The sequence below is a fragment of the Clostridium taeniosporum genome (genome assembly GCF_001735765.2).
Lineage (GTDB): Bacteria > Bacillota > Clostridia > Clostridiales > Clostridiaceae > Clostridium > Clostridium taeniosporum.
Genome location: NZ_CP017253.2, coordinates 1686958 through 1744628 on the forward strand (window position 1 = coordinate 1686958; position 57671 = coordinate 1744628).

Consider the following 57671-nt stretch of genomic DNA (forward strand, 5'->3'; position numbering starts at 1 on the left):
TTCTCAAATACTTCATGAGGGTGGTAAATTTAGAAAAAATTCAGTTTGGAATTATGCAAAAGGTAGTGCCACTGGCTCATGGGTAAATGCTGATAAATTCACTCATTATATGTTAAATAGTGGTAGAGCTTCTGTTATATCTACTGGTAGCTATGAAAAAGTATATAAAGCTTCATATAAATTATTACCTGGGGATTTTATAGCTTATGAAAAAAAAGGAGATATAACTCATATATCAGTTGTTACAGGCGCCGATTCTAAAGGATATAGTTTAGTTACGTGTCATAATACTGATAGAAATAATGTTCCATGGGATTTAGGTTGGAGTGATAAAAAAATGAAATTTTGGTTAATAAGAGTTCATTATTAGTAAAAAAAGAAATTAAAAGTTTTAGTGTAAATACACCCCATGCATTAATAAGATAGCTCGTATTAAATGTATGGAGTGTATCAATTAGGCTCTGTTTTTAATACGTGTTGATATATTTAAAACAGAGCCTAATTAAAATTTGTAAATACTCATTTTACAATATTATCTTTTAAATAATGTAATTTTCATATAAATTTTCAATTTTACCCCAATCAATAACATTCCATATATTCTTTACATAATCAGCTCTTAAATTTTTATATTTTAGATAATATGCATGTTCCCAAACATCTATACATAAAATAGGTGTTAATCCATCACTAATAGGACTGTTTTGATTTAATGTTTTGTGAATTGATAATTTTCCATTCATATCTTTTACTAAAAATCCATATCCTGATCCAAATTGACTTATTGTCAAGTTAGTTAATTGAATTTTTAAATTTTCTATATTTCCAAATGTATTGTTTATTTCATATAGTAAACTTCCTTCTGGTTTTAGCTTAGGTTTTGGAGATAATATATAAAAATATAAATTATGATTTATTACTCCTCCACCTTGATTAATTATATTTTGTCTTATTTCTTGTGGAAAAGAACCTACATTCAATAGTATTTGCTCTAATGTTTTTCCTTTTGTTAAATTATCATATCCTTTTAATATTTTATTTAAATTATTTACATAGCCTTGTAAATGTTTATTATAATGTATATTTACTGTTTCAGCATCTATATACGGTTCTAAATCATCATATTCATATGATAATTCTATTTTATCAAACATTTCATATCCCCTTTTAATAAAAATTCTATTCTATAATATTATTATTCTAAATTTTAATTTTAGTTATAAATACTTTTAGCTTTGTTATCTAATGATTAGTTATAATTATAAGAAATTATAAAAATAATTATTTACATTCTACTATAGAATTCATATAATTGTTTAATAATAAAAAAATCGCTAAGGCGACTGTGGAGCCGTGGATTTTTTTTACTCATCATTTTATAAGTTATTCACAGATCTTCCAACAATATAATTTCTTAAAGAATAAATTAATTTTAGTTTATTAAATTATAATTTTTTGATCTTTGGGCAAATTAAATAAAAAAGAGGTTTATAAATATGAAACAAATGATATTTGGAGAAAAACTTAAAGATAAAGAATATACTGATAGAATTGGAGCATATGGATTAATTTTTCAAAATCATAAAATTGCTGTTATAAAACTACCGGTTGGTTATTTTTTACCTGGTGGTGGAGTGGAAAAAGGAGAAAGCCATGAACAATGTTTAAAAAGAGAATTTATGGAGGAATTAGGTTGTACAATAAACATAAAAGATTTTGTGTGTATAGGTTCTTCTTATCATTTTGGACGCAGATTTAATAAATATATCCATAGTATTGGTAATTTCTATTTAGCCGATTCATTAAAAAAAGTAAGTGAACCAACAGAAAGAGATCATCAATTAGTTTGGTTAAATGTAGAAGAGGCTCATAATAAAATGTTTTTAGATCATCAAGCTTGGGCTATAAAACAAGGTTATATTTTTTTAAAAAATTTAAATAACAATAAAAACTAAATTATTTTTATCAATAAATACAATTTAAAAATAAACTATTGAATAATTTATAAGTAGGTAAATTAATAAAACCATGTATTAGTAGACATAAATCTTTTTTAATACATGGTTTTTTATTAATCAAAATTTATATATATTATTTTTGCAATAAATTCTCTATTTTAATTAATAAGTTTTTTTATTTTCTCATTAAATTTATTGTATAATTTGATCATATCAGGTTCATTTGAATATAGATGTATGTCATTTATAGGAATCCATTTAACTCCACTATTTTCATCTTCTTTTATTGCAAGTTCTTCATTTTCATCACACTCTAAAAGATATGCTATTGATAAATGTAAATGGGCAGATACATATTTTCCTTTTTTAAAATGTCCTTTAACAGGTAATACATCTAAAGATAAGATTTCATTACTTACTACTTTAAAATTCTTAACTCCAGTCTCCTCTTTAGCTTCTTTTATAGCAACATATAAAAAATTATCATCACCATCAGTATGCCCACCAGTCCATGCCCAAGTATTATATATATTATGATGTATCATTAATACTTTATCTCTAGCTTTATTTACTATATATCCTGAGCTAGTCATATGAGCTAAAAAATTTTCTCTGGTTAATAAATTATCATACTGTTTTATACAGTATAATATAAAGTTTTTATCTGCAACTTCTTGTTCATTATATGGTTTATAATTTTCTATTTCTTTAATCCAATTCATATAAATATCCCCTTATATTTTAGTTTATAGAAATATTTTTATATATTATTTATATTAACACTTACTTTTGATATAAGAAATGTTTTTTTATTTACTAATGTTAATATAAAAAACTTTTAATATAATTGGTTGATATTTATACTTAATTATTTAATATTTATTTTTTACCTTTTCTAAGTAATCTTTTTGTGTTGTTATGTTTTCTTCAAAATTTTTCACAGCATTTTTTGTGAAATTCCCTACTTTAGCTATATTGGAAAATTGTTGATTATCATTTCTTTTGTTCATATAAACATCTCCTTAAAATAAATTTCTTTATATTTATTATTCCAATAATATATTTATTTATAAAAAAGTATAGAGTCATTTTAAAAATTATTTTAAAATGACTCTATTATATTAAATTAAATGGGGTTAGTGAGCACCAATATTACATTTTAGTCCTATTTTCTGAACTATTTTTTTAAATTTTAACATAATCTCTTCATTAGGTGTATTAATGTTATCTTTCATTAAATATTTTTTACCTAAGCATGTATATTTATTTAAACCCAATCTATGATATGGTAATAAATGAAGTTCTTTTACATGGTTTAAATCTTTACTAAATTTAGCTATATTTTCAATACTCTTAGAATCACAATTAAACTCTGGAATAACGGGAACTCTGACTATCATACTTTTAGCTAAATCTGATATTAATTTTGCATTTTTCAAAATAATTTTATTGCTTGCACCAACATATTTTTTATGTTTTTCTTCGTCAATTGTTTTAATGTCCAAAAGTACTAAATCAACCCATGGTAATACGTTTTCTAATATATTTTTATTTACATATCCTGTAGTTTCTATAGTTGTGTGAACTCCCATTTGCTTACATCCTTTTAATATTTCTAAAGCAAATTCATTTTGTAATAATGGTTCTCCACCAGAAAGAGTAACACCACCATTAGACCTTCTGAATTGTGATGAATCCTTATTAATTTCTAATAATACTTCTTTAACATTCATATCTTTTCCAGAAATAACAAGAGCTCCTGGATAACAATTTTCAGCGCAATTTCCACAACTAATACATCTGTCTCTATCTATTCTATTAATATTATTAAAATCTATAGCATCATGTTCACAATTTTTTTCACATTTATGACATCCTGTACAATTACTTAAATTAAAAAGTAATTCTTTGTTTATATTTTGAGATTCAGGATTGCTACACCAATAGCAAGATAATGGACATCCTTTTAAAAATACTATAGTTCGTATTCCTGGACCATCATTTACTGAAAATCTTTGTATATTAAAAACAGTACCTGTCTTATTTAAATCAACTTCGTTTTTTAGCATAGCTTTTTCCTTTCATAAAATATTTATATTACTATATCATATAACAATTTTATTATAAGTTTTGTTCTGTTCTTTTTATAATATCATCTTGTACCCCTTTATCTAAACAAATAAATTGAGCACTATATCCAGCAACACGTACTATTAAGTCCCTATACTGTTCTGGATGCTTTTGTGCCTCAAGAAGAATCTTTTTATCAATTACATTAAATTGTATATGCATACCTTTTCTGTCAAAGTAACTTCTTATTAAGGATCCTAAATTTTTCAATCCATTATCTCCTTGTAAAGAATTTGGATTGAATTTTTGGTTAAATAATGTTCCACTTGGAGCAGCAAAATGTTCTAATTTTGATACTGAATTTGCTGCAGCTGTTGGACCATTAATATCAGCTCCTCTAGTAGGAGAAACACCATCTGCTAATGGCTTTGTTGCATTTCTCCCATCTGGAGTAGCTCCAACAAGACTTCCTAAATATACATTATTTGAAACTGGATATAATCCAGGGATAAATCTTCCTCCACGTTGATTTTTATATTTCAATACTTCCTTACAATATATAAGTGCACCATCACGTGTAAATTCATCTACTTCATCAATATCATTTCCAAACTTAGGAACTCTATTTAATATTAATTGTTTTATATCTTCATATTCTGCTTTTTTTACTGGATCTGTTTCTTTTTCTCCAAAATCACTATTAACAGCAGCTTTTAATTTTAGTAAAGTAATCTTATGTTCATCAAATATAAGTTTTTTTATAGCCATGAATGAATCCCCTACATTGGCAATTCCAACACCTAAAGGCCCTGAAAAACGATAATGTCCTCCACCTTCTTGAATTGACTTTCCTTTTCCTATACAATCATCAAGCATTGATGATAAAAATGGAAGAGGTGCCCTTTCAGCATGAGCTATATCCACACAATTATCAGCTGAAACCATATGAAATACAAAATATTCAATTTGCTTTTTATATGCACTTATAAAATCATCTATACTAGTAAATGAAGTGAATTCTCCAGTTTCTGGTCCAACTTGTTCTCCATTTAATTTACCATCATTCATAACTAATTCTAATATTTTAGCTAAATTAAAAAATGCAGCATCATACCATCCATCAGTTTTCCCAGGTTTTTGAGGTTCAACACATCCTACAATTGCATAATCTCTAGCATCTTCTATTGTTAAACCTTGATTAATTAATGTTGGAATAATAACTTCATCGTTATAAAATGCTGGAAGACCAGTTCCTAGACGTGTTAATTCACAAGTTCTAAGTAAAAATTCTTCTGGAGTATTACTCCAAATTCTAACACAAAGTGATGGTTGTGGTACTTTCAAACTTCCTGTTGCTTCTAAACACATGTAAGATAATTCATTTGTTGCATCTTTTCCATCAGGCGTTTGTCCACCAATAATTAAATTTTGGAACATAGAATACCCACTAAAAGCTTTAGTCGTTGTTTCATCACGAACTTTAGTAAGATCATTAAATTTTATCCATAAGCAATGTAAAATCTCTGTATTTGTTTCCTTGCTTGCAATATTATTTTCAATATCATTTTTATAATAAGGATACATATATTGATCAAAACGTGCTGGTGATATAGCATGTCCATTTGACTCTAAACTAATAATAGCTTGCACAAACCAAAATGATTGACATGCTTCATAAAAAGTTTCTGCTGGATTTGCAGGTACCTTTTTACATATTTCAGAAATCTTTAATAATTCATTTTTTCGCTTTTTATCTTCAGTTTCTCCTGCTAATTTTTTAGCTAACTCACTATATCTATTCGCATATTTTATGGCTGCTTTACAAGAGAGTATTAATGAATCCCAAAATACTTTCTTTTTAACATATTCAGGATTACTTTTATCAGCATTATTTATAGCATCTTCAGTTTCTTCTATAATTCCTAAAAAACCTTTTTCTAATACTTTAGAATAATCTACAGAAATATGTCCTAAACCATTAAAATGATAATTAGCGACTGTAAATACTTTTGTGTTCATTGCATTTTTAGTTTCATCAGACATATATGATGTTGCCAATTCACTTACTGTTTTGCCTTTCCAATATTCAAATGTTTCTATAAGTTTAGATTTTGTTTTTTCTGAGATTTTAAACAAATCTGATGTTCTTTTTTCAAGCTTATCAAATTCATCTACTAACCATTGATTTGAAAATTCAGGAAAAACTTGACATGATCTAGGATTTTTAGTTAAACTTCCAACAATAAGTTCTCCATCCCTTATTATTACAGGTATCTCATTTAAAATTTTTTCAAGAGCTTTAGCTTTTCTAATAATTATAGGTTCATTTTCAGTTTCTTTAAATGATTCTGTTAGAATTACTGCTCTATCAGCCTCAATACATGGAACTGCTGAAAATATCTCTTCCTTTAATTTTTCCACTCTTTTAGTAGGATTGATAAATCCTTTTGCTAATATCTCCATAGTTCTCCCCCTTTATCAGCGTACATTATTATAATTAATAATATTAACGAATACGTTTACCCAATATAGAATAAATATTTCTTAAATACTATGATACAGGTTAAACATAATATTTTTTAATACTTATATGCTCAATATAAGTATACTTTTTTTTCAAGAATTTAATAAATAATATTTTTTTATTACTTTTGAGTAATTATTTAATCAGTAACTATAATTTTATGTCATTCTGTTCTCTATATTCTGACGGCGTAATTCCTTCTTCTTTTTTAAATACCTTGCAAAAATAATTTGGTTCATTGTAACCAAGATTAAATGATAAATCATTTATACTAATATTAGATTCTCTTAATAAAAATTTTGCTTCTCTTATCCTAATTTGAGTTATATATTTATTGAAATTAACACCAACATGTTTTTTAAAACTTTTACTAAAATATGTTGAACTATAATTCATATAATCCGCAACTTCTTTAAGTGTTATATTCTTTTTAAAATTCTTTTTTATATAATTTAAGACTTTATTTAATTTATATTCATTAGATAAATTTTCATTATAAATCCTATATTTATTATTTTTCCTGTATTCATTTAATATTTCTATAATATTTTCTGATTTTATAGGTTTTAATAAATAATCATCTGCTTTTACTTTTAATGCTTTTTTTAAATATTCAAAATTATCATAAATACTCATCAATATTACTTGTTTATTGTTATAGCTCTTCTTTATAATGTTAACCACTTCAAACCCATCTATTTCTGGAAGCATAGTATCTATAAAAATTATATCTGGGTTTAATTTATTATTCATATTAATTGCTTCATTACCATTACAAGCCATTCCAACAATATTAACATTTTTTGCATTCTTATATATAATTATTTTTAATGCTTCAAGTTCTAAGGCGTCATCAGAAGCTAATAATATTTTGCACATAATGAAATTCTCCTTTAATATACTTAATATTTAATTTTCATTATAAAACTAAATTTATATTGGTAATTTAAATTTAACACAAGTTCCTACATTGAGTTTACTATTTATATTTACCTTATAATCTTTGCCATAATACTTTATAAGAACATTATTAGCATTATATATTCCTGCACCTAAAGATCCTTGTTTACATTTGCCATTTAATATTTTAAACAATTCATTCTCAGAAATTCCAATCCCATTATCTTTAATAAGAATAATTGCATTATTTTCATAACATTGTCCTTTAATTGAAATAGTACCTCCGTCTTTTTTAGGACAAAGCCCATTTAAAACTGAATATTCTATAAATGGCAAAAAAAACATAGTAGGTATTTTTATATCATTTATTTTATTATCTATATTAATTTCATACTTAATTCTTTCACCAAATCTAGTTGATTGTATTTTTAAATATGTATTAATGTTTTCTATAGCTTTTTCTAAAGAAACTAAATTACCTATATTTTTAAAATTATATCTAAATAGTTTAGTTAAAGAATATATCATATCTTTAGTTTTAGGAGCATCTTCTATTATAGCAAGGCTAGAAATTGTATTTAATGTATTAAGCATAAATTCAAAACTTATAGGTGTTTCTAAAGAGTCTAATTCATGTAGCTTAATTTGTTTTTTTAATTTTTCTCTTTCTTGTTTTTCTCTGATTAATTTTATATTAATAAACCCTAATTCTTCTTGAATTACCCTAAGTTCTGATTTTTCACCCAGTAGATTTACTATTATATTAACTAATGAACATATTGATTCAATTTTAGAATAATCTATAAATTTAGTATTTTTAAAATCATTTAATAGCTCAGTACTATTTCTACATATCTTAGAATAATAATTTGATTTTTTTATTGGCTTAAGGGTGTCTTTATTAGTCCTTACTTGTCCAAAAAAAACAGCTCCTAAATAATTACCCTTTACAATTATGGGTACAGCAACATCTACTAAACCGGCTGGACATTTAAAAATATATGGCTTTTGCCTTATTGCAGCTTCTAAACCAGCATGTGCATTAGTATCATAACATATTTTCATACCATCTTTAGTATTTCTAATCTTACTGCAAAAATTACAAAAATTTGAGTAATTATTAATTGGATTACCTTTAAAATCAACTATATTATATGCTAGCCCAGTAATTTCAGCTAACCTATCTTGTATAGACTTAAGTAAATTAACATCTATTATACTATTTAAATTTTCATTGCCAATCATTAAAAGTTAACCACCTTTTATTCAGTATATTTTTTACATTTAATCTCTTTTATTCCATAGTAAATCTAATAATATTATCCCATATTAATTATTTGTGTCAATATATTAACTTTTTATATTTCTTTTTCTTTTTTATTTTTTGTTTTAAAGGTATGTTTTGCTAACGTTATTTATATCCTTTGTTATAATATCACTAATTTAGAGTTTTTTATTTAATATTTGTTTTAACATAGATTTTAATCTACTCTAAAAAAGAGAGCTAGAAATTTTAAAATTATTTCTAGCTCTCTTTTCCCATTTTTATCTTTAATGAATTTCTATTTTACTTCCTAAATTTGTTATTTTAGTTAATTCTATTGTACTTTTCTTCTACTTACAATACTAATTATATAAAAATACAAACGAGGCTTTCTTATTAGAAATATTAATATTTTAATTATACTAAACTATCAGTAAGAAGCATAAATTCATTTATATCTTCTTCAATAGTTTTTAAAGAGTTTCTCCAAAATTCCTTATCATGTATATCTATCCCCATAACTTTTGTTACATCTGCTATCTTGTTTTTTCCTGTAATTGAAAGCAATTTCTCATATTCTTTTGGAAAAGAATCTCCCCTCTTCAAATATTCAGCGTATAATCCTTTAGCAAAAAGTAATCCAAAAGCATATGGGAAATTATAAAAATTACTATCTGCATAATAATAATGTGGTTTCCAAGTCCACATATATGGATGTAAATAATGAGGATCTAAACCATCACCGTAAGATTCTCTTTGAGCTTCTAACATTAACTGTTTAATTTTATCTACACTTAAAGCACTTTCTTTTCTTGCTTCAAAAAATGATTTTTCAAATAAAAATCTTGAATATATATCAACTATTACTTGAGTACAATCACTTATTTCAGTCTCTAATATTGATAAAGCTTCATTTTTAGTGGCTTCTTTTATTGCTGCTTTTTTTATTATAGTTTCACAAAAAGTTGAGGCTGTTTCTGCTATTGGCATAGGATAGTCAGAATTTAATGTTGTTTCATTATTTAAACATTCACCATGAAATCCATGACCTAATTCGTGTGCAAGAGTAACGACATCTCCAAAGCTTTCACCATAATTAAGTAAAAATCTACTTTCCCCTATAAAATGTAGATTTTCGCAAAATGCTCCTCCTACTTTACCAGGCTTTGGCATAACATCTATCCATGCGTTGTCTATAGCCTTTTGGGCAAATTCTGATAAATTTTTGCTAAAAGTGTTAAAATTTTTAATAACAAATTTAGTTCCTTCTTCATAACTAAACTTCATATCTACATTGTTAATTGGTGCATATAATTCATAAAATGGAAGTCCATTATTATATCCCAATATTTCCGCTTTTCTTCGCAAATATTTTCTAAATATAGGTAAAGTTTCTTTCATAACAGAAAGCATTGCATCTAATGATTTTTCATCCATTCTTGAATCTTTAAGTGTTTTTTCTAATGGAGATTTATATCCTCTTAAATCACATATTGTTAATACTTCTCCTTTTATTCCATTAAGAGCTGCGGCAACCCCTTCTTCGACCTTTTTGTAAGATAATATTTCAGCTTCATAGGCTTTTTTTCTAACATTAGAATCTTTATCATATGCCATATTTAAAACTAAAGTTAGTGGTAAAGACTTAATTTCTCCATCTTCCTCAATATCCACTTCTAAATTAGAAATTAATTTATCCTTAAGTTTAAGCCAAGCATTAGATCCAGTATTTCTCATATTAGCAATTATATTTTCTTCTCTATCGCTAAGTAAATATCTACTATTTTCAATTATATTTTTTAATATAAATTCATGATCCTTAAGAAGTCTTGAACTACTTATTATTTTGTCTATATTTTCTATGCTACTGATCCATCTTTCAAGTTTTGTACTGCTTTCAACAATTTCTGTTAACTTTTTATCGATAATATCTGAATATTTTAATCCATACTTATCAGTAGTATTTACACTTAATATTAGATTTACATATATTGATAACCTACTTGCTAAATCATTAAACCTTGTAAATTTCTTTATATATTCTTCTAATTTACTTATTAAATTATTGTTATCTAAAACTACTTTATTACTCCATTCATTAATATTATCTATTGTATCTTTAAGTAATTCTAAATCATTTTTAAATTCTTCACTTTCAAATGAAGGATAAATTTCTTTTAAACTCCAATTTAACTCCATTATTTTCACTCCTACTTTAATATTATTATTTACTAATACCATTATATCATGTAAATAATGGTTTATAATATTTTACAATAGTTACATCACCTATATTTAAAATATTTAACGTATAAAGTATAAATAATAATTTTAGTTAATTGAAAAGATAATTATAAAAATAAAATCATTAACTACAACATTCTTATAATCATTTATTTCAATGTTTTTTCAATAGTACTTATTTGCCTACTTATATTTTTTATAATTGCACTTAATATCTTGTAAGTCTTAGAATTATTATCTTTAGTATTATTTACAAGTCTTCCTTGTATATCAACAAACAATGAGTACTTATCTCTAGCCAAATCAAGCGAAAATTTTAGATACTCTCTAACATTATTAACTTCAGGAATATAAGTTTTCTTATTAAATTCATTTATTAAAAAAGACATTTTATCATATGTCATAATATCTATAGTATCTAGTTCTTCAGTTTTAACTTCTTTTCTTAATTCTTCATAATATTTTATCATTTTATCTAATTGTTTAATCAACACTTTTGATATTACTTTTATATAAGGAATGTTATCATTTTCATTCACAACATTATTAATTATTGTTTTCCTCTTTTCTTCTATGGCTATAGCCTTATCAATTATATCAATTACATTATATCCCATATAGTATTTCCTTTCTTAATTTCACTACTTATAAGTATATGTTATTTTTCTTTTTTATAATACTATTTATTATAAATTTTCTAAAATAACCCCTATTAATTTTAATATTTTATAGAAATATATCATCTTTCAATGTATAATTGTTATGTATTATTTATCTAATAAAAGGATGGCGATGATTAAATGTATAGAATGAAAGAGGAATTTAAAACAGGTATTGAATTTATTGATGAACAACATAAAACACTTTTTGACATAGCTAATAAAGCATATTGTTTACTAACTAATGATTTTACATTAGATAAATATGATTCTGTAGTAGAGATTATTGAGGAATTAAAAGATTATACAGCTTATCATTTTAAAGCTGAAGAAGAATATATGGATAGCATAAATTATAAAAGAAGATTTTCTCAAAAAATAGCACATGAGAAATTTATTGAAGAACTTAATAATGTTGACTTAAAAATTGTAGATGAAAATCAAGATGAAAGTATAAAAAAATTATTAGAATTCTTAAATACTTGGCTAATTGAACATATATTACATAGTGATAAACTTATAGGCAAATAAAAATAATACTATGAAGATTTAAATAATCTTTATAGTATTATTTTATGTTAAATATAAATTATCTTTTCTCTAAATTTTTCTCCATAAAAATATTTAAATATTCATATTTAATGCTAAAAGTTTAATTAAGCTACTATATCATCTATTATTTTTATAACATAGTCATTTCTTTATACTTAGTTTTTAAAGCAATAATCGCTTCTTTAAAACCTTGTTCTGCTGCTTTTTTATACCATATGTATGCTGCTTTTTGATCTTGCATAATTCCATTTCCTAAATAATACATGGTAGCCAAATTATATTGGGCATATTGATATCCTTGCTCTGCTGCCTTTTGATAGCATAAAAAAGCTTCTTTATAATTTTTCCCTATTCCTAATCCATGTTCATACATATAACCTAATGTATTTTGAGATTTCGTATAACCTAAAATTGATGCTCTCATATGCCAATTGAATGCTTCTTTATAATCTACTCCTACCCCTTTTCCATACATATATAAATTTCCTAAATTATATTGAGCATAAAAATCATCTTGTAATGCTGCTTTCTCATACCACTTTATAGCCTGTTCATAATTTGTTTCAATTCCTAAACCATCCTCATACATACATGCTAAATTGCATTGTGCATCTGAATTTCCTTGTTTTGCTGAATACTTAAAATATTCTATAGCTTTTTCATAACTTTGTTTTACTCCATTACCGCAATAATACATATCGGCTAAATTATACTGTGCTACATCATATCCTTGATTTGCAGATTTTGTATACCACTTAATAGCTTCTTGAAAATTTTGCTTAACTTCATCCCCATTATAATATTTATCTCCTAAAACATTCTGCGCTTTCTTATTCTCTCTTTCTGCATATTTTTTTAATTTATCTAAGCTTAAATTTTCAAAATCTATATCAGCATTCTTATAGTTATCTATAATTTCCTTTATTGTTATTACTTGATTCAATATTTTATCCCCCATTATTATAAATTTACTTTTAAATTCATGTAAATCTAACTTAATTTTATTATACACTATAAAAAAATACTATATTTTTAAATTTAAAAAATTTCATTGATTATATAAATATATACTATTCAATTATTAATTTAATTCTTAAATATTTATTTTGTTAATTTAAACATAATAAATGTTCTTTTTACTTTGTAAATTAGTAAAACATCTAATAATCGTATCAACAAAACAATATAGTCATATAATATTATAAATCAATATATTGTAGTGATAAAATGAGATACCTTCTAAATGTTAAACAATGTGAATTTTTAGGTAAAGGTCATGAAGGAAAAGTTTATTTAACTCCAGAAGGATTTGCCTTAAAAATATTTTATAATAAAAAGAAGGCAAAAAAAGAAGCAGAAATTCTTGAAAAAACTAAAAACAGCAAATTCTTTCCCAATCTACTATTTATAGCTGAAAATATGGTATTACGTGAATTCGTAGACGGAGATAATCTTTATGAGTTTTTATGTAAAAATGGATTAAGCTATTCTTTATCTATTGAAATTATAGATTTAATTGAAGATTTTAAAATCTTAAAATTCAAAAGATTAAATATTCGAAATGCACATATATTTGTAGATGAAAACTGTAAAATCAAAGTTATAGATCCTAGAAATCCTTATAGTAAGTTTACACCTTATCCTAAAAATATTATAAAAATTCTAGTGAAATTAAATTTATTTGATGATTTTTTAAAACATCTTTTAGATTATAAACCAGAACTTCTTAGTTATTGGATTCACGGTTATGATTATTTTAATCTTATATCTCAAAACAAACTAAATTGTAGATGCTACGCATGTTAAATAAAAAGAATACAAGAAATATCAGTGTTATTTCTTGTATTCTTTTTATTTATAATAACCTTAAATTTTTAAGTTATCTAAACTATATTTTTTATTTATAATATAACATTCCATTATCAATATTTTCCTCTATAAAAATTATATAACTAAAATGTTTAGATATCTTCTTTATAAAATGTCACTTTATAATATATATATAACTATACAGAATAAATATCAGAAAATTCTATATCAAATACTTCTATTTTAGAAGAAATTTTTTTAGTATTATATTCGCTTGATTTTTTTTCATCTATTCTTCTTATAGGTAATGTAAAAACAACTTCTGTTCCCTTTTGTTGTTGACTGCTTATCCATATATTACCTGAATGCATCTCAACAATTGATTTTACTAAAGATAATCCAATTCCACTTCCCTCATAATTTTTATGTGAGGATTTTTCTACTTGTTTAAACCTTTCAAATATTTTTTCTTTATACTCTTTTGGTATTCCTATCCCATTATCCTTTACTGATATTATCACTTTATTATTATCTAAATCAGTAGAGATAGTTACTTTTATAATGCCATTTTTTTCTGTATATTTTAATGCATTAGACACAAGATTTAAAATTATTCTTTCTATTTTTTCTGGGTCACAAGCTAAAATTATTTCTTCTTCATCAGTATCAAATATTATATCTCGCTCTTTATTTTTAGTATACTCTGCTACAGATAATACAATATCTTCAACAACATTGACTATATTTTTATTTACCATATTAACTTTGTAATGACCACCATCTATCTTAGTTATATCTATTAAATTATTTACAAGCTTTAATAGTCTGTACGAATTTTGTTTTAAACCTTTTACATATTTACTCATATTTTGTTTTCCTAGTATATCATTAAAATTTTTAATATAAGATTCCATAAGTTGTGCAGTTGTTAAAATTATATTTAACGGTGTTTTAAATTCATGAGATAAATTTGCAAAAAAATTGAGTTTTTAAACTTTCTAATTCAATTGCGTTTTCTAAACGTTTATTTTCTAATTCTAATTTATTATAATTTGTTATATCCTTCCCTGTAATTATAATTGTTTTTCCTCCATTTATATAACTAGAGTTCCATTCAATTGTTTTATATTCTCCATTCTTACAAAGACATCTATCTATAAATCCAACATATTTCCATTGATTATATTCATAAGCTAAAGTTATCAGGTCATAAACTTTAGGTAAATCATCTTTATGTACTAAATCAGTACATTTCATATTCATAAGTTCTTTTCTTGACCAACCTAATACCTCTGTCCAATTGTTAGTTACTTTTACAAAATGGCCATCATCACTAACTATTCCACATAAATCTGTAGCTGTTTCTAAAAACATTTCTAATTCTTTTTCACTCTCCATACGCTTACTAAGTTCTTTCTTTAATGTTGAATATAAACACTTATTATCAATAATTATTCCTATAATATCACAAATTGATTTTATATAATCTTCATTTTTATATTTACACTTATCTTCCTCACTATATTGTATATTTAGCAATCCTACTAATTCATTTTCACATCTGATACAATAAAATTTATTAAAAGTAGTATTATTAATACTGTTCTTTAAAATTATTTCTTTAAAATTATTTATAAATCCACTTTTTACATAGTTTTCAAAAATATCTTTTTGTGAATTATATATATATACGCTTATCCCCTGTGCATCTATTAACTTTTTAAAATCACTTATTATTTGTTTTAATCTTTCTTTATTTTTTAATTCATCATATTTGTGTTTATTGTAAATATTTATTGAATTATCTTGTTCTATAAATTCTAATGTTTTATTTTTTGTAATTTCTCTTACAAATCCACCTATTAAATTAGTATTATTACTACTTATAAGTGGTACTGTATATGTTTCGAGACTTGCTTCTTCTTCATCAATTTTATCACGTTTAGAAAAAGACATTATCTTGTCCTCTAATATCTTTCTTTCATTATCTGATATTTCTTTATCTTTAACATTTAAAGTTTGTTCCATAAAAAAATTTTTATCTTCTAACTCTAGTGTCTCATTTGCTAGTCTATTAGTATACTTATATCTACCCTCTTCATCTTTAATCCATATTCTATATGGAAGACTATCTAATAATTTTTCTAAATCTTCTATTGTATATTCTCGTTTTCCTTTACCCTGTCTTTTAACCATATTCCCTCTCCTACTTTACAATTAAATTATAATAATTACCCATAACTTATTTTACCATATATGACTTATATAGAGAAATTTATTTTTATTATAAATGAAAAATTTATTTTAAACTGTAGTTTTTCTTGATTTTATGTATTATTTCTGTATAAATTATATTTATTATCAAAATAAATAAAGGTTTTAATAACCTAATATTCATAAATCTTGATAAACACACTTAATATTATGAAATTAATAATCCTCTCCAAAACATTAAATTTATAATATATAAACTTATAAGATATCTAACATAATTTAAAAATTATTAGTTTTAACTCCCAATCAAACTATTATTTGTAATAAAAACATTTTTAATTATAAAATAATATGATAATATCAATGTATATAAAATTTTAAGGGGGAATAATTCAAATGACATGTGCATCAAAGTATCTTAGTGAAGGTTACAATTGTGCTGAATCATTAATTAAATTTTATAATGAGGAACATAACCAAAGCATACCACTTGGATTAGGTAGTTGTATGGGAGGTGGTGCTGGTATTGGAAGTCTTTGTGGAGCCATAAATGCAGGTATTGTAATTATAGGATTTTTAAAAGGACGACACAATAATACAGAAGTTAATATTGCTAGAGATTATTCTAAAGAATTTATAACAAAAATAAAAGAAAAATACTCTACTGATATATGTAGAGACTTAAAAGCTAATAAAATTAGTTGTGGTGAAATAGTAGACTTTTCTTATAATACATTAATAGATATACTAAAAAATTAACTATAATAAAACATATGCTATATTTATTATAGTTAATGAGGTGGTATCAAAATAAATTTGATATCACCTCATTTTTTATGACAACTCTTTCTTATTATTTTTTTTAGCAATCCAAGGTAATATAAGACCTAACCCTACTAATACAAATGGAGTTATTATATTAAGAACTAATTTAAATATGTCTGTGGAATACATACCTCCAATGCATGATAAAGCAGTAAATGTTAGGCACCATGCACCTAAAATTATACCCCAAATATCATTTTTTACAAAATAATACTCTCTTTTAAACTTAGAGCCAGCTTTCTTTAATGCAATATAAGCAATAAATACCCATAAATAACGAAGTGGCATACAAACTGCATTTAACTTTACCAACCACTTAACTAAATCATCTACATTTTTTATTCCAATTGCTGGAACTATTATTAATATTGATACTATTACTAATATTAATTTGTGACCATTTTTGTAAGCTCCGTTTTTGTTTTTTATAAACATTTTCTCAGGGATAAAATTCTTATCTGCACTATCAAGCAACATACGTAATGGTGCATCTATTGATATTATTAATACAGCAAATTGTGAAATAATATTTGTTATAGCATATATAATTACAAATAAATTTCCTAAATGATAATATTCCCCTAACTTTTGAAATGCATAATACGCACCATTTGTCATTAAGTCTTTTGGTACATTGTTTGAATCAAACATCATTCCAAGTGAAATAGTTCCTAAAATTGCACATACTGCTACCATAATAGCAAGTACAATCATACCTTTTGAAAAACCTTTTGCTGGATCTTTCATCTCATTAACATATGGTGAAATTTTTTCACATCCACCAACAGCAAATACTAATATAGCTAAATTAGTGAAAAATTTCAAATCAAAGGTTGGGATAAACGTTTTTAAAGACCAATCAATAGAAATTAATTTTGCATCAGTAATAGCTGGTGCCGCTACCATTAAAATTATAAATAATATTGACATTACAAACATAGCTGTTCCAGCAAGTGTTGATAATTTCTTTAATGGATTTAAACCTTTAGATGCAATATACATACCAGCTAAGAAAACTATCAAACAAAATAATTGCAATATTTTAGGATTCAGTGCACTAATTCTATTATCCTGAAAAATTGCCCAACTTGAAGCAATTATAAAACCTGATGGTTTTTGTGAAATATAAGGCATATGAACTACCCAATAAGTCCATCCAGCATAATATGCAAGTTTAGGTCCTATTGTTTCATTAATCCATGAACTAACTCCTCCACCATAATCTTTAAATGCTGATCCTAGTTCCCCTACCATTAGAGCATATGGTATGAAATAAATAGTAAAAATTATAACCCATGATACAATAGCTTTAAGACCCTCATATTCAGAGAATCCGTTTATAACATTTCCAAATCCCCACACTGCAGAGAATGCCATAAATGCTAGAGTATACCACATAATCTTTTTATCTTTCTTTTCTGACATAACTTTCCCCTTACTTTTATTATTTTTTAATATTTATATTAAAATAATATCTGAATTTTAGGCTTGTATACGTATTCTATAAAACTGGATTTTGAAATAATTTTTTATACAACTAAATGAATTTTTATGATAAATTTACTTAATACCTATTTTATTCTTGAGAATTTCTTATTATTCTAAAACTAAATCATTTTTAGAAAATAATTTTTAAATTATAAATACTTAAACACTTTTATATGCAAATAAAGCTTATTACTAATTTGTAAAATTTAGATTAATTACTTTTTTATAAATACATACTTTTTCACTATATTTTTACTATAAAAAAGTAAATTAAAAAGTGTATGTAACAAATATCACATACACTTTTTAAAGACGAATTTAAAATTTATAATATATCAATACAACATTTTGCTAAAGCTTTTCCGAGTAATTTATGACCTTCCTTTGAAAGATGCAAAGAATCTATTTGTGATGGCTCTATAAATAAAGATGCATCTATAAAATCTACATCCAAGTTCTCTGCTACTTTCTTATATTTATCCGCTAACTGTTTAGATAATTCATGACTCCTCTTGTATCCAAATTCTTCTCCACATTCAGAAATTTCAATATTTTCACCAACATGTATTGGAGAAACTACTAAAACTTTTGAAGAAATACCATTTATACTTTTTTCTTTTGTTACATTAAGTGCTATTTTAACAAGACACTCTATTCCTTTAGCCACATCTGCAGGTGTAGTAGAAAATCTTGCTTTTAAATCATTGGTACCAAGCATTATAATAATTAAATCTACTGGATAATGTGATTTAATGCATGTGCTTAAATAAGTTTTTCCATTTTTTATATCATCATAATATGGATCATCTAAAGCAGTTGTACGACTATTAAGTCCTTCTTCAATAATATAATAATCTTCACCTAATATTTTTTTCATTATAATAGGCCAACGTTCTTCATAAGCATATCTCATTTTGTTTTCTGGATTATATCCATATGTATTAGAATCTCCATAACAAAGTATACTTTTCATTTTCTTAACCCTTCTTTGCATAAATATTTTGTACTAATATTAGTTTTATATATTAATTATACTAAACTTATTTCTTTTTATATTTTTATATTTAATATTAAAAAATATACTAATCATAATTCTGTATACTTTTTACTACTTCCTTTACATTTTTCTACTGGATATTTCAGCTCATTTTTATCCATTTTTTTGTTTATTACTTCTATTAAATCTACATTCAAGCAGTCACTCATATGTATACAATAAATCATAACATCTGCTAATTCTTCAATAACATGTTCTTTATCATAGTTTTCTTCATCCCAAAGAAAATTTTCTAAAAGTTCACCTGCTTCTATTGAAATAGCTTTTGAAAGATTGGCCGGTGTATGAAATTGAGCCCATTCTCTATCATTTCTAAATTTCTTTATTCTTTCTAATGTTTCCTTCATTACAAATCACACTCTCCCAATATCTGTTTTTTTATTTATTATTATAAAATTTCAATAATTTTATTTGATTCTTATATTTAACTTTTGAATATATTCTATATTAATTTTTATTATAACTTATAATCATAGATTATCTATATTTTTTGTTATAAAGCAGCAATTTATTAAAAACTATTTTTAACTAACAAAGCAGCTTAAAATAAAAAATTCTAAACTGCTTTGTTAGATTATCTATTTAATTTTTGTGTTAGTTCATAATCTTTTTTTATTCTTTCTTAAACCTTACATAGATTTTTTGTAAATATCAGAAGGTTTCATAATTTCTATATATAATTAAAGAGCTATATTTAAAAAACACCTAAATATAACTCTTTTATAATTTATATAAATAAATTTAATCCTGAATCTTCAGTAGCACCTAGATAAGATGCAACTCCACCAATTTCTACTCCATCAATAAATTCATCTTTCTTTATTCCCATAAGATCCATACTCATAGCACACGCAACCACTTTAACTCCCATATTTATTGCATTAGTTATTAAACTTTCTAGATCATCTACATTGTGTTTTTTCATTATTTGTTTTATCATTGCAGGTCCCATTCCCATCATATTCATTTTAGATAATGGTAATTTTTCAGGATGACCTGGTAACATAATATCAAACATCTTCTCCATAGTATCCTTATTTACTCTAGGCTTATCTTTTCTTTTTAGTATATTAAGTCCCCAGAAAGTAAAAAACATAGTAACTTCTTTTCCCATAGAAGCTGCTCCTGTAGCTATTATAAATGAAGCTATAGCTTTATCAAATTCTCCACTAAACACTACTAAAGTTGCTCCATTTTTGTCTACAGCTGAACTTGAAAATATTTCTTTATCTTTTTTCGTTCCTTTTTGTATATATGCTACAAAAGCATTTTTGCTCTTATCAAATTCTGACTTAAGTAAAGTATTATTAGTTTTTTCACACCATGCTTTTATATCTTTACTAAATCCAACATCACTTGCTTTAGCTTCTAATATTTGTCCTTCTTCCATTTTATTAATTTCTTCAAATACTCTTCTTATAGGTCCAGGACATTGAAGTCCACAAGCATCTAAAGTTACTTTTGCATTTATCTCAGTTATATCTAAATCTTCTAAACTCATAGCTGCTACCTCTTCTTCTATTTCATTAACTTTTTCATATTGATTTTTAATGCTCTCTTCTGCCCTCTTTACATACATATAAGTCTTTAGACCACCATCTATATTAATGCAATTTATTCCATACTGTTTTAAAATTCTACAGGCTATATATCCACGTAATCCAACTTGACATGTAACATATATATTTTTATCCTTTGGTATTTCATTTAACCTATCTCTTAATTGTCCTAGAGGAATATTTATAGAATTATCAAATTTTCCAGTAATCAATTCAAATTCTTCTCTTACATCTAAAATTATAGAATTATTTTTATCTATATTATTAATTTCACTCCATTGTACTGTATCTACTATTCCATCTATAATATTTGATGCATAATACCCTAGCATATTAACTGGGTCTTTTGCTGAATTATATGGTGGCGCATAACAAACTTCAATGTCTTGTAAATCAAAAACAGTAAAATTACCTTTAATCGCTGTAGCTAATACATCCATACGTTTTTCAACACCATTAATTCCTACAGCTTGTGCTCCAAATATCTTTCCATCATCTGGACTAAATAACATCTTAATTGCTATTGGAAAAGATCCTGGATAATATCCTGCACTAGAACCTGGATGTATATGAATTGCTTCATATTTAATTTCTAACTTCTTTAATATTTTTTCATTATTTCCAGTTGAAGCTACAGTATAATCAAATACCTTAGCAACTGATGATCCAAGCGTTCCTTTATACTCTTCATTTTTTCCAATTATATTATTAGCTACTAATCTACCTTGACGGTTTGCAGGCCAAGCAAGAGGAATCATTGTAGGTTTTTTATTTACAAAGTCTATAACCTCAACAGCATCTCCTAATGCAAAAATATTTGAATCAGAGGTTTTCATATATTTATCAACTATAATAGCGCCTCTTTCATTTAATTTAATACCTGCCTCTTTAGCTATTTCAGTCTCTGGTTTAACACCAATTGATAAAATTATCATATCAGTATCAATTTTTCTTCCACTTTTTAAAACGATTTTCTTACCTTGATTTTCAAAAGATTCTACTCCATCTTTTAATATTAATTCTACATTTTTATCAATTAAATGATCATGTACTATACTAGCCATTTCTATATCAATTGGAGCCATTACCTGATCACTAGCTTCTACTAAAGTTACATCAATACCTCTTTCTTTTAGATTTTCAGCCATTTCAAGTCCTATAAACCCTCCACCTATCACAACTGCTTTTTTAGGATTTTTCTTATCTACAAATCCCTTTATTTTATCTGTATCTGGTATATTTCTAAGTGTAAATAAATTGTCACACCCATCAATTCCTGATATTTTAGGTTTTAAAGGACTTGCTCCTGGAGATAATACTAAGACATCATAATCTTCTTCATAAACTTTATTTTCTCTGTAATCTTTTACCCTAACTTTTTTATTTTCTTTGTCTATTTTTATAACTTCACTTAAATTTCTTATATCTAAATTAAATTTTTTACTCATTTCTTCTACAGTTTGAACTATAAGTTTTTCTCTATCATTAATAGTTCCTCCTATATAATAAGGAAGACCACAATTAGCAAATGATATATATTCACCTTTTTCAAACATAACTATTTCCAAACTTTCGTCTAATCTTCTAAGTCTTGCTGCAGTAGATGCTCCACCTGCAACTCCACCAACAATAATAACTTTTTTAGACATATTATCTCTCCTTACTTCAACATTTTAATATAAAAATATCTATAAATAATTTTCTAATACTTACTTATTATATTTATTTAAAAATAATTAAATATTTCTTATATTTAATTTATACCACAATAGCATTAATATCTTCTGTGACTTTATCACATAAATATAAAACTTATTTGTAATAATAAAAGTTAATAAAAACATTTTAACTTACTGTATATTAGTAAAGTTAGTTTTTATATTATTCCAATCATTAATATATTTTTCTTTATTTAAAAATTTATATACTTAAAGTCTTGAATAAAGAAATTGTGACAAAATCACAAACTAGTTTATAATTTTTTATTATAATTATCACATAAACAAATATAGTGTTTTAACTAAAAATAATAAGGAGAGTTTAAATCATGAAAAAAAATTTAGTAAGAAAAAAAGCCCATGTTGATACAAAATATTGTGTTGCTTGTGGAATATGTGCAAAGAATTGTCCAGTTAAAGCCATATCAATAAATAAAGGAATGTATGCAAAGATTGATTTAAATAAATGTGTTGGATGCACTAAATGCTCAATGGTTTGCCCAGCATCAGTAATAGAAATGAAACAGGAAGTTTAGGAGGAAATTATGAAAAAAAATAACTTAAAGAAAAAAAAATGGTATGAATATTTATGGATTGCATCTTCAGCTTATTTAATATTAGGTGCTTTTAATATTTTATTTGCTTGGCTTGGTTTAATATGTTTCTTGGTGCCTTTGATAATATCAATATCAGGTGGTGGGAAAGCTTATTGCAATACTTACTGTGGTCGTGGTCAGTTATTATCATTACTTGGAAATAAACTTAAACTTTCAAGAAATAAATCAATTCCTAAATGGATGAAAACTAAGTATTTTAGATATGGATTTCTAACATTCTTTTTAGCCATGTTTTTAAGTATGATTTTTAATACATATTTAGTTTTTCAAGGTGTTAATTCTTTAAATGAAGTTATAACTATTTTGTGGACATTTAAACTTCCTTGGAACTTTAATGATTTAACAAATATTACACCTTGGATAGCTCAATTTTCTTTTGGTTTTTATAGTATTATGCTTACTTCTACCATATTAGGTGTTATTACAATGGTACTTTTTAAACCAAATTCATGGTGCGTATATTGCCCAATGGGAACTATGACACAAGGTATTTCTATATTAAAAAATAATATATCATCTAAATCATAAGTAACTGACTTAAAATAAATAATAACCTCAATAAATTTTAATCATAAAAATTCTAGTACTATGTTATAAAGGAGCTGCTTTGAGACAGCTCCTTATCATTTAATATCTGAAAATTCAATAAGTATTTTACTATCAATTTCATCTTTTTTATGTAAATTATATTCAAAGTTATCCATTTTTTTATTTAACTTTATTTTAGGTAAATTTATTACAAATTCACAACCTTTTTCATTATTATCCTTTAGATAAATCTCTCCATCATGAGAATCTACTATGTATTTTACTAAAGATAATCCTATTCCACTACCTTCAGCATTTCTTCTAAAAGATTTATCTACTTGAACAAATCTTTCGAAAATACTTTTTCTAAATTTTTTAGGAATACCTATACCATCATCTTTTATAATTATACTTAAATAATTATTATTTTTACTTTCAATTTTTACATATATATTTCCGTTATCACTAGTAAATTTAATGGCATTAGAAAGCAAATTTAGAATAGCCCTCTCTAAATTCTCAGGATCACATTTCATTTGAAGAAATTCGCAATCTGTATCAAAAATTACATTTCTTTTTTTTGCTTTTTCATATTCTGCTATTGACAAAGTAACATTTTCCACCAAACTTATAATTTCACAATTAACAAAGTTCATTTTAAAACAACCTGCATCAAACTTAGTAACATCTATAATATTATTTATTAATCTTAGCATTCTAGAACAGTTTTGCGAAATTGTATTCTTATATTTGCTATAATATTTTAGAAATTCCTCTTCATTATAATCATACATTTTTAATAACTGAAAAGATGATATAATTATATTAAGAGGAGTTCTAAGCTCATGAGAAATATTTGCAAAGAACTGTGTTCGCATTTCTTCTTCTTCTTTTAATTTATCCATTTCATTTTTTTGGCTAACAACCTCATAACTTAATTTTCTATTTTCCTTAGACTTAGTTATTATTTCTAAAAATAAACTTATTATTATTATAAAAAACCCCAAAGCTAATAAACATCTGTTTAGAGCATACATTCTATTTATATCTGTATATAAATTTTCTACCAAAAGTACTCTGCTTAAAAACATAACACTTAAACTAACAAATGTTATAAAATAATTAAATTTTCTTTCTTTAAAATACTTAACATAAACCTCCAAAATTAGTGAATAAGTTACTAAATTTATTACTTGTTTGATTAAAAAAAGAATATTTATATTACTTATATAATGATAATTTTCTGTTATATTTAAATCTGTAATTATACATATAGCATTAATAATTAATACAAAAACTATTCCAACAAATCTATTTTCGCATAGTAATTTAGTAATTTTATTTTTATTAAATATAGTTAAATATAATAATATACTTCTAAAAATAGATGTTAAACCTATAAAAACGGAATTTGAATGCATAAGTCCTATTATATCTGCATGTTTAATAAAAAATTCAACAAATATAAATTCTGAATATATGGATATATAATTTAATGAAAGCATATAAAAATAATCATCTTCATACAAATAATAATATAAAAAACAACAAAAGATCGATATAAAACCTATTATATAATTTATTCCTTTTATATCTTTAACAAGTGTTAACTCATTTAAATTAATATTATTAGCAATAACAATATTTAATTTAAAAATTAAATAAAAACTAATTAAATTTATTAATATAATTAATATTAGTTTTTTATTAATTCCTTTTATTTCTTCTTTCAGCAAGTTAAAGCCTCCCCGATCAACAAATTCAATATAATTTTTATATATAAATAAAAAACTAATTTTATAATTCCTATGAACTTAACTATAAGTACATTAAGTACATTTTAGTGATTTTTTTTACATCAATATCTATTTATATCAATATTTGTTGAAATTTCTTATAAACGCCTGTCCGTATTATAACATTAATTAACATTAATTTAAATAGTATTTTCATTTTTTTCAATATATCGTAAATTATATACATTAATTGAAAAATAAAAAGGTATCCTGAAAACTCCAGTATACCTTTTTAAAAATATATTTATTTTAATAATATTCTATTTAAAAATCTTTATTTTAAATTCTCACTCTCTATTTAATAAAAAAATTGTGAAATTGCTTCAATTATAATCTTAATATTAAACACACCTTTTCACAAATAAATACTTTACAATGATATTCCTTGTTGTAAACAAGTCTTTAAATCATCGTCTGGCTCACTTATTAATTGTAAATTAAATGTATCAACTAAATATTGAAGTACATTAGGACTAATAAAGGCTGGTAAAGTTGGACCTATAAACATCCCTTTTATTCCTAATGAAAGCAATGCCAAAAGATCAGCAACAGCTTTTTGTTCATACCAAGACAAAATTATTGATAATGGTAATCCATTAACATCTGTATCAAAAGCATCAGCAAGTGCTGTTGCAATTCTAACTGCAGAATATGCATCATTACATTGACCAACATCTAATAGTCTTGGTATTCCAGCAACCTCTCCAAATTCTAGTTTATTAAATCTATATTTACCACATGCAAGAGTAAGTATTATACAATCTTTTGGAACTTTCTCCGCAAATTCTGTATAATAATTTCGCCCCGGTTTAGCACCATCACATCCACCTACTAAAAAGAAGTGTCTAATCTTTCCTTCCTTAACTGCATTTACTATTGTTTCTGCATTACTTAAAGTGGCATGATGTCCAAAACCTACTAATATTTCACGTGGCTTTTCTGATTCCTTAAATCCACCAAGTTCTAATGCTTTTTCAATTATAGGAGTAAAATCTTTATACCCATTCTTATCTGCTTTTATATATTCAACTCCATCCCAACCAACTACACTTGTTGTAAATATTCTATCTTTGTATGTTTCTCTAGGTCTCATAAGACAATTTGTGGTCATAAGAATACATCCAGGAATTCCATCAAATTCTTTTTGTTGATCTTGCCAAGCCCCTCCATAATTACCTACAAGATGCTTATATTTTTTTAATTCTGGATATCCATGACTAGGTATCATTTCTCCATGAGTATATATATTAATTCCTTTTCCTTCTGTTTGCTTAAGTAACATCTCTAAATCTCTTAAATCATGGCCAGATACAATTATAAAAGGACCTTTTTTAATATGTACGTTTACCTTATGTGGCGTTGGATTCTTATAAGTTTCAGTATTAGCCTCATCTAATTTCTTCATTACTGCTACACTCATATCTCCAGTTCTCATAGTCATTCTAATCAGTTCTTCAACGCTTAAATTATCATTTGTTGTACATTCTAACCCTCTAAAGTAAAAGTTATCTACCTGGTCATCACAATATCCTAAAAATCTAGCTTGATGTCCATAAGCACTTATACCTTTTAAACCATAAATAATTGTTTGCCTAAGTGATCTTATATCTGCATCTATAGTTTGATTAAACATTATTCCTGCTCTTTTAGAATCCTTCAGCATTTCTTCCTTAGTATCACTTAAGTTATAAGTTGCTTCTTCTGAATATTCCTTATTATTTCCTACTTTATCTCTCAATTCTTCTTTAATTTTTTGAGATTCTTTAAGCATTTCTACATGAACTTCTGCATCAAAGTTAACATTAGTAAGTGTTGTAAATAATGAATTTTCTACAAAACTAACAATACTCTTATCTATGTTTTCTCCATTTTCTATAAGTTCCATTGCATAAATGCTTATACCTTTGCACTGATATATAAGTAAATCTTGAAGATTTGCTACTTCAGGCGTTTTACCGCATACTCCCATCTTAGTACAGCCTTTCCCCCCTGCTGTTTGCTCACACTGATAACAAAACATTGGATTTTCTTCCATGAATATCACTCCTAAAAAATTAGTATATACTAAGTATTCCACTTAATATAGATTGATATGTATAAAATAAAAAATCCTCAATAATTATTATTTGGAATTTGATTTTCCATTTTATTTGCTGATTATTAAAATTAATTAACTTAGTTATAATGATTCTTCTTTTATTTTTTTGAGTATTACTTTAGATTAGTATTACAAAATCATTTGTAAGCGTAAAAAAATTACTGTCTAGATAATACCAAACCTTCTTGTTAAAATTGCATTAAAATATAACAAGGAGGAATTGTTATGGTTAAAAAAGGAACAGATGTGAAATGGAGAGAACTTGTAGAGAAGTTTTCTTCTTACGAAGGGACGTTAGATAGTTTCTGTAAAGAAAATAGTATTAGTAGAAGTCAGTTTTACTATTACAGAAAGAAATTTGAGAAAGAGAATAATACGACATTTCAAGCTATAGCTTTAGAAAACAATAATACAAATATATTAACAGTAACTAATAATATTAAATCAGCTACTGAGATTAAGATAGAAATTGGCAAAGCTAAAATATTTATACCGGCTAATGAAATAGCTTTGTTATCAAATATACTTAGGGAATTTAGTAAAACATGCTTAATATAGATAAAGTAGATACTGTATATTTAGCTTGTGGTATAACAGATTTACGAAAAAGTATAGATGGTTTAGTTATGATCGTTCAAACACAGTTAAAGTTAGATCCCTTTGAAAAAGCTCTATTTGTCTTCTGTAACAGGTCGATGAATAGATTAAAAATATTACATTTTGATGAAGGTTTTTGGCTATATTATCATAGACTTGAAAATAATAGGTTGAAATGGCCTATGACTAAAGAAGAAGCAATGAAAGTAAATAAAGAAGAATTAAGTTGGCTACTTAAAGGATATGAAGTTAGAACTACATCAAAATTTAAGCCTATAAAAGAAAAAAATTGTTACTAAAACATTTGAAATTACAAATAGAAACTCTTGATTTAAAAGTGAGCAAGCTCTTCTAAAATCAAGGGTTTTATGGTATAATATACCTATAAAAATTGTTGAGAGGTAACAAAATGGATGGCTTAAATTTAAACAATCAACTTGATGAAAAAACACAGTTATTGATTTCGAAAATGGAAAGAGAAATTGAGTTAAAAGATTCAGAAATTCAAAATCTTAAAACTGAATTAGCATTTTTGAAAGGTCAAATTCTTAATAAAAATAGAAAGATATTTGGAAAATCTAGTGAACAGGTAGATTCTAATCAAATGTCTCTTTTTGACGATGCTGAAAATAACTGTGACTTTAAAATGGCTGAGCCAACAATGGAGGAAATTGCTTATACAAGAACTAAGTCATCTAAACACATTGGCAAGAAAGATAATTTAGCAAATTTAGAAAGAATCATTGTTGAACATAAGCTTGAAGAAAATGAAGCAATATGCAGCAAATGTAATAATTCTTTAGTTGTTATTGGACGTAAATCAAAGGAAGTATTAAAATACATACCAGCAAAACTTTATATAGAAGAACATATTACATATAGTTATGCTTGCAAATCTTGCGAAGCGGAAGCAGGTGTTGCAAACATAATTTCAACAAAATTACCTAATACTATATTTTATAAAAGTATGGCATCAAATGAATTAGTAGCTCATGTCATAAATATGAAGTATCAGCATGCAATGCCTTTATATAGATTAGAAACCTACTTTAAGATGCTAGGTGCAAATCTTTCAAGACAAACATTATCTAATTGGATAATGAATAGTGCTACTGAACTTCAAGTTGTATATGATATTATGAAAGAACAACTTTTAAAGAAAAATTATATACAAGCTGATGAGACTACCGTTCAGGTTATTAATGATAGCGGTAAGGATTCAAAGTCCAAGAAATATATGTGGTTATATAAATCTGGAGCTTTAAAAGATCCAATTATTTTATATGACTATCAGAATACAAGATCTAGCTCTTGTCCTAAAGAATTTTTGAAAGGATTTTCAGGATATCTTCAAACAGATGGGTATACCGGATATAATAGAGTCGAAAATGTGAAACGATTATATTGCCTAGCTCATATCCGAAGAAAATATCATGAAATAATAGTAAACTTAGATGAAGAAGCCCTAAAAAAATCACGTGCTATAATAGGGTTTAATTATTGTGAAAAACTTTATAAAATAGAAAAAGACTTAAGGGAAACTTATAGCAAGGACGAAGATTACTATAAAAAACGATATAAAATAAGGCTTAAAAAGTCAGCGCCAATTCTTAATGAATTTCAAGAATATGTGGAGAGAGAAATAAAAAATGCTCTTCCAAAAAGTCCGTTAGGTAAAGCTCTTGACTATACTAGAAAGCTTCTATCTGATATGAAAACACTTTTAGAAGACGGATCTTTAGAAATAGATAATAATGGAGCTGAAAGAGCAATAAAACCATTTGTTATTGGTAGAAAAAACTGGCTTTTCTCAAATACAGCAAAAGGTGCAAAATCAAGTGCTTTAATTTATAGCATAATTGAAACCGCTAAAGCCAACGGTTTAATAGTAGAAAAATATTTAGTATATTTATTTGATATGTTAGCTAATACAGAGTCTAAAGAAAAAGAAACTTTAAATAATTATATGCCTTGGTCAAAGGCTCTTCCCGACGTGTTGCGCATTAAGGTTGGTAAATAACTACTACTAAATATAATATTAAATTTTCAAACCCAACAGAAGCATTTTCCACTTCTATTGGGTTTATTTTATCATTATGGAATTATAATTGCTATGCGTCGAATTTTTGACCCTTACAATCATTTATAATAGTTAAATACTTCTATTTATGATTAAAGACTTATGAGTAAACAAATAGATGTGTTTACTCATAAGTCTTTTAATGAAATTCAAATAAAATTATTTTTTCTATAACTAAAACTCTATAGTTTCAGAAACAATTCCTTGTTCCCTCATCTCTTCAATAGCCCCTTTATATTCTTTTATTTCTGGTGCAACTTTAGAAGCTAATTCATAACAATATAAAGCCCTTTTTTCATCATCAAGATGATGATAACAAGCCGCCAATTTATTAAGTAACAAGTGATTATTTTTATCTATTTTAATTGACATCTTGTAATATTTAATAGCTAATTTATAATTAAGGCTTAGTTTATCACATTCTTTAAATTCTAGAACATTTTCTCTGTTCATATATATATTTCCTATACATTCATATACTGCACACATTAACATTCTATAATTATTTTTTTCTTCATCTGAAAATCTTTGTTCGCCTTTTCTAAAATAATCTAATGCCTTGTCAGTATCACCTAATTCTGCATAAGAAAATCCTATATACATAATACTTGTTGAATCTTTACTAAGTTCATAATATTTTTCAAAACATTTAATTGCTTCATCAAAATTTCTTGAAGCTCTATAAATAGTACCCTTTATAAAAAGTGCATAATAATTTTTAGGATTAAACTCTATTGCTTTTTCAACAAAGTATAATGATTTTTGAAATTTTCCTTTTTTAAAATCACTCATTGCAATATTATTTAAAACTTCTGATAATTCTTCTTCGGTTTTTATTGTTCCACCTGTTATATTGATTTTATTTTCTTTTAAAAAGTTATCTATTTTTTCCTTTAAGTTTTTTTTCATTATATTTTACACCTACTTTGGTATTTAATTTTTAATAATATTTTAACATAAAAGTAAATTCTTTAGTAAAAATATTACTAACAAAATGAATAATATTTTACTTTTTAGTAAAACTATACTTGGAGGTGTTTTTATGGTAAATCTAAGTATGAAAGAAAAAATGTTATTGCAAGATGAAAAAAGTCATGAAGAATTATGTATTGAAAAATATAATAGGTATTCTCAAAAAGCTTGCGATGCAGAACTAAAAAATTTATTTACTACTTTAGCTCAAAATGAACAACAACATTTGAATTCTATTAATCAAATGTTAAATGGTACAGTTCCTAGTGTAGGGCAAGGACAACAAAATCAAGGACAAAGTGGAATGCAAAATCAATCTACTAACCAAAGTCCTATTCAAAATATGAATAGTGCTACTTCTCAATTAACTCAAAATGATATAAATAATGATAAAATCTTATGTCAAGATTCATTATCTACTGAAAAGTATATATCATCTACTTATAATACTTCTATATTTGAATTTAGAGATAAAAATATGAGGCAAGTATTAAATCATATTCAAAAAGAAGAGCAAGAACATGGTGAACAAATTTATAATTATATGAGTCAACATGGAATGTACAATTAAATAAAACTTTAGTAAAACAAAAATGGATTCAAGAAGTTCGAATCCATTTTTGTTAAAAAATATAAGTTATTTGATTAACATTCTTAATAATTTTTCTAAACTACCTCTTTAATTTTATTTAATCCATCATTTTCATCTTTAATCTCTTTTAACACTTCCATACATATTACGTAGTATTTATATTTTTTATCATTTTCTCTAATACAATTATGTACATTAAATAAACTATTTATTAACATGATAACAAATATAATAAATGTACTCATAGCTATAATATAATTTTCAATATATTTTATAAAAAAACCACTTAAAAAAGCAGAAAGAACCATAACAAATATATTAAAATAATAACGTTTTTTTTCTAAATTATAAAAAATAAACCTTTCCTTTAAATATACTTTTTCTATATCTATATCTAAATTTTCATTTTTTAAATAATCCATCTTTACTCGCTTATAGATTTGTCTAATATCTTTTTCTTTATCTTTATACCTAATATAATCTAAATGTATATTTCCAAATGGTTTATTACCAATCGCATGCCTTCCCCTCATATTCTCATCTCCTATATATAGCACTTTTACTATATTATGTATTATTTTTGCAAAAAAATAAAGAGTAAATTTAAAATCACTCTTTATAATTCTTAAATTACTCACCGTATTTTTTGCTATATTTAACCTTAACTTTTATCTTTGGATGCTTTTCACAAAATTGGTGAATTACGTAATAACAGCTTGGACATGGTTCATGTTTAGTATATAAAATAAGGTTACCTTCATTATTTAAAGATTTTGCTTCTATCTTCCTGTGTATTTCTTCTAATATCTTTTTTTCACTATCATTAACTCTATTATAGCCTATCCCTAAATCACCTAATTTATTAACTTTACTACTTTTAAAAATTGCTTTTTCTGCTGGAATCACCTTGCAATATTCCTCTATATCATTACTTCCACTTATTGCTCTAAACTCTTTATTATCATATGTTGCCACAGCTATATTTATAGAATCTTGTAAAGTCTCACTTTGATTTATCTTAAAAGTTGACTTTTCTTTTTCATCAACTTTTATATATTTACTTATATTCTTTATTAATCGTTGAATTCTTGGTATGTTATTACTTAAATATTCATGATATTCCACAGACCCTTTCTTTGAAGAAATACATTTATAATCTATCCTTTTAGGAACATCTATAGATATTGTTTTAATTTTAGATTTTACATTGTATGTTTCTTTAAAATTTTTATTTCTAATGACAAGCATTTTTTTTAATAGCTCAATATCTTTTGCATAAAGATATTCCTTACTTATTTCTTTTTCTAAATTTTTTAATCTTCTATTATCTTTTTCATCTATTATTTCAGACACGTCTTTCTTTGTCTTTTTTATAACTTTTATAATATGTTCAACATTATCTCGAGATTTAGGTTCTCGCTCATATTCAATTCTATGTATATTTAATTTCTTTATTTTACTTATTTTTTCGCATAACTTATTATGTTCATTTTCAAATATTATCATCTTTTTTATATAATCAATTAAATCTTTAATATTATATACTTTATACGTAATTTCAGGATCATTAAGATTATCATATAAATGATCTACTAAAATATTATCTACTTTTAAAATACTTATTAATTCTTTTTTAAACTTGTCATCATCAAAACTGCTTATCTTATATCCTTCTCTTTTAAGTGCTTCTTTAAGTTCATCTAAATCATTTATCTTTATACGATCTCTTTTGGTTCTGTTTAATAAAAACTCATCTTTTATATTGCCTTCAATACTTCTGATACTATATCTTAAAGAATTGAAGGATTCTTTTTTCTGCACAACATTTCCTCCAAATTAACAATTTCTTAATTTATAATTTCTATTCTATTAATAAAATCATAGAAAACATGCTAACTTATATTATACATTTTATCTTATAATATACAATTCCTTGTAAATGCAAAATTAAAGATTGTTATTTAAAGCATTAATACCTATACATTAAATAATCTATGAAATATTTAAATGCATCTCATGTTAATGTTAATCCATAGTAAATAAGCCATTCTTAAAATCTTAAACTTCCTCTAATACAGTAATAGTAACACATTACAAAAATTTTACCAAGTGATTTTAAAATATTGAATAAGTCTTTTTTATATTTAATAAAACCTGTGTTTATAAGACTTTATACATATTTTTCCAAAATAATCACTTGGTAAAATATAAGATTTTTATTTAATTATATTATTTTTGTAAATCTAAATTTTTATTTGTAAATTTACAGGCAATATTCTTACTTTTTATGTCCTCATTAGAAACTGGTAATTTTCTTGCTAATAATACTGCAAGTATTGGCATTATAATTAAAGTACATAATGCTGTGTGTATTCCATAGTTATCTGAAATCCATCCAAGTATCGGTGATACAACACCTCCCATTGTTACTCCTAATCCCATTGTTACACCTGACGCTAGTCCAACATGATTTGGTAGATATTTTTGTCCAAGTGCGATCATTGGGCTATATGGCATATATAAGAAAAATCCTAATGGAATTAAAATTATAGTTACTATCATTGGATTTTTTATACTTAGAAATGCTATTAACAATGGTGCTAAACAAGAATAACCAATTATTATTATCTTCTTATTTCCAACTTTATCTGAAAGTTTTCCTGAAAATAGTGTACCAACTGCTCCAACTACAATTAATGTAGATAATGCTATACTGCCATGTACTTCTGATTGGTTTAATACATGTACAAAATAAAGTGCTAAAAATGTATTAAGTCCAAAAAATACTGTTGATCTACAAAGAAGAGTAAGAGTTAGCCTACTAAAAGCTCCCCATTCATCAACTTTTACTACTTCTTCACGCCTTATAGAATTACCTTCATTAACTAAATTATCTTCATTATTAGAAAAATATTTTGATTCATATAAAAGAATTAATCCCATTATTATTGCTGGAATACATAATATTAATGTTCCCTTTAATCCCCAAATTGATAAAATTACTGTTGTTATTATTGGCCCTACAGCAAATCCAATATTTCCTCCAGCTGCAAATTGACTTACTGCTGTAGTTTTATTCTTGCCTGAAAACTTATTTGTAAGTCTTGCTCCTTCTGGATGATATAATGCTATTCCTATTCCACTTAAAGCTACTAAAGCAAATATCATATTATAATTCTCTAAAACCCCTGATATTCCAATTCCAATACCTCCTAGTAATACACCTGTTCCAAGTGCCCAAGGAAGTGAAATTTTATCTGCATAAATTCCAAATAAAGGCTGTATAATTGATGAGCTTGCATTTGCTGCAAAAATTAAGAATGCTGCTGCTGCATAACTTAAATTTTTCTCCGATACAAGAAATGGTAACATTGCTGGTAATGCTCCCTGATATATGTCTGTCACTAAATGACCAGCTGCAAATAGTCTTATAAATTTTTTGTTCATATCAATCCTTCTTTTCACTTTTATTTATATTTACTTGTAAATATATAATTTTTTCTTTATCATTATATCAATAGTAAATCTATATTTAAAATACATATTAGGAATAGATTTATATCTAAAAGATATGAATAGATAGGTGATTATAATGGATATAAGACAACTTAAATATTTTTTAACTATAGCTGAAGAAGGACATATAACAGCAGCAGCTAAAAAATTAAATATTTCTCAACCACCATTAAGCAAGCAACTGAAATTACTAGAAGAAGAACTTGGCGTAACTTTATTTAATAGAACAAGTAGGAGTTTAGAATTAACAGAAGCTGGTATTTTACTTCAAAGTAAGTCATCTCAACTTCTGAAATTATATAAATCAACTTTAAATGAAATGAAAAATTTTAATAATGGGATAGCAGGAACACTAGGTATAGGAACAGTATACTCTTCTGGAATCAAAGTGCTACCTGAAAAAATAAAAGAATTTTGCAATAAATATCCTAAAATAAATTATGAAATATATGAAGGTAATAGTTTTAAAATAATAGAGCTACTAAATAATGGAATAATTGATATTGGATTTGTTAGAGAACCCTTTAACTTATCATTATATAATTCATTTATAGTAAAAGATAATCTTAAAACTAACTTGAATGACTATTTTGTTACAATTGCTAAACCTGAATTCTATAACAATGCTGAAAAAGATACTATTCTTCTTAAAGAATTAAAAAATAAACCACTTATAATTAATAGAAGATATGATGAAATTATAAAAAATGTTTGTAACAAAGCTGGCTTTGAACCACAAATAATCTGTAAGAATGATGATATTATAACTGCATTAAGCTGGGCTGAAGCTGGAATTGGAATTTCAATTTTACCTCTTACTGCTTCTAATATTTTACCAAATATTAATCTAAAAATGAAAAAAATAATAGAACCATCTATTCAATCATATTTAAGATTGATATGGCCTAAAAATAAACCTTTATCTAATATATCACGTAATTTTATAGATATATTTGATAAAAACATTTTTGATTAACCAAATTGTCTTATTTTTAGAAATAAACCATTATAATAACCAAAAAGAGACTTTCTCAGAAGTATTTTTAATCATTCTGAGAAAACCTCCCTTTTATTTTAAACACTAATTAATATTTTAAGAATTTAAATATTTAACTTTTAATGTTATTAACGCATTTTATTTCTTTCCTTATAACTTGTACATAAATTAAGCCTTTTTATCATATTGGTTTTATAAATAATTTTCTTTTTATTATTTATAAAATCATCATAAAATAAACATATTATAAATTTTATACAGCCATACGGTTTATACTATGTGGTATAATTAAATCTGCTTCTGTTAAAGATTTAATTTCATCAATTGTTGTATATTCATTAATCTCTCTTAAAAGTAAACCATTCTCTGTTACTTCAATTACACAAAGTTCTGTAATAATTAAGTTTACTTGTGATTTTGCAGTTAAAGGTAATCTACATTTTTTAAGGATTTTAGGTTTTCCTTTTCCAGTATGCTGCATTGCTACAATTACTTTTTTAGCACCTGTTACTAAATCCATAGCACCACCCATTCCTGGTACCATTTTGCCAGGTATAATCCAATTAGCTAAACTTCCTTCTTCATCTACTTCTAAAGCTCCAAGTACAGTTACATCAACATGTCCTCCTCTAATTAAAGCAAAAGACATAGAACTATCAAAAAATGATGCTTCTGGTAATGCTGTTACACATTGTCCACCTGCATTTATTATATGCTCATCTTCATGTCCTAATGTTGGCATTCCTCCCATACCTATCATTCCATTTTCAGATTGAAAAGCTATATTCTTTTCTTTTGGCACATAATTTGCCACTAATGTTGGAAGTCCTATACCAAGATTTACAAGTTGTCCTTCTTTTAACTCTCTTGCAACTCTTTGGGCAATTATTTGTTTTGCTAGTTTACTATCTGTAATCACTTAAAATTCCTCCTTTACTATATAATTTACTAATACTCCTGGAGTCATTATATCCTCTCTATTTAATTCTTCACATTTTACTAAATTTTCTGCTTCCATTATTACATTATCTGCCGCCATAGCAATATAAGGATTAAAATTCTTTGTAGTTCCTTTATAGCAAGCATTCCCAAATTCATCTACTATACTTCCCTTTACCAATGCAACATCTGCTTTTAATGGGAGTTCTAATAAATATTCTTTTCCATCAATTGAAATCTTACGTTTTCCATCTTCTACAATTGTTCCTATGCCTGTTTGTGTTAATACACCACCTAAACCAGAACCTGCCGCACGAATTCTTTCAATCAATGTTCCTTGTGGTGAAAGTTCTACTTCCATTTCCCCACTATTCATTCTTCTTCCAGTCTCAGGATTTGTGCCAATATGAGAAGCTATGACCTTTTTTACTTGACCATTTACAACTAATTTCCCTATCCCTTTATCTGGATATCCCGTATCATTTCCTATAACAGTTAACTCTTTTATATTTAATTTTACCAGCATATCGATTATGGTTTCAGGAGTTCCACAATCTAGAAAACCACCAATCATAATTGTCATACCATTTTTAAAAATAGATGTTAAATCTTCAAGCTTAACTATTTTATTCATGTTAATATCTCCTTTATTTAAGAGTATATAATGTTCCTTATAAAATTAATTCAAATATTATATTACTAGTTATTTAACCTGCAAGTACACATCTTCTTTGTCTTGTAAAATTCCTTGCAGAAGTTATTCCTTCACCTGTAGGCCCTGCAATAGTAAAAGTAGTAAATCCTTCTGCTCCAAATCCTACTCCCGCAAAAGACTTAGCATTCTTTACAAAAATAGTTGTATCTATTTCTTTTTCAAATCTATTTAAGTTATCTATATTTTTTGAATACATATATGCACTATGCCTTTTACCTTGTTCTGCTGTTTTGGCACATTCTATTGCTTCATCAATATCCTTAACTCTTGCAATAGCAAGTATTGGCATCATAAGTTCTGTCATTACAAAAGGATGATTTACATCTACTTCACATATTATGCATTTAACATCATCAGATACTTTTTTACCTATTTTATCTAAAAATAATTTAGCATCTTTTCCTACCCATTTTTTGTTTATAACATATCCTGAAGGTTCATCTTTTTTCTCTATTAATACTAAATCTAATAATTTTGACACTTCGTTTTCATTTATTAGTACAGCATTATTCTTAAGCATATTTTGTATTAAATCATCTGCTACATTTTCGAAAACAAATACTTCTTTTTCTGCAATGCAAGGTAAATTATTATCAAAAGAACAACCTTCTATAATACTTTTAGCAGCATGCTTTATATCTGCACTATCGTCTACAATTACTGGTGGATTTCCAGCTCCTGCACCTATAGCTTTTTTGCCTGAATTCAAGAGTGTCTTTATTAAGCCTGGTCCTCCAGTTCCACATAAAAGTTTTACATATGGATGCTTCATAATTACATTTAAAGAGTCCATAGTTGGATTTTCTACTGTAGTTACTAAATTTTCTGGTCCGCCACATTTAATAATCGCCTTGTTTATCATATCTACTGCAAAAGCAACACATTTTTTTGCTCCTGGATGTCCATTAAATACTACAGAATTTCCTGCTGCTATCATACCTATACTGTTACATATAACAGTTTCAGTTGGATTAGTTGAAGGAGTTATTGCACCAATAACACCATATGGAGACATTTCTACTAATGTAAGGCCTTGATCACCAGACCATGCTGTAGTAATTAAATCTTCTGTACCTGGAGTATATTTAGCTACTAATTCATGCTTTAATATTTTATCTTCATATCTTCCCATATGTGTCTCATCTACAATCATTTTTGCTAATATTTCTTTATTTTCTAATGTAGCTTTTCTTATACCTTCTATAATTCTTTCTCTATCTTCTTTTGTATAATAAAGACTTAATTTCCTTTGTGCATAAATTGCCTTTGTAATAGCATTATCAACTTTTTCAAATACTCCTAAATAAGATTCTTTATTAATAGATTTGTTACCTTCAACCTTTCTTGTAATCTTTAAATTCTTTTTTTGTGATAATACTGATAAGTTTCTTTCCATATTGCTCCTCCTTATGATTATAAAATTTTTAAACAAAAACTCATAGGAATTTTTGATTTCTATCTTTTATTAATTAAATTATATAAAATTAAAAAACTATAAATTATTTGGATATATAATGCTATTTACAAATGATGAGATATCAGAAAAAAGTTTTATAAACTCTAAAAATAAGGCAGTAATTTTGTTTGATTGGTTCTCTGTAATTTCATTGAATATCTTGTATATTTAGTATATTATCACTAAATTATCCAAAATCAATATATAAACTTCATAAAATTATTAACAACTAGGTAAAACGTTAACAAACCAAGATATCATTATATATTTTTATATCATAAATTTTAAAGAATAATTATAAGGTGATTAAAAATAATATCGAATTTCTTTATTTTTTCTGAAAACCTTTTAATTTAAATTAATAAAAATTAATAATAATTAGTATAAAATGTAATATTTATTTTTTATCATTCAAACAAGTACCGGTATCGAAACAAAATATCAAAACTATTTTAAAATATTAATTTAAAAATTAGTATTAAAATTTCTTTAAATTCCTAATAACTAAAAAAAGAATATGATTTTTATATTAAATAAAAATCATATTCTCCATTTAATTTCTTAACTACTTATAACAATAAATATTTTTTTATTTATATATTAAACTATTTCTTAAGATAATCATATATAACTTCAGGAGATGGAAGAGTTAAATCTGTAAGAATATGATAACTAGAAACTATTTCTTTTACAGGTAAATCATTGAATGGTGCCATAGCATGATCAAATAGTTGCAATCTTGCAGGGCCAGTCCACGCTTCATGTATAGTAATATCTTTAATTTGTGCAGATATTAATTCACATATTCTTGGAGTTCCATCATAATTAGGTATAATTTTTAACATAAAATTAGGACGACAAATTTGTTCTTTTGCCTCATTTATATCTAAAGTTTTATGCTTATATCCCATAGTTGCTATTGCTACTCTTAATTTTCCATAATCTAATGTACCAACTAGTGTATCTGAATCAACAAATAGTTTTGGATAACCTAGTTTTTTAGGATATGCGCTAAGTTCTCTTCCCACAGCAATAGCTGGATGATTATCTAAATACATCATATGCAAATAGTCACCCTTTTTACCATTAAAGCTTACTGGTATAGCCTGTCCACACTCTGTATAAGAACCCAATCCACTTGTATCAGGCATAGCCATCATTTCAAATCTAACTAAAGGATCATCCCCTAATTCTAAAGGTTCTGGTACAACCTTGCGTAAAGCATCAGCATCAGTGCGATATATAATATTAAAATATTCACGATTATGGAACCTATAAGGTCCTCTTGGAAATGCTGGAGCCGTTAGTGGCATTGTAATTTGTTTAGATACTTCACTTTTTAACATAACTATTCATCTTCTTACCTTAAATATATTTAACATTCTCCTTTTTAATTTAGCTGTATTTTAAAATTGTGCTGTCATTATAGTATAAAGGTCAAAAATAAAATTTAAATCTTAATACTACAATTTCATATTTATAATAAAACATAGCTTATCATTAAAATTGAGATTTAAGATTTATTGAAGTAAATGAATCTTTGGATATGTCATTACCCATAAAAAGATTAATGCATAATATAAAAATAATCCTATTGTAGATAACCCTAATTATTTTTACATCAAGAATAATCTTTTAATAAAATATACCATAATATACATTTAAAGTAAATATACGAATAAATTTATAAATTAAAAAGAGATCTTTTTACTAATTTGCATTATTTAAGGATTTACACAATAAAAACATTACAAATTCATTTTTCTAAATAATTTGATATTTCATCTGTTATTACTTTTAATACCTGTATTGTATATATTTAATTAGTTTAAATAATTAAAACCCAGAAATTTTATTACAAAAAAAAGGCATGGATCATTTTATTTATTCCATACCTTTAATATTAAAAATCTAAATATTTAGTAACAAAATCAGTGAAAAGAATACCTTCTAGATGATCAATTTCATGACAGAAACACTTAGCTAAATCTCCTGTACCTGTTAATATAATTTTTTCTCCTTTTTCATTAAAGGCCTGAACTACTACTTTTGCAGGTCTTAATAATTTTCCAAACACATTTGGATTGCTTAAACATCCTTCTACAACTTCTTGACTTCCTTCTTTCTGAATTATTTTAGGATTAACTAATTTTATAAGCCCTTGCCCCATATCTATTACAACTAATTGTTTTAAGATACCTATTTGTGGTGCTGCTAATCCTCCACCATTTTCTGTATTATACATAGTGTCTGCCATATCATCTAAAATTTGTCTTATTTTATCATCTACAACTTCAACTTCTCTACTTTTCTTTCTTAATATTTCATCACCAAAAAGTCTAATTTGTCTTATTGCCATTTAAATTACCCCTTTACTTAATTGTGCTCTTGATTTCCTTTCACTTTCTTCAAAAAGAAAAACTTTCTCTATAGGACAGTGAAATACTTTTGAAATATCATAAGCTAACCAAATAGATGGTTCATATTTTTCTGTTTCAATATAATTGATGGCTTGCCTTGATACGCCTACAAGTTCACCTAATTGTTGTTGTGTTAATCCAAAAGATTCACGAAATTCTTTTAATCTATTTTTCATTAAAATCCGCTCCTGTCATGTTTACCTTACATATAAGTATATTATTGCTACGTTTCAATGTCAAGTTAACATTACATCCTATAGAAACTTCATCTTTATTTTTCAAAATTAAAAAGTCGTTGCATTTTATTTTGCAACAACTTCTTTTTGTTTTATTTTTTATTATGTGTATATTTGTTTAATTATTCTGATATTGTAACTAACACTTTACTTTTTATAGTTGCTATGACATTATGTTTTATTCTTGCATCAAATGGCATAAAATCACCTTTATTTAATTCAATCTTTTCTCCTGTTTCAAATTCCATTTTCACATTCCCTTCATATACAAAAATACTTGCATATCCATTATGAACATGATTTGGAAGTCCCTTGTTTTCTTCAAAACTAAAATATATTGCTTTAAATTTTCCATTAGATGATATTATTTTTTTACTTTCTTTGATTTTATCTATATTAATAAACTTTGAAACATTTTTATTTATAACTTTTACTTCTTTTCTCTCAAGTTTCATACGTCTCCTCCATATATCTCAAATTTAAATTAATTAATTTTTTGTTAGATTAAAATTAATATCTTTATCCTATTGTATAAATAACCTCTTCTCTTATTTATAACATTTATATTTTTATAAAAATCTTACTTTTTTCGTATAGATTTTATACCTGTATTTTCTTCTACATACTTAAATTCAGTATTTATTTCATTTACAAAAGCTCTAATCCATAAACTTCTTAAATAATAGAAATAATCTACATCTCCATTTTCTTTATTCCAAATTTCTTTGTGTACACAAATTCTTCTAGTCCATTCTATACACTCTTCATTACTAATTATAATTTGATTTACTCTATCACATGGCATTCCATCTAATATATAATCATTTACTTTATTAAATATATCTTCAGCACTATTTAGTGTAATACCTTCTTTTTTTACTTCATATGCTGCCTTAATGCCTTGATTTACATAAACTTCTTCTAGTTTTTCTTTTACATTTTTATTGTTATTTATTAATATAGTAGTCCACGCTGCAACTCTTCCTTCTGATGAATGTATTTTTTCTTGTAACCATCCATGAATATTACTTGTATCGATAATTTCATCAAGAGGTTTATTTGGTGTTTTAGCACCATACTTACCTTCAATTTCTTTTTTTAGTTTTAAAACATCTACTCCTTCATCTTTAGCAATATTAATTATTTCATCTTCTAATCCTTGAAACCATAAAATCTTATTAAACAACCAAAAGTGAATTTTTCCTAAAAACAAACTCATATCTTTTCCTCCTAGCTTAAATTATACTAATTATTATAATATCTTTATTGTATATAAACGGTATTAATATTTTTTAACAAATTATTTTTTCTACTTTAATGTAAGTATACATTTTTTCTTCAATTAATTATGTAACAAATGTTACAATCAATAAATTTATTTTAAAAAAAGAACTCCATTTCTAGAGTTCTTTTTGTTCACAAAGATAACATTTATTTTTACATTACTCTTCCTGGCAATACTGCATCTAAAATCCCAATAACTAGAGATGCCAATAATGCTCCAATCATAGATACTCTCATATTTGGTACTATAAATTGTGCTAGGTATATTATTATTGCAGCAATTATAAATCCTTTTACACCTTTTCCCATAGGTGATGCATCAACTCCCATAAACATTTCTACTACATAATCTGATATAGTTATTACAACTGCTGCTATCAAAAATGACCATAATCCATTAATAGTAAATCCTGGTGTCAAAAATGATGTTATTCCTAAGATAATCGCAACTAATATTAATCTTGTTAGCCAAGTCATAGAACTGTTACCACTTAGTGTCTTTCTTTTATGTTCCATCACTATTCCTCCTTATGATGATATAATTTACTTCATAAATATTATGCCCATATAATTTAATAATAATTATACTTTTCACTAGGGAAAATATATAAGTACTCTATGTATCTTAAAAATTCAGTTATATAAAGTATTTAATAAAGAAAGGTCAATATATGAATAATTTTTAATGTTCTTATCTATAATTTTTTTGTTTAGATTAATCCAACTTTTGCACTTGTCAATAATAATAGCATCACTGGTTATAACATTATCTAATTTTTCTAATGTTGCATCAACATTATTAATGTTTTCAACTTGTAAATCAAAATTAAATCTATTTAATAATTCTAATATTTTTTCTTTTAGTCTTCCAGAATTAGATACTGGTGAATCTAAATAAAAAATAGCTTTTCTCACTTTATTTTTTTCTAGCATTTTCCCAATTAACGTAATTGCTATTTCAGTTTTATCTATTATTCGATATGTCCCTCTTAATCCTGCTAAATCTCTAATTGTTTCATCCATGCATTTTAATAAAGGTGAATTAGATAAAGCAACTTCTAATGTAATTATAGTATTAAATCCATCGATGTTTACAATTGTATCATTTAAATCACCTTTAATTTCTTTAGCTTTTCTATCTGAAATACTATCTTTTGGAGAAATAGCTCTTGCTAATGCCAATCTTTGTCTTTCAGATAATAAATAATGATTTCCTACAAATACAGATGAACTTTTTATATTATATCCTCGATTTAAAAGATAATATAAATCTTGTCCAGCTTTTTGTAATTTTAAAATTGATTTTTCATTAAACTCTTTTTCGTCAGTAGGTACATATCCTCTTTTAACAATTTTAGTCATATGTTATTATCTCCTTATTGCTAATCTTAAAATTAATCTCTTTATTTTTTTATTAAATATATTATAAGTTTTTCTAATATAACTATACATTTATTAATAAAAACTTACACTAAAATAGCACTCGCAATTTAAAATTGTAAGTGCTAAATAATAATTTATTATCTAATAGTATAATTATATTTTTCACCATTTAAATTAAAAGTTATTACTAATGGATTTTGAGTTTCTTCTACCTCTTGTGGACAAGAAATTAAATATCTCATACCTTTAGTTTCTAATGGAGTTATACTTGTAATATTGGCATAAGTAAAACCTGTAGATGCATCTTCAACTATTGGTTGTGCCTTATATTGATATCCATCATTATAGTTAGCTTCCACATTAATTATTTTATCACATGGTAAATCTTGTTTTTGAATGTTTTTTACATCTACATCTATATTAATGTAAACTTTTCCTGATTCTGCTGCATAATGTGTATAAAATCCACTTGTATCATCAGGTAAAACATCATAAGAAAATTCAATTTTATTAATAGTAATTTCTGCTGAATCATTACTGATTGTGTTACCAATTTGTACTGTTTTTATTTTCTCTTTCTTTTCTTGTTTATTACTTTTTTCCTTAGCAGTATCTTCAATTTTTGTTTTTGAAGATTCAGTACTTTGATTTTTATTGTTTCCTCCACATCCTACTAATCCTGTCATTAATAAAGCTATCAATGATAAAATTGCTAATCTTTTCATTATTATTCCCCCATTATAATATATATTATCTTTTTTATTATAATACTTTTCTCGCCATTATTCTATAATATTACTTTTATTCTTATATTTATCATTAAATCCTTAAATATCTATATAGATAATTAAAAAACTATTAGATTTAATCCAATAGCCTTTTACAATTTAATATTTATCTGTTTGTATTACATAATTTAATAGGTAGACATGAATAATAAACAATATCTATTAATACTTTCAAAATATAAAGTCTGCTCTTTTATAAATATAATCTGATATTTTAAAAGGACAAACTTTATTTATAAATATAAATTACTTATTAGATATCTATTTCTGCCATTAATGGATAATGATCTGATGGATATTTACCATTAACACTATATTTAACTATTTCCACATCAACTATTTCAAATTCTTCTGAAACAAAAATATAGTCTATATGTGCTCCCTTTTCTTTATTTTTAAAATGTCCCATAGTAGCTTTATTGTATAATTCCTTATTTCGATCCTGTACTGCTATAAGTCTTTTATTAAAAATATCACCATTTGCAAATTCCTTAATAAGCTTACTATTGGGTTTAGAATTGAAATCTCCCATAATTATTAACGGAAGTTCCTCTTTTTCTTGTTCTTTCTTTATAAATTCTGCAATTTTTTTTAGTTCATATAATCTTGCATGGTAAAAAAGACAATCTAAATGAGAATTACATATTCTTATTCTTTTTCCATTGCTCAATTCAATTACGGCTGTTGTACAAATTCTTGGAAACATTGAATACCATCTTGATCTTCCTGCCTTTTCATAATCATCACGTAACCAAAACGTTTTATAATTATCTATTTTATGCCTTTTAGAAACCAAAATATCATTTCTCTCTGAAAATAACTTTTTGCTTCTAGGATTTCCTATAATATTAAATGTATCAATATTATTATATATATCTTTAAACATATTTTCTGTTGCTTCTTGTGTTCCAATAAGGTCACAATTATATTTATTAATAATATCAAAAACTAATTTTTTTCTTGTATCCCACCTATTATTAAAATCCAAGAAAAAATCACATCTCAAATTAAAAGTCATTACTTTCATAGAAATACCCTCTTCTTTACTTTTTAATAAATTTTAAGTTCATATAAAAAAATCAAGTACATTTTAAAGCTTAATTTTTTTTATGAATCTAAATTAATTTTATATTAATAATATGCATAAATATATTATTTACCTTTTAGAATACTTTTATTTGCATATTTCATTTTACTTATTAAACTTAACTTTATTAAATTCTTTATTTAACATAAACAAAAAAGACCTCCTATATTTAAATAGAAAGTCCTTAATTCTAAATAATCTTTTTATAACTACATAGATTTCTTGCTAACAATTCTTATATTTGGTTGTGACACTTCAGCGTAGCACCAATACTGTCACATAACCAAAGGCTCGATTTTTAATGTGCACAGTATTGGTAGCGTAGCGAATTGCGCGCAACCTAATGATGTGTATCTGACAAATCTCCACCATGGCGCAACACCATAGCATAAAGGCCAAGAAATCTATGTTTATTTTTCACTTCTCTTACTTATTAAAGTATACCATACTTAAAATTAAATTTCAACATTTTTTTACTTTTTTCTATAATTTTTATTTGAAATCCACTTTAATAATATGAATTAGCTAAATAGATCCTTAAACAAAATATCATAAAACTTAATTTTTTATCTTTTCCAATTGAAAACTTTTATTATAATCATTTAAAACTAAATTTTCTAATTAACTATTTATTAAATTCATAGCATCATTAATAATGTCTTTATATCTTTCTTCATTAACACTTTTTACCCATGATGTCATACCTGATATTTCATTTATAACTTTAACTGATGGAATTTCTCCACTATTTTTAACTTTATTAGCATTATAAATTGCAGCTCTTAACCTTTTAATCCACTTTTTAGGAACTCCAATTTCTTCATTATTTATTACTATACCAGTTATACATTGACGATTATTCTTCTTTAAAAACTTTGTTTTATCTTTATTTATATTAAATCCCTCTTCTTTGACTATTTTTGAAACTAATCCTATAAAACTTCCAACATTTAACTCATTAATATCTGCTGTAAAACTAAAACTCATATCATCTGCATACCTTGTATAAATAAAATCATATTTAGATGAAAGACCTTTTAGTCTTTTGTCTAATTTTACACAAATAATATTTGTAATCATAGGACTTGCAGGTGAACCTTGAGGAAGAATTCTATTTGATGTTTTAACATACTTTTCTTCTCCTCTAACTTCTACCTTCATACGCTCACAATATGTACAAATCATAGCTAAAAGTGATGCAACATACCCTGAATATCCAAAAGATTTAAACATTCCTCTTACTCTTTCAAATGTAATAGTTGGGAAGAAATCTTCAAGATCAATATTAATAAGTAACTCTGGCTTTTTAATATGAACCTTTGCTGCTGAAACAACTGACTTTCCTTTTAAAAATCCATGTGCATCATTACTTGTAGGAATTTTTGATAAAATCTCTTCTAAAATTCTTCTTTGTGAACTTTTTAAAATTGGTTTAGGAGCTGCAATATTACGAACTCCCCCTTTTTTCTTAGGAATAGTATATCTATGATAATTATCAATGGATATAACATCTCTATGATAAACTAAAAATCTTAATTGTTTATATTCTATTCCAAGGAAATTAGCTAATTCTTTATCATCTTTTATAATAGGTAATTCTTGCGATAATAACTTCTTTTCATCAGTTTCTTTATGGTAAAGTAAAGAAGAATAACCTTTTCCGATAAATACAATTTTATTTCCCTTTTCTTTTTTCCACGCTTCAGAACGCTGTTCTTTTTCAAGCTCCCTTTGTCTTTTTCTTTCAGCACGTCTCTTAATAGACTCTTCCATAATAGCCTTAGATACATCTAATCTAATTCTTTCGTAATCCCAAGTTTCATCATACTTTTTTTGAAGCTCTCTTAGTTTTGAATTAATTTTATCTTTTTCTTCATATAACTTATCAATTTCAGCTATTACCTTTTCATATTTTTCTAATAGGCTCTTTCTTTGCTTATACTGTTCTTTCGTTTCGTTTTCTTGTCTTTCATAAGGTGTAGGTAAATCTTTTGGCCAAAATCCATATTCCTGCATCTTTATAAGAGTAAATTCCTTTTTACCCATTGTATTTACAGCTTCGCTATAGTTTTTTCTGTTATTCATATTATTTTCTTGGTTCTCCATCATAGTACCGTCTCCATAATATCATTAATTTTGTATTCTTTATTTATTTCCAATTTTAATCTTAAAAATTTTGTAGAGATCATATATAAAGCTAAAATATGTGAACAAGGAGCTGAAATATTTCTAGGTCCCTTATTAAAATCTCTACAGTTACATTTAACTTTTGAAATTTGCCCATCTTCATCTATTGTCAATAAAGTTTCTGTTAAATCAAATTCTCTATTAAAATCATCTGTTCTATAATATTTCCACTTTTGGTATTTAGGATTTGGTGTCTTTAGTGAATGTTTAAAAATAAATTCATTATCTTGTGTCATTCTTACACTAAACTTGTCCATTCCCTCATCTATATGCTCCTGAACTTTTAGTTCCATAGGTGTTGTCTCATATAATTCATTTGGAAGCTCTTCATTGCATAATCTTCTAAATCTTATAGTATCATTTATTGGATCATAGTATCCTTCACCACGCCTTAAAAGCATACCAATTCCTGCTTTATTAATAGTCTTTGAATCTTCATTTAAGTCTTCATAAATGTTTTCCATTGAAGCAAAGCGTTTTTCTTTTAGTAATTTATAAACTTTATCATAATTTCCATCACCTATAAATCCACCTAAAATATTAAAGGCTGTTCCTTTAACCCAATCATTAGAAGACCATGATGAGAACCCAATAGTCAGCTTCATAGTTCCCATATCTCCTATAATAAATTGTGGCATTCCAAATCCAAGAAGTCTTACCTTAAAAGATTTAACTAAAGGAATTATCTTTTCTAAAACAAGCCAACGTCTTCTTCCCCATAGCTTCTCTTCTCTTTTCTTTTCGCCACTATATATTGCTTTAAGTGTAAGAGTAGTTTTAAAAGGTTCAAAGACAATTTTAATTGGTTTATTAGGTTCTAATATCCACTTCATATATCTTGGACTTTTTTTAGCTTTATGTCTTCTTAAAAATGAACATATATCATACATGTCTATTGGCGACAACTCAATATCTAATCCACCTAAACTTGATGCAGAAGAAACTTGATTGAATCCTTTTATCCAAGTTTCAGGAAGATCTATTTTCTTCTCCATATGTTCAGGCATTACTCCACTTTCTACTCCAAATCCTTCAGGATTAACAGAAAGCTGTACATCACTATATGTTCTAAATCTTTCAATTTCTTTAGCTAATTTAGCTGAAAAATCTATGTTAGTTGTTCCTAAAGATGGTTTTTGAAGTAATTGAAACTCTTCCATATCAATTGATAAACAACCATATGTAGACTCATCTACAGAAAACGCTTCAAAAGATACTTGATCAGGATGTACTGTTATTACAGGATCTAAAACAAACCAAAGATCAAGATCCCTATCTTTTATAAATTTCCAAAAGTCTTTTTCAATTTTATAATAATCTTTCCATATATCATGTTTATCAATTTCTTTTTTAAGATTATTTTTAATATCAATTAATTTAAATATATCTGAATTTTTATCTTCTATTTCATCTAATAGTACATTCATATCCTTATTAAGATTTTCTCTAACTTCAGGTAAATATTGTTCATGTTTTAGAATTCTTCTTTCAATTTCTCCATCAAGCCATTCAAAAAATTCAACTCTCTCTTTCTTTTTTTGGCTCATATCTGAAATAACAATTTCACGAAGCATAAGCATTGCATCTCTAAAAATAAGAGGATGCTTTAATTTACCTAAAAAAGATACCTTTTCATCTCTAGAAAGATCAGGACTAAGTCCTAAAACTGTTTCTTGCCCTTGATTTACACACATTGATGGACTTGCATATTCATAATTAACTTTCAAGACACATATCCCCCTTTCTTATTTTAGCCAATGCAATAAGTGCACGTTCTGAATCTATAATAATATTGGAACCTCCAATATCTAATAACATTTCCTCAATTTCTTTTAATTTATTTCTATGCTTAATAACAAATTTAGGAATAGCTTCATATATATTATTTTTACTCTTAGAAATTCTATTAGGAATGAATATTAAGGTCTTTACATAATACATAAATAGTTCTTCATCTCCATCACCTAAATTATCAAGTATTCCATTTGTCTTATTAGAAATATAAGCTTTTACATCACTAGAAGTATGCTCTAACATTTGAATTATAAATTCTTTAGGAAGTAAATCTCCATAAATTTCATCTAACTTTCTAAGTCCAAGCAAATAAACTTTATTTACTGGAGAATCAATTATCATACCATGTAAATTCTTTTTATCTTCCTTAATCATATTATCAAAAACTTCTTCTGCTTTTTTATTAAGTATAGTTATATCAGACTCAAACATAATTAATAATGTAGAAAATCTTTTACTTAACTCTTCATCATTTTTCATAACAATTTCAAATAACATTTTAATCATTTGAGATGTTCCCGACTCTAATATACTTATAAATTGAGCATCAGAAGGTATTTTATTATTTTTTATAGCTTCTAAAAGAGAAATAACTTGTCTACTTCTTGATGAAATTGCTTTTTGTTTGTTTTCTATATTAATTTCCTTAAGTAAATCTTCTAATTCTTCATATGAAATCGAGAAAATTCCTTCTTCTATAAATACTTCCATCCATTCGGGCATATTAGATTTTTCAAATATTGATGAAATAACGTATAATATTAAATCTACTTTTTCATCATGAGAAATATTTATAATCTTATTTGTAGAAAGAGAAAGTAAATCTCTAACATCTTTAGATAAACTAATATTATGCTGTTTAAATCTATTACAATTATCTATAATAGCTTTTACAAATTTTGAATATCCCTCTTCATCTAAAGAAAGAAGATTCTCCTTAAATAAGCTTATCCATCTCTCAATATTATCTAAGAACATTAAATCTACTATATCACTAGGTTTAAACAAACCATTAGTTCTCTTAAAGAAACTAATTGCAAGATTATTAATAAATTCATTATCACTATTAATCAAATCTATCATTATTTTTGAATCAAATTCATTGATTTTAGTTAGCTTTTCTGTAAGAATTTTTTTAAACATATCTGCAAGAGGCTTATAAGAAACCTGAGTTAAATCAATCAACTGTTTATGAGACATATTATTTATAAGTTCATTAGTTTTTTCAGAATCTTTTAAAATGTAATAACATGCTTTAAATACATGATCAATATTTGAATTAATAGCAATATATAATACATCTTCTAAGTGGTTGTCCCATATTTCTTTCATGAACTCATATCTACCTTTAAGTTTCATTAATTGGTCATTTGACATCCATTCATATCTAGCATACCAATTATCCCAACCAGTAGGAGGTTTTTCTTTAAAATCATAATATAAATAATGTTTTATAAACTCATTAAATTGAAAATTACCACGAAATTTACATACATAATCATATTTTGTATAGCTTGTTAAAAGAGATTTCATAGCTGTCATAAATTTTTCGTAATCATCTCTTGCATAAGAATCAATAATTTTTCTTATATATCTTTTAAAATATTTTAACGCTTTTCCTTTTCCAGTACCTTTAAAATAATAAGTTAATCTTGGAGCATCTAAATAATAAGCTATTTTCCCAATAACATCTGCTAATCCATAAGCTTCTGCTTCTTGAATTGTGTTTTTAAGTTCAATAGTATCTAACATTACTCCATCAGTATAAAGTCCTACTTTATAACGCTTAGGCGATCTAGATTCTACCCACTCACCCTTTTCATAATCATATCTTCCATAATATTCTTTTAAAAGCTCTTGAGCAGCATATTTTCTATAATTAGCACCTTCAAGTATTTTATTTGATGGAATATCTTTACCCTTAATATGAATAAGATGTAAATCCATTTCATGCAAATGCTCACGTATTGATCTTTCTCTATTCTTCTTTAGTTCTTTAGTTAATGAATTTATGTAAATATTTGCACATCTTTTTACACCCTTGCTATAACTTTCTCCACCCCAATTTATATCTGACAAAATAATTTTTTTCGCTTCTTCTATTAATAATGGATTCTTTTGTTTAACAAGTTCTAAAAGTAATCCTGATATCACTTCAGTACTTCCTATTTTCAAAATCAAATCATATATTTCTTTTGATGGATTGCTTTCAATTAATTGAGCTAAATTCTTTTTTCTCATATAAAGATTTTTATGACTTAACATATTGTAGATATTTAAATAATACTTATAATGTTCTGTATCTAATTTAAGAATTTCATTAGGATGTTTAGCTAATTTAAAACCAGAAAAATTTATATTTAATGATTCTATTTTCTCTACACATTCTTCATATGATATTTCTGTAAAATAATCTAATACAATTTTATTTCCTTCTTCTAAATTCTTAAATTCTTTAACTAAATAATTTTCATCTCTTTTCCAATACCAACTATAATGAATTCCAGTTTTATAATACATTTTAGGAAATTCTTCATCTTTATTCCTATTATAGTATCCATCTTCTTCTATAATTCTTACTGCTTGGAAAGATGGTAAATGCCCTTCACTACCTTTAAAAATTGCATAACTAGTATATTCAACTTTATCTTCAAGAATATTGTTTATAGATTCTCCATCACTTTCTGTACTTTTAAATTCATGTTTTCCATAAAGTATAAGAAAACTTGGATTATTATTATTGTCCCACCCCCATAATACTATGCTTCTGAATGGGTTGTACTCTTTTTTCCATGTTTTTGTTTGTAATTTATTATTTTCTAATAAACAATTTATATTTCCTTCATCATCCTTTAATTCATTTTGCCTAATTAAACCTTCCTTGGACTTTAAGAAAGAAAAAACTGTTTTTAAAAAGTTATTTTCCTTAGAGTTTGACATAACAGTAAAACCACCTTATTCCTTTAATATTTGTAAAAATTTCATTTTTATTCAAGCTACATTTGCTAAAGAAAATTTAATCTTTATATTTTTCTAATATTTTAAATTATTCCATCATAAGAATTAATTATTTTTAAATATTTTACCATAGTTTTACTTCGTATGAAACTATTTTTGTCTAATTGAGTTTATAATTGTAAAAAAATATTTAATACGTTATTTAATTTTAATAATTTTTATTAATTAATTAAATAAGTTATATAATTATATTGATTAATAACATTTAATTAGTTATAATAAAAGCACAAAGATAAATGATACTGAATATCAATTAATAAAATACAGTTTATTAATTGTATATTTTTACAAAGGAGGAATTATATTGAATGATATTTTATTTGCTTTCTCATTAACTCTTTTTGCTGGTTTATGTACAGGCATTGGAAGTGCAGCTGCTTTTTTTGCTAAAAAAACTAATACAAAATTTCTTTCTATAAGTTTAGGATTTTCAGCAGGTGTTATGATTTATGTATCAATGATTGAGATATTTTTTAAAGCTAAAGATGCTCTTACAGCTCAATTCGGAATAAAGACAGGTTCTTGGCTTACTGTAATATCATTTTTTGGAGGAATGTTACTTATAGGACTTATTGACAAAGTAATTCCTAATGGTGAAAATCCACATGATATATATAAAATTGAAGATTTAAATTCTCATAAGGCTAATTCAAATAAAAAACTATTAAGAACAGGATTATTTACTGCAATAGCTATTGCTATTCATAATTTTCCTGAAGGACTTGCAACATTTATTTCTGGACTTCAATCTCCATCTATAGCTGTTCCAATAGCAATAGCTATTGCTATTCATAATATACCAGAAGGCATTGCAGTTTCAGTCCCTGTTTATTATGCTACTGGCGATAAGAAAAAAGCTTTTATATATTCATTTCTTTCTGGACTATCAGAACCCTTAGGAGCTATTATAGGATATTTAATCTTAAGACCTTTTATTAGTAATGCACTATTAGGTATTATTTTTGGAGCAGTAGCTGGAATAATGGTCTTTATATCACTTGATGAACTCCTTCCCTCTGCAAGGGAATATGGTGAACATCATCTTTCAATATATGGATTAGTAAGTGGAATGATATTAATGGCTATTAGTTTATTACTATTCTTATAATATGTACACTTTATTAAAGTTAATCTTTAAAATAATAAACATATATTATATTTTATTAATTTTTTCAACTTATTAGATAATTTTGAAATTTTTTATTACTTATAGTAAACAAATTATTTAAATGAGATTTTATAAAAAATAGATTAATGTAATTAATTTCTTATTAATTACATTAATCTATTTTAATATTATATAAAATTAAAATTTCATTTTAATTATGAATCATTATTATCAAAAACGTTTACAAGATTATCTATATATCTATATATCTTTCATTATCTACTCTAATTTTTTCTAGTTCATTAATTATAGCTTTATCCATTGTTTCTAGATATTTTTCTATTAATTTAACTTTTTCTATATCTTTTATATTTTTTATACAAAAATTTAATGCTTTTCTATATGCGTCTCTTTGCACTCTAATTAATTTTCTATATTGTCTGTTATTTAAATCAATTATATTCACTGCTTTCATAATACTATACCCTCCTTAAAATATAATTCTACAAAAGATGTGATTATCCTTTTTTTGTAAGAAATTATTATAAGTTTAATGAATAAAAAATTACTAAGCTACCATTGAAGGTTTTGATTAAAAGTCTTAAGACTTTCTAAAAAATATATTTTTAAATTCTATAATTTTCTATACATAAAAAAAAACATAATAAGTAAAAACACAATCAGAAAATATGAAATATTTTCTTGTGTTTTCTCTATTATGCATCAACTGGTAAAAACTTAATATATAATTTTACTAATATGTCACTATTATACAATCAACATTGTATAATTCGATATGCTAGAAAATAGTTAGCATTATGTGCTTTCTTATATTCTTATAATACTATATGTTTCACTATATTTCAACATATTTTTAAAAAAGTTTTCTTTTTTAAACACAAATAAGCATTTTCTTGAAGATTTCAATCAAGAAAATGCTTATTTGTTTAAATTACGACTATTTTAAATCTATTAAATTTTAAGTTTAATAAGTTATGTTCTTAAATATTAAATTAAGAATTTTAATATAAATACTAAGCCAACTATAACTGTAGTTAAATTTACATCTTTAAATTTTCCTGTAAAAATTTTTATTAATATATATGAAATAACTCCAAATACTATACCATCTGATATGCTATAAGATAATGGCATCATAATTATAGTTAAAAATGCTGGTATAGCTTCTGTAAAATCTGAAATATTTATTTCCTTTATTGGTTCAATCATAAACAATCCAACAAGCACTAATGCTGAACAAGTAACAGCAGGTGTAATTGAAGCAAATATAGGTGAAAATAATAAAGCTAATCCAAACATTATTGCTGTAGAAACAGCTGTTAAGCCTGTTCTTCCACCTTCTGCAACTCCTGATGCACTTTCTACAAAAGTACTAACTGTGCTTGTACCAACACATGCTCCAAATGTAGTTCCTATTGCATCTGCAAAAAGAGCTTTCTTTATATTTGGAACTTTTCCGTTTTCATCTAACATTTTTGCCTTAGTTGTTACTCCAACTAAAGTTCCTATTGTATCAAACATGTCCATAAAAAGTAATGTAAATAATACAATAACCATATCTAAAGAAAATATATTATGCCATTCAAATTTAAATAATACTGAACTAATTGATGGTGGTGCACTCATTATACTCGTTGGAATTGGAGTAATTCCAAATGGAATTCCTATTACAGCAGTAACAATCATTCCTATAAATAAAGCACCTTTTATATTCTTTGCTAAAAGAATTCCAGTAATAACTATACCTATTATAGCAAGTAATGCTGTTCCACTTGTTATATTTCCAAGAGCAAGAATTGTTGAGTTATCTTTTGGATGCACTATAACCCCAGCACCTTCAAGACCTATTAAAGCAATAAGTAAGCCGATTCCTACTGAAATTGCTTTTTTTATATTTCCAGGTATTGAATCAACAATTGCTTCACGCACATTAAATAACGTTAATAATATAAATATAATACCTTCTAAAAATACCGCTGTTAACGCAAATTGATAAGAATATCCCATACTAAGTACTATTGTAAATGCAAAGAATGCGTTTAATCCCATTCCTGGCGCTTGTGCAAATGGTAATTTAGCATACAATCCCATAATTAATGTTGCAACTACTGCTGATAATGCTGTTGCTGTAAACACTGCACCATTATCCATTCCAGCTGCTGATAATATAGATGGATTTACTATTAATATGTACGCCATTGTCATAAATGTAGTAATACCTGCTACGATTTCTGTTTTAACATTTGTTTTGTTTTTAGTAAGTCCGAAATACTTATCTAGCATTCCATTCTCTTCAAATATTTTTTTCATAAAACCACTCTTTCGTAAATCTTTTTTCCACCTGAACTATAATAAGGTATTTTTCGATTTTTTGCAACAGTTTTATGAATAATTTCATTGAATATGGTATTTATTTTCGCTTTTCTTGTGATTTTTACGAATATTATTATTTGTTTATAAGTGAAATAATTCGTGTTTATAATAAGAACATCACTACTTTCTAATATTTCTCATATTATATATATTCTAATTACCAATGTACAATTTTTAATGATTAATTAATAAATACATTTCAATAAAATTTTTAATACTATAGATATT

The 57671-nt window shown here is 25.3% G+C and carries 52 protein-coding genes (1 of these 52 running past the window's edge); 13 read left to right on the plus strand and 39 right to left on the minus strand.

What is annotated here, in order from left to right; all coding sequences use genetic code 11:
- Positions 1-370 carry the 3' end of an amidase domain-containing protein gene (locus BGI42_RS07825; RefSeq protein WP_069679789.1) on the plus strand. 737 nt of this gene lie to the left of the window's left edge, so the window shows 370 of its 1107 coding nt (coding positions 738-1107); the start codon falls outside the window, past its left edge; its stop codon occupies positions 368-370.
- A 169-nt stretch (positions 371-539) separates the two neighbouring features.
- On the opposite strand, the gene BGI42_RS07830 is transcribed toward BGI42_RS07825, so the two are convergent.
- On the minus strand, positions 540-1154 hold the full coding sequence (locus tag BGI42_RS07830; RefSeq protein ID WP_069679790.1) for a superoxide dismutase: 615 nt from the start codon (positions 1152-1154) through the stop codon (positions 540-542).
- 342 nt (positions 1155-1496) lie between these two features.
- Between BGI42_RS07830 and BGI42_RS07835 the strand changes: the two genes are divergently transcribed.
- Entirely contained in the window at positions 1497-1955 is a 459-nt protein-coding gene (locus tag BGI42_RS07835) for an NUDIX hydrolase (protein ID WP_069679791.1), read from the plus strand.
- A 161-nt stretch (positions 1956-2116) separates the two neighbouring features.
- Here the strand turns inward: BGI42_RS07835 and BGI42_RS07840 are convergent, their stop codons facing one another.
- The 8 genes from BGI42_RS07840 to BGI42_RS07870 all read right to left on the minus strand — a co-directional run bounded on the left by BGI42_RS07840 (position 2117) and on the right by BGI42_RS07870 (position 11577).
- Positions 2117-2680: an NUDIX hydrolase gene (locus tag BGI42_RS07840; protein WP_069679792.1), complete on the minus strand. Its 564-nt coding sequence runs from the start codon at positions 2678-2680 to the stop codon at positions 2117-2119.
- Between the two features lie 150 nt (positions 2681-2830).
- A complete protein-coding gene (locus tag BGI42_RS16230; RefSeq protein ID WP_192875366.1) occupies positions 2831-2968 on the minus strand; it encodes a hypothetical protein in 138 nt (45 codons plus the stop codon).
- Between the two features lie 126 nt (positions 2969-3094).
- Complete coding sequence (locus BGI42_RS07845) at positions 3095-4027, minus strand: glycyl-radical enzyme activating protein (protein ID WP_069679793.1); 933 nt, start codon at positions 4025-4027, stop codon at positions 3095-3097.
- Positions 4028-4079: 52 nt separating this feature from the next.
- On the minus strand, positions 4080-6491 hold the full coding sequence (locus BGI42_RS07850; RefSeq protein WP_069679794.1) for a glycyl radical protein: 2412 nt from the start codon (positions 6489-6491) through the stop codon (positions 4080-4082).
- Between the two features lie 211 nt (positions 6492-6702).
- Complete coding sequence (locus BGI42_RS07855; RefSeq protein ID WP_069679795.1) at positions 6703-7431, minus strand: response regulator transcription factor; 729 nt, start codon at positions 7429-7431, stop codon at positions 6703-6705.
- 54 nt (positions 7432-7485) lie between these two features.
- Positions 7486-8697: a sensor histidine kinase gene (locus tag BGI42_RS07860; RefSeq protein ID WP_069679796.1), complete on the minus strand. Its 1212-nt coding sequence runs from the start codon at positions 8695-8697 to the stop codon at positions 7486-7488.
- 436 nt (positions 8698-9133) lie between these two features.
- Complete coding sequence (locus BGI42_RS07865; RefSeq protein WP_069679797.1) at positions 9134-10915, minus strand: M3 family oligoendopeptidase; 1782 nt, start codon at positions 10913-10915, stop codon at positions 9134-9136.
- A gap of 194 nt (positions 10916-11109) precedes the next feature.
- A complete protein-coding gene (locus BGI42_RS07870; RefSeq protein ID WP_069679798.1) occupies positions 11110-11577 on the minus strand; it encodes a hypothetical protein in 468 nt (155 codons plus the stop codon).
- Positions 11578-11760: 183 nt separating this feature from the next.
- Here BGI42_RS07870 and BGI42_RS07875 point away from each other — a divergent pair, with 183 nt between their 5' ends.
- Positions 11761-12150 carry a bacteriohemerythrin gene (locus BGI42_RS07875; RefSeq protein WP_069679799.1) on the plus strand — a complete coding sequence of 130 codons (390 nt, stop codon included), beginning with the start codon at positions 11761-11763 and terminating at the stop codon, positions 12148-12150.
- A gap of 151 nt (positions 12151-12301) precedes the next feature.
- Here BGI42_RS07875 and BGI42_RS07880 read toward each other — a convergent pair whose 3' ends face one another.
- Positions 12302-13114 carry a tetratricopeptide repeat protein gene (locus BGI42_RS07880; RefSeq protein ID WP_105165908.1) on the minus strand — a complete coding sequence of 271 codons (813 nt, stop codon included), beginning with the start codon at positions 13112-13114 and terminating at the stop codon, positions 12302-12304.
- 284 nt (positions 13115-13398) lie between these two features.
- Between BGI42_RS07880 and BGI42_RS07885 the strand changes: the two genes are divergently transcribed.
- The gene (locus BGI42_RS07885) at positions 13399-13977 is read left to right on the plus strand and encodes a serine/threonine protein kinase (protein ID WP_069679800.1); all 579 of its coding nucleotides are present in this window, start codon (positions 13399-13401) and stop codon (positions 13975-13977) included.
- A gap of 200 nt (positions 13978-14177) precedes the next feature.
- Here BGI42_RS07885 and BGI42_RS16390 read toward each other — a convergent pair whose 3' ends face one another.
- Positions 14178-14918: a sensor histidine kinase gene (locus BGI42_RS16390; protein WP_338028397.1), complete on the minus strand. Its 741-nt coding sequence runs from the start codon at positions 14916-14918 to the stop codon at positions 14178-14180.
- Between the two features lie 19 nt (positions 14919-14937).
- On the minus strand, positions 14938-16176 hold the full coding sequence (locus tag BGI42_RS16395) for a PAS domain S-box protein (RefSeq protein WP_242984706.1): 1239 nt from the start codon (positions 16174-16176) through the stop codon (positions 14938-14940).
- Between the two features lie 414 nt (positions 16177-16590).
- Between BGI42_RS16395 and BGI42_RS07895 the strand changes: the two genes are divergently transcribed.
- Positions 16591-16953 (plus strand): C-GCAxxG-C-C family (seleno)protein, encoded by a 363-nt coding sequence (locus BGI42_RS07895; protein ID WP_069679801.1) that lies wholly within the window; start codon positions 16591-16593, stop codon positions 16951-16953.
- Between the two features lie 75 nt (positions 16954-17028).
- Here the strand turns inward: BGI42_RS07895 and BGI42_RS07900 are convergent, their stop codons facing one another.
- The 4 genes from BGI42_RS07900 to cdr all read right to left on the minus strand — a co-directional run bounded on the left by BGI42_RS07900 (position 17029) and on the right by cdr (position 22772).
- Complete coding sequence (locus BGI42_RS07900) at positions 17029-18444, minus strand: APC family permease (RefSeq protein ID WP_069679802.1); 1416 nt, start codon at positions 18442-18444, stop codon at positions 17029-17031.
- A 388-nt stretch (positions 18445-18832) separates the two neighbouring features.
- A complete protein-coding gene (locus BGI42_RS07905) occupies positions 18833-19480 on the minus strand; it encodes an SGNH/GDSL hydrolase family protein (RefSeq protein WP_069679803.1) in 648 nt (215 codons plus the stop codon).
- Positions 19481-19593: 113 nt separating this feature from the next.
- Positions 19594-19911, minus strand: coding sequence for a nucleotide pyrophosphohydrolase (locus tag BGI42_RS07910; RefSeq protein WP_069679804.1), 318 nt, complete (start codon positions 19909-19911; stop codon positions 19594-19596).
- Positions 19912-20291: 380 nt separating this feature from the next.
- Positions 20292-22772 carry a CoA-disulfide reductase gene (gene cdr / locus BGI42_RS07915; RefSeq protein ID WP_069679805.1) on the minus strand — a complete coding sequence of 827 codons (2481 nt, stop codon included), beginning with the start codon at positions 22770-22772 and terminating at the stop codon, positions 20292-20294.
- A gap of 398 nt (positions 22773-23170) precedes the next feature.
- Between cdr and BGI42_RS07920 the strand changes: the two genes are divergently transcribed.
- Together BGI42_RS07920 and BGI42_RS07925 are read left to right on the plus strand one after the other, a co-directional pair.
- Positions 23171-23377: a 4Fe-4S dicluster domain-containing protein gene (locus tag BGI42_RS07920; RefSeq protein WP_069679806.1), complete on the plus strand. Its 207-nt coding sequence runs from the start codon at positions 23171-23173 to the stop codon at positions 23375-23377.
- 9 nt (positions 23378-23386) lie between these two features.
- Positions 23387-23986: a 4Fe-4S binding protein gene (locus BGI42_RS07925; protein ID WP_069679807.1), complete on the plus strand. Its 600-nt coding sequence runs from the start codon at positions 23387-23389 to the stop codon at positions 23984-23986.
- A gap of 95 nt (positions 23987-24081) precedes the next feature.
- Here the strand turns inward: BGI42_RS07925 and BGI42_RS07930 are convergent, their stop codons facing one another.
- Both BGI42_RS07930 and hcp read right to left on the minus strand, forming a co-directional pair.
- Complete coding sequence (locus BGI42_RS07930) at positions 24082-25722, minus strand: sensor histidine kinase (protein ID WP_069679808.1); 1641 nt, start codon at positions 25720-25722, stop codon at positions 24082-24084.
- Positions 25723-26152: 430 nt separating this feature from the next.
- Positions 26153-27817 carry a hydroxylamine reductase gene (gene hcp / locus BGI42_RS07935; RefSeq protein WP_084023859.1) on the minus strand — a complete coding sequence of 555 codons (1665 nt, stop codon included), beginning with the start codon at positions 27815-27817 and terminating at the stop codon, positions 26153-26155.
- 288 nt (positions 27818-28105) lie between these two features.
- Here hcp and tnpA point away from each other — a divergent pair, with 288 nt between their 5' ends.
- From tnpA to tnpC, 3 genes are all read left to right on the plus strand, one after another.
- Positions 28106-28438, plus strand: a complete 333-nt coding sequence (gene tnpA, locus BGI42_RS07940; RefSeq protein WP_069679809.1) for an IS66 family insertion sequence element accessory protein TnpA — start codon at positions 28106-28108, stop codon at positions 28436-28438.
- Positions 28426-28776, plus strand: a complete 351-nt coding sequence (tnpB, locus tag BGI42_RS07945; RefSeq protein WP_069679810.1) for an IS66 family insertion sequence element accessory protein TnpB — start codon at positions 28426-28428, stop codon at positions 28774-28776. Before tnpA ends, tnpB begins: the two co-directional genes overlap by 13 nt.
- A gap of 110 nt (positions 28777-28886) precedes the next feature.
- Positions 28887-30497, plus strand: a complete 1611-nt coding sequence (tnpC, locus tag BGI42_RS07950) for an IS66 family transposase (protein ID WP_084023860.1) — start codon at positions 28887-28889, stop codon at positions 30495-30497.
- Positions 30498-30731: 234 nt separating this feature from the next.
- Here tnpC and BGI42_RS07955 read toward each other — a convergent pair whose 3' ends face one another.
- A complete protein-coding gene (locus tag BGI42_RS07955; RefSeq protein WP_069679811.1) occupies positions 30732-31466 on the minus strand; it encodes a tetratricopeptide repeat protein in 735 nt (244 codons plus the stop codon).
- Between the two features lie 133 nt (positions 31467-31599).
- Between BGI42_RS07955 and BGI42_RS07960 the strand changes: the two genes are divergently transcribed.
- Positions 31600-32100, plus strand: a complete 501-nt coding sequence (locus BGI42_RS07960) for a spore coat protein (protein ID WP_069679812.1) — start codon at positions 31600-31602, stop codon at positions 32098-32100.
- Positions 32101-32195: 95 nt separating this feature from the next.
- On the opposite strand, the gene BGI42_RS07965 is transcribed toward BGI42_RS07960, so the two are convergent.
- The 3 genes from BGI42_RS07965 to BGI42_RS07975 form a co-directional block, all read right to left on the minus strand.
- Positions 32196-32654, minus strand: coding sequence for a hypothetical protein (locus tag BGI42_RS07965; protein WP_069679813.1), 459 nt, complete (start codon positions 32652-32654; stop codon positions 32196-32198).
- Between the two features lie 97 nt (positions 32655-32751).
- Positions 32752-33942, minus strand: coding sequence for a deaminase domain-containing protein (locus tag BGI42_RS07970; RefSeq protein WP_084023861.1), 1191 nt, complete (start codon positions 33940-33942; stop codon positions 32752-32754).
- 408 nt (positions 33943-34350) lie between these two features.
- Entirely contained in the window at positions 34351-35568 is a 1218-nt protein-coding gene (locus tag BGI42_RS07975; protein ID WP_069679814.1) for an MFS transporter, read from the minus strand.
- A gap of 145 nt (positions 35569-35713) precedes the next feature.
- Between BGI42_RS07975 and BGI42_RS07980 the strand changes: the two genes are divergently transcribed.
- Positions 35714-36613, plus strand: coding sequence for a LysR family transcriptional regulator (locus BGI42_RS07980; RefSeq protein ID WP_069679815.1), 900 nt, complete (start codon positions 35714-35716; stop codon positions 36611-36613).
- Between the two features lie 274 nt (positions 36614-36887).
- Here the strand turns inward: BGI42_RS07980 and BGI42_RS07985 are convergent, their stop codons facing one another.
- The 15 genes from BGI42_RS07985 to BGI42_RS08055 form a co-directional block, all read right to left on the minus strand.
- Positions 36888-37553: a 3-oxoacid CoA-transferase subunit B gene (locus tag BGI42_RS07985; RefSeq protein WP_069679816.1), complete on the minus strand. Its 666-nt coding sequence runs from the start codon at positions 37551-37553 to the stop codon at positions 36888-36890.
- Positions 37554-38207, minus strand: a complete 654-nt coding sequence (gene ctfA / locus BGI42_RS07990) for a butyrate--acetoacetate CoA-transferase subunit A (RefSeq protein WP_069679817.1) — start codon at positions 38205-38207, stop codon at positions 37554-37556.
- A 73-nt stretch (positions 38208-38280) separates the two neighbouring features.
- Positions 38281-39684, minus strand: coding sequence for an aldehyde dehydrogenase family protein (locus BGI42_RS07995; RefSeq protein ID WP_069679818.1), 1404 nt, complete (start codon positions 39682-39684; stop codon positions 38281-38283).
- Positions 39685-40349: 665 nt separating this feature from the next.
- Positions 40350-41090 carry an acetoacetate decarboxylase gene (gene adc / locus BGI42_RS08000; protein ID WP_069679819.1) on the minus strand — a complete coding sequence of 247 codons (741 nt, stop codon included), beginning with the start codon at positions 41088-41090 and terminating at the stop codon, positions 40350-40352.
- A gap of 557 nt (positions 41091-41647) precedes the next feature.
- Positions 41648-42103: a peptide deformylase gene (gene def / locus BGI42_RS08005; RefSeq protein WP_069679820.1), complete on the minus strand. Its 456-nt coding sequence runs from the start codon at positions 42101-42103 to the stop codon at positions 41648-41650.
- Entirely contained in the window at positions 42104-42340 is a 237-nt protein-coding gene (locus tag BGI42_RS08010; protein WP_069679821.1) for a helix-turn-helix transcriptional regulator, read from the minus strand.
- A 182-nt stretch (positions 42341-42522) separates the two neighbouring features.
- Positions 42523-42855 carry a cupin domain-containing protein gene (locus BGI42_RS08015; protein WP_069679822.1) on the minus strand — a complete coding sequence of 111 codons (333 nt, stop codon included), beginning with the start codon at positions 42853-42855 and terminating at the stop codon, positions 42523-42525.
- A 125-nt stretch (positions 42856-42980) separates the two neighbouring features.
- Positions 42981-43619, minus strand: coding sequence for a hypothetical protein (locus BGI42_RS08020; protein WP_069679823.1), 639 nt, complete (start codon positions 43617-43619; stop codon positions 42981-42983).
- A gap of 218 nt (positions 43620-43837) precedes the next feature.
- The gene (locus BGI42_RS08025) at positions 43838-44200 is read right to left on the minus strand and encodes a phage holin family protein (protein ID WP_069679824.1); all 363 of its coding nucleotides are present in this window, start codon (positions 44198-44200) and stop codon (positions 43838-43840) included.
- 117 nt (positions 44201-44317) lie between these two features.
- The gene (locus BGI42_RS08030) at positions 44318-45046 is read right to left on the minus strand and encodes a DUF434 domain-containing protein (RefSeq protein WP_069679825.1); all 729 of its coding nucleotides are present in this window, start codon (positions 45044-45046) and stop codon (positions 44318-44320) included.
- Between the two features lie 158 nt (positions 45047-45204).
- Positions 45205-45792, minus strand: a complete 588-nt coding sequence (locus BGI42_RS08035; protein WP_069679826.1) for a hypothetical protein — start codon at positions 45790-45792, stop codon at positions 45205-45207.
- 316 nt (positions 45793-46108) lie between these two features.
- Positions 46109-46882 carry an endonuclease/exonuclease/phosphatase family protein gene (locus tag BGI42_RS08040; protein WP_069679827.1) on the minus strand — a complete coding sequence of 258 codons (774 nt, stop codon included), beginning with the start codon at positions 46880-46882 and terminating at the stop codon, positions 46109-46111.
- A gap of 681 nt (positions 46883-47563) precedes the next feature.
- Positions 47564-49048, minus strand: coding sequence for a reverse transcriptase family protein (locus BGI42_RS08045; protein WP_242984707.1), 1485 nt, complete (start codon positions 49046-49048; stop codon positions 47564-47566).
- Entirely contained in the window at positions 49048-50856 is a 1809-nt protein-coding gene (locus BGI42_RS08050) for an SWIM zinc finger family protein (RefSeq protein WP_069679829.1), read from the minus strand. The genes BGI42_RS08045 and BGI42_RS08050 overlap by 1 nt, the downstream gene beginning before the upstream one ends.
- Entirely contained in the window at positions 50846-53863 is a 3018-nt protein-coding gene (locus BGI42_RS08055) for a hypothetical protein (protein WP_069679830.1), read from the minus strand. The genes BGI42_RS08050 and BGI42_RS08055 overlap by 11 nt, the downstream gene beginning before the upstream one ends.
- Positions 53864-54245: 382 nt before the next feature.
- Between BGI42_RS08055 and zupT the strand changes: the two genes are divergently transcribed.
- On the plus strand, positions 54246-55049 hold the full coding sequence (gene zupT, locus BGI42_RS08060; RefSeq protein WP_069679831.1) for a zinc transporter ZupT: 804 nt from the start codon (positions 54246-54248) through the stop codon (positions 55047-55049).
- 253 nt (positions 55050-55302) lie between these two features.
- On the opposite strand, the gene BGI42_RS08065 is transcribed toward zupT, so the two are convergent.
- Both BGI42_RS08065 and BGI42_RS08070 read right to left on the minus strand, forming a co-directional pair.
- Positions 55303-55524 (minus strand): hypothetical protein, encoded by a 222-nt coding sequence (locus BGI42_RS08065; protein WP_069679832.1) that lies wholly within the window; start codon positions 55522-55524, stop codon positions 55303-55305.
- A gap of 533 nt (positions 55525-56057) precedes the next feature.
- Positions 56058-57380: an NCS2 family permease gene (locus BGI42_RS08070; protein ID WP_069679833.1), complete on the minus strand. Its 1323-nt coding sequence runs from the start codon at positions 57378-57380 to the stop codon at positions 56058-56060.
- Positions 57381-57671 lie beyond the last annotated feature (291 nt).

Excerpts from the sequence above, each read along its gene's own strand:
- ctfA (WP_069679817.1), bottom strand. The coding sequence starts at position 38,207 with ATGAATAAAATAGTTAAGCTTGAAGATTTAACATCTATTTTTAAAAAT.
- BGI42_RS08030 (WP_069679825.1), bottom strand. The coding sequence starts at position 45,046 with ATGACTAAAATTGTTAAAAGAGGATATGTACCTACTGACGAAAAAGAG.
- BGI42_RS07835 (WP_069679791.1), top strand. The coding sequence starts at position 1,497 with ATGAAACAAATGATATTTGGAGAAAAACTTAAAGATAAAGAATATACT.
- BGI42_RS16395 (WP_242984706.1), bottom strand. The coding sequence starts at position 16,176 with ATGGTTAAAAGACAGGGTAAAGGAAAACGAGAATATACAATAGAAGAT.
- BGI42_RS07840 (WP_069679792.1), bottom strand. The coding sequence starts at position 2,680 with ATGAATTGGATTAAAGAAATAGAAAATTATAAACCATATAATGAACAA.
- BGI42_RS07995 (WP_069679818.1), bottom strand. The coding sequence starts at position 39,684 with ATGGAAAGAAACTTATCAGTATTATCACAAAAAAAGAATTTAAAGATT.
- BGI42_RS08025 (WP_069679824.1), bottom strand. The coding sequence starts at position 44,200 with ATGGAACATAAAAGAAAGACACTAAGTGGTAACAGTTCTATGACTTGG.
- BGI42_RS08015 (WP_069679822.1), bottom strand. The coding sequence starts at position 42,855 with ATGAAACTTGAGAGAAAAGAAGTAAAAGTTATAAATAAAAATGTTTCA.
- hcp (WP_084023859.1), bottom strand. The coding sequence starts at position 27,817 with ATGGAAGAAAATCCAATGTTTTGTTATCAGTGTGAGCAAACAGCAGGG.
- BGI42_RS08045 (WP_242984707.1), bottom strand. The coding sequence starts at position 49,048 with ATGGAGAACCAAGAAAATAATATGAATAACAGAAAAAACTATAGCGAA.
- BGI42_RS07920 (WP_069679806.1), top strand. The coding sequence starts at position 23,171 with ATGAAAAAAAATTTAGTAAGAAAAAAAGCCCATGTTGATACAAAATAT.
- BGI42_RS08020 (WP_069679823.1), bottom strand. The coding sequence starts at position 43,619 with ATGAGTTTGTTTTTAGGAAAAATTCACTTTTGGTTGTTTAATAAGATT.
- BGI42_RS08035 (WP_069679826.1), bottom strand. The coding sequence starts at position 45,792 with ATGAAAAGATTAGCAATTTTATCATTGATAGCTTTATTAATGACAGGA.
- BGI42_RS07855 (WP_069679795.1), bottom strand. The coding sequence starts at position 7,431 with ATGTGCAAAATATTATTAGCTTCTGATGACGCCTTAGAACTTGAAGCA.
- def (WP_069679820.1), bottom strand. The coding sequence starts at position 42,103 with ATGGCAATAAGACAAATTAGACTTTTTGGTGATGAAATATTAAGAAAG.
- BGI42_RS07850 (WP_069679794.1), bottom strand. The coding sequence starts at position 6,491 with ATGGAGATATTAGCAAAAGGATTTATCAATCCTACTAAAAGAGTGGAA.
- BGI42_RS16230 (WP_192875366.1), bottom strand. The coding sequence starts at position 2,968 with ATGAACAAAAGAAATGATAATCAACAATTTTCCAATATAGCTAAAGTA.
- tnpC (WP_084023860.1), top strand. The coding sequence starts at position 28,887 with ATGGATGGCTTAAATTTAAACAATCAACTTGATGAAAAAACACAGTTA.
- BGI42_RS08070 (WP_069679833.1), bottom strand. The coding sequence starts at position 57,380 with ATGAAAAAAATATTTGAAGAGAATGGAATGCTAGATAAGTATTTCGGA.
- BGI42_RS07905 (WP_069679803.1), bottom strand. The coding sequence starts at position 19,480 with ATGAAAAGTATACTTTGTTATGGAGATTCTAATACATATGGATATAAT.
- BGI42_RS07925 (WP_069679807.1), top strand. The coding sequence starts at position 23,387 with ATGAAAAAAAATAACTTAAAGAAAAAAAAATGGTATGAATATTTATGG.
- BGI42_RS08040 (WP_069679827.1), bottom strand. The coding sequence starts at position 46,882 with ATGAAAGTAATGACTTTTAATTTGAGATGTGATTTTTTCTTGGATTTT.
- BGI42_RS07900 (WP_069679802.1), bottom strand. The coding sequence starts at position 18,444 with ATGTCAGAAAAGAAAGATAAAAAGATTATGTGGTATACTCTAGCATTT.
- BGI42_RS07860 (WP_069679796.1), bottom strand. The coding sequence starts at position 8,697 with ATGATTGGCAATGAAAATTTAAATAGTATAATAGATGTTAATTTACTT.
- BGI42_RS07955 (WP_069679811.1), bottom strand. The coding sequence starts at position 31,466 with ATGAAAAAAAACTTAAAGGAAAAAATAGATAACTTTTTAAAAGAAAAT.
- BGI42_RS07830 (WP_069679790.1), bottom strand. The coding sequence starts at position 1,154 with ATGTTTGATAAAATAGAATTATCATATGAATATGATGATTTAGAACCG.
- BGI42_RS07975 (WP_069679814.1), bottom strand. The coding sequence starts at position 35,568 with ATGAACAAAAAATTTATAAGACTATTTGCAGCTGGTCATTTAGTGACA.
- BGI42_RS07965 (WP_069679813.1), bottom strand. The coding sequence starts at position 32,654 with ATGAGGGGAAGGCATGCGATTGGTAATAAACCATTTGGAAATATACAT.
- BGI42_RS07875 (WP_069679799.1), top strand. The coding sequence starts at position 11,761 with ATGTATAGAATGAAAGAGGAATTTAAAACAGGTATTGAATTTATTGAT.
- cdr (WP_069679805.1), bottom strand. The coding sequence starts at position 22,772 with ATGTCTAAAAAAGTTATTATTGTTGGTGGAGTTGCAGGTGGAGCATCT.
- BGI42_RS07980 (WP_069679815.1), top strand. The coding sequence starts at position 35,714 with ATGGATATAAGACAACTTAAATATTTTTTAACTATAGCTGAAGAAGGA.
- adc (WP_069679819.1), bottom strand. The coding sequence starts at position 41,090 with ATGTTAAAAAGTGAAGTATCTAAACAAATTACAATGCCACTAACGGCT.
- BGI42_RS07870 (WP_069679798.1), bottom strand. The coding sequence starts at position 11,577 with ATGGGATATAATGTAATTGATATAATTGATAAGGCTATAGCCATAGAA.
- tnpA (WP_069679809.1), top strand. The coding sequence starts at position 28,106 with ATGGTTAAAAAAGGAACAGATGTGAAATGGAGAGAACTTGTAGAGAAG.
- BGI42_RS07865 (WP_069679797.1), bottom strand. The coding sequence starts at position 10,915 with ATGGAGTTAAATTGGAGTTTAAAAGAAATTTATCCTTCATTTGAAAGT.
- BGI42_RS07885 (WP_069679800.1), top strand. The coding sequence starts at position 13,399 with ATGAGATACCTTCTAAATGTTAAACAATGTGAATTTTTAGGTAAAGGT.
- BGI42_RS08010 (WP_069679821.1), bottom strand. The coding sequence starts at position 42,340 with ATGAAAAATAGATTAAAAGAATTTCGTGAATCTTTTGGATTAACACAA.
- BGI42_RS07910 (WP_069679804.1), bottom strand. The coding sequence starts at position 19,911 with ATGAAGGAAACATTAGAAAGAATAAAGAAATTTAGAAATGATAGAGAA.
- BGI42_RS08065 (WP_069679832.1), bottom strand. The coding sequence starts at position 55,524 with ATGAAAGCAGTGAATATAATTGATTTAAATAACAGACAATATAGAAAA.
- BGI42_RS07845 (WP_069679793.1), bottom strand. The coding sequence starts at position 4,027 with ATGCTAAAAAACGAAGTTGATTTAAATAAGACAGGTACTGTTTTTAAT.
- tnpB (WP_069679810.1), top strand. The coding sequence starts at position 28,426 with ATGCTTAATATAGATAAAGTAGATACTGTATATTTAGCTTGTGGTATA.
- BGI42_RS07960 (WP_069679812.1), top strand. The coding sequence starts at position 31,600 with ATGGTAAATCTAAGTATGAAAGAAAAAATGTTATTGCAAGATGAAAAA.
- BGI42_RS08055 (WP_069679830.1), bottom strand. The coding sequence starts at position 53,863 with ATGTCAAACTCTAAGGAAAATAACTTTTTAAAAACAGTTTTTTCTTTC.
- BGI42_RS07895 (WP_069679801.1), top strand. The coding sequence starts at position 16,591 with ATGACATGTGCATCAAAGTATCTTAGTGAAGGTTACAATTGTGCTGAA.